The following is a 57,671-nucleotide window of genomic DNA, read 5'->3' as shown; positions in this document are numbered from 1 at the left end:
TTGCTGGTCCGCGAAAATGAAACGCTACTTCGGAATGTCCGGAAACTGTTGTTCACCCTTGTGAACGATGGAAGGGAGTGGACCGTGCCGGACGATGTTCTGTTCACACCGTTGTCGCTACTGGAAATGCCGGATACGTCGGTGATCAGTCAGCATCCACTTATCCGCCAGTACACCCAGGCAGCGGCAATTGCATGGAGCAGTAAGCGACAGGAAATAGCGAATACGTTGCCGGATTTTTCAGTGGGATACGGCAATCAGTCGCTCGTGGGCACGTATGACCGGAATGGTCTGACCCAGCAATACGGGCGCGATATGCGGTTTAGCTACCTGAACGTAGGAATTAACATCCCCTTGACCTTCGGAGCCAGTAGCGCCCGCATCCGCGGTCTTGATTATGAAGCGAAAGCTGCAAAAGCGGAAGCGAGGAACCAGGCTCAACTACTGGAGGCCCGTATCGAACAGGAATTTGCGAATTATGACCTTGCCAGAGAGCGATACCGGTATCTCCACGAAGAAGCACTTCCCAATGCGGAGAAGCTGCTTCAGGGAGGCGAATTGGGATACCGTATTGGCGAGCTTTCGTATATCGAATACCTCAATGCGTTGCAAATGGTAACCGATACCGAATTATCCCACCTGCAAGCCATTGATGCCGTAAATCAATCGGTTATTCGCATTCAATATTATCTTAATCACTCATTATAACCATGAAGACACAATTGATCCTATTTACCGGATTGCTTACATTACTAACCGCATGCGGAGGACCACGCGGTGAAAGCGAGGAACACGAACACGGGCATAGCGAGCATGAATCCGAAAATACGCAGGCTTCGGTAACAGAAGAACAATCAAAAAGCATCGGTCTTCAGCTTGGGAACATCGAGCAGAAGGCGCTGACGGCAACCTTGCGTGTGAACGGTACGGTAAATGTACCGAACGCGAATAGAGCCGTAATTACCTCGCTCTATGGAGGCGTAATCAAAAAGCTGAACGTGGACGTGGGCGATGCCGTGAAAAAAGACGAAGTGATTGCTACACTGGTACATCCCCAATTTATTCAGTTGCAGGAGGAATACCTGAATTTGGCCGATCAATTATTGTTGGCAGAACAAGAGTGGAACCGGCAGCAATTGCTGGCGGAAGGAAAGGTTGGTGCCCAAAAAGATCTGCAGCAGGCTGAGGTCGAATACAACAAATTGAAAATTCGGCAAACCTCGCTACGGGCGCAACTGCAATTGATGGGGGTGGATGTAAATTCAATCAATTCGTCGCGGTTGTGGAGTACCCTTCCCATTAAAAGTCCGGTGAACGGAGTGGTGGGTGATGTGTTTGCCAAGCAGGGAAGTTTTGTGGACGTTTCGGCGCCTTTGGCAGAAGTGATCGAAAATAGTCGATTGCATGTGGATTTGAACGTCTTTGAAAAAGATCTGCCAAATTTGAAGGTTGGGCAGCAAATTCATTTCGTGCAAACGAATAACCCCACAAAAAACTACGATGCAGAAATTTATGCCATCGGAGCAGCATTTGAGAACGATAGCAAGTCTATTCCCGTCCATTGCACGGTGAGTGGTGATAAGACGGGGTTAATTGATGGGATGAACGTTTCCGCGTTGATCAGTCTGGACAATGTGATGAGTATGGCCGTGCCCGATGAAGCGATTGTCGATGCACAGGGCAAAAGCTACATTTTTGTCGTCACGGACACATCGACGGAACAACAAGCGAGCGTCACTCACTTTGAGCGTATCGAAGTGGTCAAAGGTACGGCTGATATGGGTTATACGGCGATTACACCGGTGCGTACGCTTGATGAAGCTAATCAGATTGCCGTAAAAGGTGCGTTTTTTATCAACGCCATTCTTTCGGGTACGGCCGGACATTCGCATTAAAGCAATTTTCCATTCGGTCCTCTTACATGGAGTCCGAGTGCGTCATTGAGTTGAGCGATGAAATAAGTGGATAGGAGCGGAGACTCCACCTCAATGTTCTGATGAACAAAGAAATACAACGATTGCAGTCCCGCATCACGCCATTCTTTAATCCGGGCTACCCAATCATCCAACCGGTTTTTATCGGTTGGATGATTGGCGCCTACATACCGGATGAAGGCGGTCGGCGTGGTGAGCCGCATGTGCAGCATATCGCGCCGGCCGGCGGTGTCCACAATTACATTGGCTATGTCCTCGTTTTGAAGCAATGTCCAAAGTTTCTCCCGTATTTGCTCATCCGCAAACCAGTCGGCATTGCGTACTTCAAGTGCTAACGGTACCGACTTGGCAAATTTCTTGAGAAAGCCGGCCAGCCGGTCGAAGTCTTTGGGTTTGAAATTGTCATGAAGCTGCAGGAAACTTACACCGAGCTTTTCTTCAAATAGCGCAATGGCATCGCAAAAAGCCGTCATCTTATCATCCACATTCAATAACCTTCCATAATGGCTGATGGATTGCGGCACTTTAGGGAAAAATTTGAAGTCGGCCGGCGTCTTAGCTTTCCATGTTTCTACCTGCGCTTTATCGGGCGAATTGTAGAACGTACCGTTAAGTTCGATGCTGTTGAATTGGGTCGCATAGTAGGTGAGCTCATCTTTGGTGCCGCGCGGGTAAAAACCTTTGAGGTCCTGTTTATTCCACTTGGCACAGCCTACGTATACCGCCAGATCGCCTTTTTGTTTCCGGTGCTTATCCAGCAACGCCAGGGTATCCGGGTGGGTAGGAGGCAGGGTGAAGTCAATGGCTTCCGGGTTTTCTACGCTTCCAAATTTCATTTTTTTTCTTTTTTGCGAAACCGCCTTTTCGCGAATCTGCTTTTTTGCGAAACCGCGAATCTGCAAATTTGCGATTCAGCGAATCCGCATAATTGTTAATGCTTAAAGTGCCGTACTCCCGTAATAACCATGGCCACACCTTTTTTGTTCGCCATTTCCACAGACTCGGGATCGCGGATGGAACCGCCGGGCTGACTGATGGCTGTAATGCCAGCTTCTGCCGCTATTTCCACGCAATCCGGAAACGGGAAAAAGGCGTCCGATGCCATGACGGCTCCATGCAGGTTAAAGCCAAAGGTTTTTGCCTTTTCGATGGCCTGTTTCAGGGCATCCACCCGTGAAGTCTGGCCAACACCGCTGGCGGATAACTGGCCGTCTTTAGCCAATACAATGGCGTTGGATTTCGTATGCTTTACAATTTTATTCGCAAAAAACAAATCGTCCAATTCCCGTTCAGTGGGCTGTTTGTCGGTCACCGGGCTCATCACCTCGGGCCCCTCAATCACGGCATCTTTATCCTGCTCGATTACGCCATTCAACAATGTTTTGAACTGTTTGGTTGGCAAGCTAACGTGCTTTCGTTGAAGCAGAATGCGGTTTTTCTTGGATGTCAGCAAGCGCAATGCTTCCTCGGTATAATCCGGAGCGATAAGCACCTCAAAGAAAAGCTTGTTAATTTCAGCTGCTGTAGCGTCATCGATTTGCCCATTGCAGATGAGCACTCCGCCGAAAGCGGAAACAGGGTCGCAGGCGAGCGCGTCTATCCACGCCGTTAATAAATCGCTGCGCGTAGCAATGCCACAAGCGTTGGTATGTTTGAGGATCGCAAATGTAGGATCTTCGAACTCGTCGATCAGTGCTACTGCGGCGTCCACGTCAACGAGATTATTATAGGAAAGCTCCTTGCCATTCAGTTTGTCGAACAATGCTTCCAGATTGCCGTAAAAAACGCCGTTTTGATGTGGGTTTTCACCGTATCGCAATACCTGTGCGTGTTGCTCGCTTTGTTTGAATACCTGTAGCGGCTCTTGCCGGTTGAAGTAATTAAATATGGCTGAATCGTAATGCGAGGATACGTTGAACGCTCGTTTAGCAAAGTCGCGGCGGTGTTCCAGAAATGTATAGCCTTCGTTTTCAGTGAGCACATCAGCCAGCCGACTGTAGTCGTCTTTCGAGGCGACGATAACCACATCGTTGTAATTTTTGGCAGCTGCGCGTATCAACGATATCCCACCGATATCGATTTTTTCGATAATCTCTTGTTCCGAAGCACCGGAAGCAACTGTTTCCTCAAAAGGATAAAGGTCTACAATGACCAGGTCGATCTCCGGTATCTCATATTCTTCCAATTGCTGCCTGTCAGATTCAAGAGGCCGGCGCGATAGGATGCCACCGAACACCTTGGGATGCAGGGTTTTTACGCGGCCGCCAAGAATAGATGGATAACCGGTAAGATCTTCTACGGGAACGACATCGTGTCCCAGCTCACGGATAAACGACTCAGTACCGCCCGTGGAGTAGAAAGTAACACCCTGTTTATTTAATAAATCGATTAATGGAGCAAGGCCGTCTTTATAATAAACGGAAACCAACGCATTTTTAATTTTTACGGGATGGCTCATTCGCTATCAGCTATTTAGTTTATGAGCCGCAAACTTAGATAAAATTGCGGTACCTTCACATTTTCTTGAGCAGATTCTCAATTATTTTTGGATAGTGCAAGTGCTCCAATTGCTGCCCCTTGAATTTGATGATTTCCAGTGTGTCGTCGGGGTCGATCCTGAACCGCGCCTGATAGATGATTTCACCCTCGTCAAAGTGTTCGTTGGCAAAATGAATTGTAATGCCGGATTCTTCGTCTTTTGCGGCTAGTATCGCCCGATGCACCCGATCTCCGTACATTCCTTTGCCTCCGTAGGCAGGCAATAAGGCAGGGTGAATATTGACGATTTTGTTGGGGAATTTCTGCAACAGATTTGCAGGGACCAACCAAAGAAAACCAGCTAGCACAATTAAGTCTATTTCAAGTTTTTCCAGTAGCTTGATAATCTCATCGGTCTCGTAAAAATCATGTCGATCAAATACATGGGTGGGAACTTCAAAATTGTCAGCACGTTGTAACACGTATGCATCCGGATTATTACTTAATACAAGCGCCACTTCAATCTGATCGTGATATTTGAAGTATTCCATGATCTTTTGAGCGTTTGACCCCGAGCCAGACGCAACTATAGCGATTCGTTTCTTCACGTTCTTTTAATATGCTTGTAGATGCACTTTTTGTTGATTGCATCCAAATTTAATGAAATAGTTGAATAAACCCGTATGTGCATTTAAATTGTCGTATTATAGCACACGAAACGTGCCAATCCGTAAGTTTGCGGCGGCAAAAATAGGCTTTCCGCCAGACCGGTCCAAAAACGCCATCTCCAAAGAGATCGTCGTTGGCGGTCTGTATATTGGAATTGTGACAGTGTATTTTTGCTTTTATTGATACAATTTCTTAAAAAAAGCAATTTTATTGAAAAAATGATTGAGAATCATATATATTGTTGCGAATATCAATATTTTATTCGTTACTTTGCATTCTTATAGTTATAACGAACATTAACTGTTTAATTTATGTGTGGAATCATTGGTGCTTTTGACTTGAAAACAAAGTCGGAAGAATTGCGCCCCCAGGTGTTGAAGATGTCGAAAAAAATTCGTCATCGCGGACCGGATTGGTCGGGGATATATAGCTCGGAGAGAGCGATATTAGCGCATGAACGTTTAGCAATTGTTGATCCAAAATCTGGCCAGCAGCCGTTGTACAGCCCGAATCGAAATATCGTGCTGGCTGTAAACGGGGAGATTTATAATCACCAGCAATTGAGAAACGAATTGTCCAATTATGCGTTTTCCACACAATGCGACAGCGAAGTGATTCTGGCATTATACGAACAAAAAGGTCCAGGTTTTATTGAAGATCTGAATGGTATCTTTGCATTTGCACTGTATGACGCTGAGCGGGATGCTTACCTGATTGCCCGGGATCACATCGGGATCATTCCCTTGTATATGGGTTGGGATGATCAAGGAACGTTTTTCGTAGCTTCTGAATTGAAAGCGCTGGAAGGATATTGCAGCCGGATCGAAACCTTTCCTCCGGGACATTATCTATATAGTAAGGAAGGCTCTACGCCTCGTAAGTGGTATACAAGAGATTGGGAGCAATATGAACATGTAAAAGATAACGTCACCGATATAGCGGTCTTGCGCAAAGCATTGGAAGATGCGGTGCATCGGCAGCTCATGTCGGATGTTCCTTACGGCGTGTTGCTTTCGGGAGGATTGGACTCGTCGGTCATCGCTGCAGTCACGAAGAAATTCGCCTCTCGTCGTATCGAATCCAATGATCAGGAAAAGGCATGGTATCCGCGGTTACATTCGTTTGCCGTGGGGCTGAAAGGGTCGCCGGATCTGATCGCTGCGAAAAAGGCTGCTGATCATATCGGTACGATTCATCACGAGATTAATTTTACCATTCAAGAAGGGCTCGATGCCATCCGGGATGTTATCTATCACCTGGAGACTTATGATGTGACCACGATCCGCGCTTCTACGCCGATGTACCTTCTTGCCCGTGTCATTAAATCGATGGGCATCAAAATGGTTCTTTCCGGTGAGGGTTCCGACGAATTATTCGGCGGATATCTTTATTTCCACAAGGCACCGAACGCAAAGGAATTTCACGAGGAAACGGTGCGCAAGCTAGGCAAGTTGTATCTGTATGACTGTTTGCGCGCTAATAAATCGCTGGCTGCTTGGGGTGTAGAGGGCCGCGTTCCGTTTTTGGATAAAGAATTCATCGACGTCGCTATGCGGTTAAACCCCGAAGATAAGATGATCCGGGAAGGTCGGATGGAGAAGTGGGTAGTACGTAAAGCGTTTGAAGATTATTTGCCAGAAAGTATCGCTTGGCGCCAGAAAGAGCAGTTTTCAGACGGTGTGGGCTACAGTTGGATTGACACGTTGAAGGAGCAGGCAGCATTGCGCGTAAGCGATGCCGAACTTGCCGCCGCTGCGGAGCGTTTTCCGGTAAACCCACCTCAGAATAAAGAAGAATACTTGTATCGCTCGATATTTACGGAACATTTTCCTTCTACTACAGCCGCACTTACGGTGCCATCTGTTAAGTCGGTAGCGTGCAGCACCCCGGAAGCTTTGGCATGGGATGCTTCGTTCCAGAATGTAAACGATCCATCCGGACGTGCTGTAGCGAGTGTGCACAACGAAAGTTACGAAAAGACAATGGTCAATTTTTAATTTTTAATTGTTAATTGTCAATTATGGTAGAAAGGCCGGAAAGCTCAATGCTTTCCGGCCTTTCTACAATTAACCATTGACCATTAACCATTAATTACAAAGGTCTAATCCAGATGTTTCGGAAACTTACCGGATTTCCGTGGTCTTGCAGGGCGATGGGCCCGGGACCATGGGCTTTGTATTTCGGAATGCCGATGTACTCTGTGGGGCCATCCAATTCCACATTGTTCTGCACCAATACGCCATTGTGCAAAATAGTCACCCTGGCTTTGCTGATCAGGATGCCATCTGCATTGAAGCGCGGTGCCGTCCAGATGATATCATAGGTTTGCCACTCGCCCGGAGCTTTTGTAGCGTTTACCAAAGGAATACGTTGTTTATAAAGACTGGCTGCCTGGCCATTGGAATAGGTGCGGTTGTTGTAGCTATCCAGCACCTGTACTTCGTACAATCCCTGCATGAAAATACCGCTATTACCCCTGCCTTGTCCTTCGCCGACGATCTCCGTGGGACTTTTCCATTCTACGTGCAGTTGATAGTCCGAAAATTCCTGCTTGGTACGTATCCCTCCCTTACCTTTTACAACGGTAAAAGCACCGTCGGCCACTTCCCATTCGACAGGAGAGGAACCATCATTTTCACTTACCCATTGGTCGAGCGATGTACCATCAAACAGTACGATAGCATCGGAAGGTGCTTTATCGGGGGATGTCGTAACCATTCGTGGTTCCGGTTCCCAAACTTCTGTTTCTTCGGGTTTCATTTTGTTCTGTTGTGCCAGGGCCGGAATTGCCAACAATGTGACCACCCCAGCGGAAATAAACGATTTGATATTCATATTGATCATTTTAGTGTTAGACTTACTAATAGAGCTTTCAGCCGAATGCATTGATGCCTTTGATATCCATTCCGGTGACTAGCAAATGAATGTCGCGGGTGCCAGCGTAATATGGGTTCATGTCATCCTTTCGCCGTACAATTATAGTAAATAATTCCGGTTATTTATATGAACGGTAACTCACCAAAGCGGTTTGATCAGATCGATGGTTTTTCGGTGTGAAGGAACTGTTTTGATGACGGACGGGTAAGGTTCTCGCAGCAATTGGCACTGGTTGAAGTTACCCAGGTATTCAAAAATGTAATGCTGTTCCTTGAAGGTCCTTGCCATACCAGCGGTAAGCGTATGGTCAAGTTTGCCGTTGATTTTGATTTCAGCGGGTTCACCCGTCTTCAATTCGCACAGTTTAAAGTCGTTTCTTTTTGGCAGGCCTACCTCGAAGAGATCGTATCGGAGGTGAAGTTCGAGTACTGAGCCATATTTGATTTCAAAGATGTCGAGCCTATTCCGTCTGCCTTGGTGGAAGCAGCGGTTTGTAGCAGCAGCGCGCCCGTTGTTCTCGTCTTCTAGGATGATCAGATCACAGCTATTGAAATCGTTGTAGCCAACGATGGACTCAGGAAGGAAGAGCTGTCCGTTCCGTACGTAGCCTGTTTGTGAGGAGATTTCTTTCCATCGCAGCCTCGCTGCCCGGTCTGCATGCGATTTCTCTTCTTTTCCATATATATGAATATTGCGGAAAATCTGGATGATGTTGATCGGCTGTTTGAAACGAACGATGTTTGCTTTCATCTTCATGCGGTTAAATATACCGCTGATTTTCTGATATTCCTTAATAGTTTCCTTTCCGTTGGCTTATTTCACCGCTCTTTCCTTGAAATACGCATTATAATTGACTGCTTTTTTTCTTGAAGTATAGCATCTCCAATTAATATAACCCTCGTGCGCTTCCAGGCAGACGCATATCCAGCAGTCTTTGCCCACTTGCAAGGCGGAGGTATGCGGCGGTAAAATCAGTAAGGAACTGTCGGGATGTTTTAAGTTTATCACAAATGTAGGAAGTAAGATTTATGCAAAGAATACTCAGAAGTGAGTATTTTTTTATTATTATTGCCCATATATCTAAACAAACAAAAACCGAATGAATCACATTCTACCAGCTGATTTTGATTGTAGCGATTCGATACGCCAGGAAATCATACAGAAACTAACCGCTTTTGAAACGATTGCCGATGAATTGCCCGTGTACATCGTTCTCGATTTACGTAAAATGTCTGTTGCTTACATGTCGTTCAAAGGGCTTGAACTGCTGGGTATTACATTGGAAGAAATACGCCAACTGGGGTTAGCCTATCATACGAAATTCTTCAATGCCGATGATGTGTCGTTTTACCTGCCCAAATCTAAAGAGGCGTTGTTAGGCACGATGTCGTCTTCCCGTTGGTTTTCTTTTTTCCAGCAGGTGACCACCGGAGAAAATAAGGTGTTTGAATGGTATTTGAGTGCGTCACGGATATTTGCGTATGACGAAGCGGGCGATCCGTTGCTGTCATTGACTTTCGCGCTACCGTTGGATCCGAATCATCATCTGGCCGAAAAAGCAGAACGGCTCATGGAGGAGAATTTGATGCTTAAGGATAACTACCAACGTTTCGCTTCGCTAACCAAGCGCGAAAAGGAATTGCTACGATACATTGCCGCTGGTGAAACCGCCGGCGAGACCAGCAGCCGGACATTTATCTCCGAAAAGACCATTAATACACACCGGCGCAATATCAAACGGAAATTGGGAGCTAAAACCCAGTATGATATCATCAAATTTGCACAAGCGTTTAACATCGTTTAGTATATACCTTGGTCGTCCACTGCATTGTCTGTCGGTGCACATTGTATAATAGGGTTACTTTTGAGTATTTTTTGTATTTTTGCGATCGGACATCTACCACTAATTAATTAATGAATCACTTTATACCTGCTGATTTTGATTGTAGCGATTTGATACGTCGCAACATCACACAAAAACTAACTGCATTTGAAGCGATTGCGGATGAACTACCTGTTTTCATCGTCCATGATGTAAGGGATTTTTCGGTGGTATATTTATCGTCGAATGGACTGAAGATGTTGGGGGCTACGTTGGAAGAAGTGAGGCAATTGGGACAGGGGTATTTTACCAAGTTCTTCAATTCAAATGACGTAGCATTTTACCTTCCGAAATTTATGGAATTGCTAAAAGCGGATAAGAACACCAAATGGTTTTCTTTTTTTCAACAGGTAGCCACCGGTGAAGAACGGGGTTTTGAGTGGTACCTGAGTGCGGCAAGACCGTTTATTTATGATGAAAAAGGAAAACCGCTGCTTTCGCTCACCTTTGCGCTGCAATTGGACCCGAACCACCACCTGGCCGAGAAGGCCGAACGACTCATGGAGGAAAACTTGCTGCTTAAGGATAACTACCAGCGTTATGCATCGCTGACAACGCGCGAAAGGGAGTTGTTGCAATACATTGCCTCCGGAGAAACCGCCGTCGAAACAAGCAGTAGGGTATTTATCTCTGAAAAGACGCTGCATACACATCGGCGTAACATCAAGCGGAAATTGGGTGCCAAATCTCAGTACGACATCATTAAATTCGCACAGGCTTTCAATTTGGTTTGAATAACGCCGTCGGCTACGCAGTTGCAAAGACAGCTAATTTCCTGTAGGTTTGCCCAATGGAAACGACCCGCCAATATGTAGCACTCACCGATCTGCGATTTTATGCATTTCATGGCTATTATCCAGAAGAACAGGTGCTTGGTAACGAATTTACGGTAGCGGTCCGGACGGGATTTCTCAGACGAGAGACGGGTGGCGATGAACTCAATCGTACCGTAAATTATGAAACCTTATACAACATCGCGAAAACTGAAATGCAGGTAGCCCGGAAACTGCTGGAAACCGTCGCCGAAACGATGCTCACACGGGTACAGGAGGAATTTCCGTTTGTAGACGAAATCGAGGTGACCATCTGTAAAAACCAGCCTCCTTTTGGAGGCGATCGCGCCAAGGCCGCGGTAACCTTAAGCTGGAATCGTCATCCGAAAGAGATGTAATTGTCAATACTTCAAACAGTGTAAGACAAAAAGTCATCTAGTCAACAAGTATTCATGTCAAAAAGTCATTAAAACAAATTTTTCTCCCGTTGGTATATAATTTGAAAACCACCTATCAACGATTTAATAAAAAATTATAGGAGGATTATAAAATGACACTTGTAAAATTTTCTGGAAACAAAAACAGAGGGGTAGATAACTGGGTAAATGATTTCTTCAACCCCATTTTTAACGATTCGTTTTTGTCTGATCGCTTTATTTCCCGTGTTCCTGCAGTGAACGTTGCCGAAACGAGCGATGCGTATCACATCGAGCTCGCTGCTCCGGGATTAGAGAAAGGGGATTTCAAAATCAATGTAGACGGCGATGTATTAACCATTTCCGCAGAGAAGAAGGTTGAAAGTACGGACGAAGGTAAAAAGTATAGCAAACGGGAATACAGCTACACGTCGTTTACCCGTTCTTTTACGTTGCCAGACAGCATTGACCATGGCAAAATCGATGCGAACTATCAAGATGGTGTGTTGAAAGTAGACATCACGAAGAAGGAAGAAGCAAAGGTGGCTTCGCGGTTGATAGAAGTAAAATAACGTTCATAGGATTAGGTTGATTATCTAAAAAAGGCCCGCGGATTCTTAAATCCGCGGGCTTTGTCGTTACCATTCGGCCGGCAGCGGCGATTAGGTCGATATTTCCTGAAAATCTTCACTTTTGGGTAGATGGGAAACGATGGATTGCCACTCAGCCGGCAATACGGTTAGCTTGCGTTTCACGATGTCCATCCATGCACCATCCACCGTTACGACGGCACATTTGGTGCCGTCCGCCCGATATACTTCATGCCGAAAAGAAAAGCGTGAATTTGCGATGTTATACTGGCTCATTACAACGGTCACTTTTACCAAATCGTTGAGATGGATTTCCCGGAGGTAGACCAGTTCTTCACGGAAAAGTACCGGCCCGATATTCATTTCCGCTATTTTGTCGAGCGACAGGCCCATTTCCTTCAACATATTGCTTCTCGCCTGTGCACACAAGTCGGCATAAGCTGAATGCCGAAGATGCCGATTGGCGTCTATCTGTGCCCAAATGATCTGCCCCTCGTAAAAAACATTTTCCATGATTCAAACATAACAATAAAATACGGAAACCAAGATGAGCGTTTTTTGTTTAAGAGGGAACGATGTTGAAATTTACCGAACGCGGCGTGTACTGTCCGCAAGCCGATCTATATATCGATCCGTGGGAGCCGGTGGAGAAGGCCGTAGTGACCCACGGTCATAGCGACCATGCCCGGTGGGGGATGGGGCGGTACCTCTGCCATGTGCATACTGCTCCTATCTTGCGGTTGAGGTTAGGCGCAGCGATTGCAATCCAGGAAGTGGAATACGGGGAAGTGATTACAGTAAATGGTGTACGAATCAGTTTGCACCCTGCGGGACATATCATTGGTTCGGCCCAAGTAAGGTTGGAATATGAGGGGGAAATTTGGGCGGTTTCCGGTGACTATAAGCTCTCGTACGATGGTTTGAGTGTACCCTATGAGCCGATACGCTGTCACCATTTCGTCACTGAATCGACATTCGGTTTGCCGGTTTATCAGTTCCCGGAACCGGATCTCGTATTCCAGGATATCAACAGTTGGTGTCATCTGAATGCTGCAGAAGGGGTCAATACCGTATTACTGGCTTATGCGTTGGGCAAGTCGCAGAGCATTCTTCGACAGTTGCAGCCGGGAAGCCGTTCAGTTTTTCTGCACGGTGCGGTAGCCAACGTTAATGCTGCGCTGGGAGAGGTCGGCTATCGGTTCGTCGGCGAACGCATTACGGCCGAAACCGATCGCACTGCCCTCAAAGGTGCAATCATTGTGGCTCCTCCCTCCGCGCTTGGTTCGCCGTGGTTGAAAAAATTATCACCTTATCGGATTGCGGTATGCAGCGGTTGGATGCAGCTTCGGGGTGCTCGTAGGCGCAGAGGTGTCGACCGTGGCTTTGTATTATCCGACCATTGCGACTGGGACCAGCTGAACCGGGCGGTAGCAGCCACGGAGGCCGAAACGGTATACGTAACACATGGTTATGAAGGACCGTTTGCCCGATGGTTGCGCGAACAAAAGAAAATTCAGGCACATGAAGTGCACCTGCACGGGGGCGAAGCAACGGAGGCCGACCTATGAGAAGGTTTACCGAGTTATTCACCGCTATCGACCAAACGACAAAGACGAACGAAAAAGTAGCGGCTATCGTCCGTTACTTGTCTGAAAGCGATGATCGGAATAGCTTGTACGCCATTGCGCTGCTGATCGGTAATCGTCCGAGGCGCCCGGTGAAGACTTCGGATCTCAAGGAGTGGGCCGCCACGGCAGCCGGAATACCGGATTGGCTGTTCGAAGAGTCCTATCACATTGTGGGCGACCTGGCCGAGGCCATTGCACGGGTGCTTCCTTCGGATTCACCTTCTAGAAGCGATTACCAGTTGCCGGAAGTGATCGATGAGCTCGCTAGGCTGCCCGAACAAACGGATGAACAAAAAAAGGAAGTTATTACGGGCTATTGGCGACATCTCAACCCGGATGAACGCTTTGTATTCACGAAGCTTATTACCGGAAATTTCCGTATGGGTGTGTCCCGCCAGTTGGTTATCAAAGCACTTTCCATCCATTTGGGAATGGATGAGGCTGCGGTAGCGCACCGATTGATGGGCAAATGGATTCCGGCAGCAGAGACTATGGCGTCGTTGTTTTCTGAATCGGTGCAGAGCGACCGTGTTTTTCAACCCTATCCTTTTTACCTCGCCTACCAATTGGATGCTCCCATAGCGTCGCTTGGCGCGATCGAGGATTGGTATATCGAAAAAAAATTAGACGGCATACGTGGACAGATCATCGTACGTAGTAGCCAACTTTTCGTATGGAGTAGAGGAGAAGACCTGCTCACCGATAAATTTCCGGAATTTGGACCATTGGCAAATGCGTTGCCAGACGGTACCGTCATCGATGGGGAGATTATCCCTTGGCAAGATGGGCGTCCATTGACCTTTCAGGTGATGCAAACACGTATTGGAAGAAAGAACCTGTCGCAAAAATCGCTTCGGGAGGCGCCGTTGGTGATGGTGTGTTATGACCTGCTGGAATGGAAGGGCGAAGATATCCGGGATATGCCCATGCACTATCGGCGTAACCTGTTGGAAACGCTGTTATCCTCACCTACGCTGCCTCCTGCGTTGTTGCTTTCGGAAGTGATGCCGTTCAACCACTGGGGTGAGGTTGCGGTTTTCCGCCAGCAGGCGCGGGATTTCCATTGCGAAGGGGTAATGCTTAAGCGCAAGGACAGTGCGTATGGCAGCGGTCGCAGGCGAGGACATTGGTGGAAGTGGAAAACCGATCCGCTGACGGCCGACGGTGTATTGATCTACGCCCAGAGTGGTCATGGGCGTCGGGCAAACCTGTACACCGATTATACGTTTGCCGTGTGGGATGAAGACGGCTCGCTTGTGCCGTTTGCGAAAGCCTATTCCGGCCTTACCGATAAGGAAATTGCGGAGCTGGATACTTGGATCAAGCGGAATACCCTGGAACGCTTTGGCCCCGTGCGCAGTGTGACACCCCATCATGTTTTTGAGATTGCCTTTGAGGGCATTCAACAAAGTAGTCGGCATAAATCGGGCGTGGCACTTCGTTTTCCGCGTATTCTGCGCTGGCGACGGGACAAATCGGCCGAGGCCGCCAATACCAAAGCGGATTTGCTGCAGTTGATTGCTGCGGTAACTAAATGAAGAATTCATAAAAACCGTAACTTTGCAAAAGAGGACTCCATACCATTGAACACATTTGCCGAAGCTTGGTTTTTTAATAAGGGATGGCGGCCCCACCGTTTCCAGCAGGAAGCATGGTCGGCTATAGCCAAAGGCAGATCGGGACTGCTCAACGCGCCTACGGGATACGGAAAAACCTTTGCTATTTGGTTTGGCGTACTGCAGCGTTATTACCGCCGTCAGCGTAAGAAAAAGGGCGTACACTGTCTGTGGATTACACCGTTGCGTGCCCTCTCTGCCGAAATCCTGCAAGCCACCCGCACGGTAAGCGATGATTTGGAACTTGATTACCGCATCGGCTTACGCACCGGAGATACGAATACCGCCGAACGGCAGCGGCAACGGACTGCGGCACCCGAAGCCCTTATTACCACACCGGAAAGCGTTCATCTGCTAATGGCTTCCAAGGGCTATCACGATTATTTCAGCGGGCTGGAATTTGTAGTCATCGACGAATGGCACGAATTGATGGGTAGCAAACGGGGAGTGCTGGTGGAATTGGCGCTTAGCCGTCTCCGTACCATCTGTCCGCATCTTCAAGTGTGGGGGATTTCTGCTACGATTGGCAACCTCAAACAGGCAAAGGAAATCTTACTTGGCGGAGAAGGTAAGGGTACCCTGGTGCGTGCAGACCTGAAAAAGGATATCCACATGGAAACGTTGCTTCCTGACGTATTGGAGCGCTTTCCGTGGGCGGGTCACCTCGGCACCAGCATGATCGAAAAAGTACTGCCTATCATTGATGCCCATCAGTCGACCCTCCTGTTTACCAATACCCGCTCGCAGGCAGAGATTTGGTATCACCGGCTGCTGGATGCGGCCCCGCAGCTTGCGGGTGCACTGGCCATCCATCACGGCTCCTTGAGCGACGAATTGCGTCTGTGGGTGGAAGATGCCTTGCACCAGGGTATACTGAAAGCTGTCGTGTGCACGAGCAGCCTGGATTTGGGTGTCGACTTCCGGCCCGTAGACTGCGTGATCCAGATTGGATCGCCAAAAGGCGTGGCGCGCTTTGTGCAGCGTGCTGGAAGAAGCGGCCATCGGCCTGGCGAAACGAGTAAGATCTATTTCCTTCCCACACATTCGCTGGAGATCATGGAGGGGGCAGCCATCCGATATGCGGTACATCATCAGTTGTTGGAGCAACGGCTACCCTATGTCCGGTCGTTTGATGTACTGTTGCAATACATGGTCACGTTGGCGGTATCCGATGGCTTTCGTGCGGATGAATTGTATGCGGAGATCAAACGCACACATTGCTATGCTTCGATAAGCCGCGAAGAATTTGACGAATGTCTGCTCATGGTGACCCAAGGAGGCCGTACGCTGGATACCTACGAAGAATTTCATAAAGTGGTGGTGGTTAATGGTCTATACCAGGTTGCCAGCAAACGCGTAGCGATGCGACACCGGCTAAGCATCGGCGCCATCGTGTCGGATGCGATGATGCGCGTAAAATTCCTGAGCGGTAAATACCTGGGGACCATCGAGGAATGGTTTATCTCGCGGCTTCAACCCGGCGATACATTCTGGTTTTCGGGGCGACTGCTTGAACTTGTGCGGGTAAAGGACATTCAGGCCATTGTTCGACCGACAGCCGGCAAAAAAGGTGCTGTTCCATCGTGGATGGGAGGCAGGTTTCCCATATCCGATAATTTTGGGGCGGCGCTCCGGCATACGTTTACCGAGATTCACAGGAAAGGCCGTAACCTTCCGATGGAACTACGATTTCTGGAGCCGCTTTTTTCCGAACAGCGCCGGGTGTCGACCCTACCGGGAGAGTACGAGCTGTTGGTGGAATACATCCGCACCCGCCATGGCTATCACCTGTTTGTCTACCCGTTTGAAGGAAAGCTGGTGCATGAGGGCATGGCCGCAGTGGTGGCTTACCGGCTGAGCAGTATCCGGAAAGCTACGTTCAGTATTGCTAGTAACGAATATGGGTTCGAGCTGCTTTGTGATGATCCGCTGCCGTTGGATGAAGCGTTGCAGATGGGATTGTTCGCTACGGAAAAGCTATTCGACGACATCCGCAGCGGCATCAATATCCGGGAAATGGCGCGTCGCAAGTTCAGAGACATCGCCGGAATCGCGGGCCTGGTATTCCAAGGCTATCCGGGCAAACCGATGAAGACGAAACATTTGCAGGCCAACTCAGGCTTGTTTTTTTCGGTATTTGAAGAATATGACTCCAATAACCTGCTGCTCCGGCAGGCTTACGACGAAGTATATGATTTCCAATTGGAGGCATCGCGTATGCATAAAGCATTTGAGCGGATCAGCACACACCGCATTGTGGTACAACGGCCGGAACAGCTTACCCCATTTGCCTTTCCGGTGTTTGCTGAGTCTTTCCGCGAGCGGTACAGCAACGAAGATTGGCAGGCTCGGTTAGAGAAATTGAAAACTCAATTAGAGGCATAGCGGTATGGGAAAAGCGATTCAACTGATGGGTACACGACTCACCTTACTGCCCGAAAGAGCGCTGTTGCTTCCCGAATATAATACGCTAGTGGTGGCCGACTGGCATTTGGGAAAAGGAGCCCATTTCCGTAAAGCCGGGATCTTTATGCCGGTACTACCGGTCGACAAAGATAGGGGACGCTTGCAGTCATTATTGGACAACCATCGCGTCGAAACCGTGATTTTTCTGGGCGATCTGTTTCACAGTGATCTGAATAGCGAATGGCTGGTATTCGAGCGGTTCAGGGCAGTCAATCCTTCCATACGATTTATTCTTACGCGTGGCAACCACGATATCCTGCCAAGCGATTTATTGGAAAAGGCAACGGTTGATGTCGTACCGTCTTATTCCATTGCGCCGCATATTCATTGCACACATCATCCCGAAGGGAATGGATGTTCCGGACGGCTTAACATCGCGGGCCATGTACATCCAGGCTGTCTTATTCCCGCAAAGGGAAGACAAACGTACCGTTTGCCCTGTTTTTACTACCGGGAGCAAACGTTGTTGTTACCGGCTTTCGGTTCATTGACCGGACTACACCTTGTTCAGCCTGTACGTAATGCGCGTATTTATCCGATAGCGGGAGATAAGGTGATGGAATGGGTGTAATTTGTCAAATTTCTTTTCAGTCTCAAATTAGGAAGCCGCTGTTGTATATTCAAGACAAAACATGTAAGTTTGTCCGTATGGAGTTAAACGTTAAAATAGGGTTTAACGAGTTGTTGGCGGCAATTAAAGGGCTGCCAGATAGTCAATTGGCTATCCTGAAAAAGGAGTTGGACAAAAAAACAATAAAACCAGCGACTACCAGAAATAAGCCACTTAAAGAATTATTGCTTAAGGGACCTATCTTTGAAAAGGATCAGCTTATGGCGATAGCCGAAATCCGAAAATCCATCAATCAATGGCGAACACCCTAGTGTTATTGGATACCTCGATTCTCATTGATTATTTTCGAAAGAAAGACAAGGCCAAAACCCGATTATATGAATTGTCGGATCTGTATGACGGATTTGTCATATCCGCAATTACGGAATTTGAAATTTATTCGGGGGCTAAAAACGAACAGCTGTTGTTTTGGAAACAACTTCTAAACGAGATACCCGTGATTCCTATCGATTCAATGGTAGTAGAAACAGCTGTGAGGCTAAATAATCAATTGAAGGCGTCCAGAAAACAGATTGCAATAGCGGATCTCTTTATTGCATCTACTGCGATCTACCTCACCATACCTTGTGCATCACTTAATCATAAACATTTCGGACGATTAAACGACCTTGAATTAATTTAGTTTGTACATCTCTGTGCCTTGATGCAGCAGACTTTGTCGATATTTAAGCGGAGTGGTAGCGAATATTTCCTTGAATTGTTTGTTGAAGTTTGACATGCTTTCATAGCCGCAGTGGTAGCCAACCTGATGTACACTCAAGTCGCTTTCCTGTAATAATTTACAGGCATGGCCTAAGCGTATTTCTTTCAAGAAGTCAAAATAGGTTTTTCCGGTACTCTTTCTGAAAAAGCGGCAGAAGGCTGTTTTGCTCATATGCGCCAATTCGGCCACCGTATCCAGATCAACGGGCTTCTTGAAATTTTCCAGGGTGTATTCAAACACCTTATTGATCCGGTCTGATTGGTTTTCGATGAATGAACTCGTGAAACCGGGACTGGATATTTGTTCGAACTTATCCGACTTGGCAAGAAGATTCAACAGGCCCAGCAAATTCAAGATACGGTCAAAATCGGTTGTTTCGAATATTTGCGAAATTTTCCATACAGCAAGCTGTTCGATTTCAGGTGAAAACCGTATACCGAGTTGCGATTGTTCCAGCAGTTGCTTAATGTGCCGGCCCTCAGGGATGTTAAAAAAGTCCTTTCCCAGGAAATCTGCAGAAAAGTGGATAACATATGCTTTCGCCTGCGGGTTCTTGTTGCCGAGGTCTTCCTTCCAGCAATGGGGAAGATTGGGTCCCACCAACACCAGTTCGGTCTCGTTGAACTTTTGGATGCTATCGCCCATAAACCGCGTGCCGATGCTCCCCGTGATGAGAATAAGCTCATATTCGGGATGGTGGTGCCAGGCCGTGTCAAACTCCGGAGGGCTTTCCAGTACCGTGGAGAAAGAGAATAGCTGTGAATAGGTGATTTTTCGGTATACCGGTAACATACTAAAGGTTTTTACGCTATTCGAATATCGGTAATATTATTTGCAAATCCCACTAATGCCACCTTCGAAGGCTAACATAGTATTAAACATGGCAAACTTAGAAACGAATTGTGTATGTTTATAGACCATTATAAACCCTATTACCACCAAGAATGAAGCCTAAATAGCCAAATGTGCCAATATTAAGCAGGTTACGCCTGAAGGGAAATATAGTATCAAAAGCTGCAAACTTCGATTTTTTTTTCCGCAGCAATTCGCTCTAATATTGCACTAACCAAATTATCAGTTATTTACATATATGAATTATGAAAACGAAAAGACCTAAAACAATTAGTTCCGGTACGTGCTCAAGCGGCACATTTTGGAACACAGGTTGGTGGACCTGGATGCTCATCGTGATCCTTTGTACCGCTGCGATAGATGGGTATGGACACGTTGCCACGATTGATCGGGAAATTTCCGGTAAAGTCACGAACCAGCAGGGGGAAAGCCTGTCGGGCGTAAACGTCATGGTAAAAGGCACCACAATGGGCACATCTACAAGCAATGATGGCTCGTATAACATCGTCGTGCCGAATGATCAGGCGATATTGGTATTCTCCTACGTAGGGTATGCTACCGAGGAAGCGGAAGTCGGTAATCGGGCCGTTATCAACGTTTCGCTCAGAACAGCGACGGCGTTGGATGAAGTGGTGGTCGTGGGATACGGAAGCGAAAGTGTTAAAAAATTAGCCACGTCTGTTTCTACCGTTAAGGCGGCACAAATCAACGATCAACCCATTGCAAACATTGCAGATGCCTTCACGGGAAATGTTTCAGGTGTCCTCGTTGAACAAAGTTCTGGCCGACCCGGAGATGTTCCCGTTGTCCGGATCCGGGGGTATGGTTCCATAAATGCGGGAAGCGAACCTTTATATATCATTGATGGGATGATTGTACCCATCGAGGATTTCAGGTTTTTGAATCCGAAGTCGGTGGAGAGCATCAGTATCCTGAAGGACGCCGCCGCCGGAGCAATATACGGCTCGAGGGCCGGTAATGGCGTGATTATCGTAACCACCAAATCGGGGAAAGGCAAACCGAAGTTCTCCTATAACTCGACGGTCGGACTGAATTATGTAGAAAAGAAAATCCCGGTCTTAAGTGGCCCGGAATATATCGAGTATGCCAAAAAAGCGTATGCAGCCTCGGGTCAGGAAGCTCCCGTATTTAGTAGCAACGTAGCCAATACCAACTGGCAGGACGAGATTTTCCGGACCGGATTGTTCCAGAATCATCAGATTACGGCAAATGGCAGTTCGGAGTCGATCCGTTATAACCTTTCATTCAACTACATGGGTAACAAGGGCACCATTCTTACGCTCAACGAGGATCAGTACGCTTCAAACGGAATGTTTGATATCAAGCTGAACAACAAACTGAATGTGGGTTTGAATTACAGCGCGGCGATCGTTAAAACAAGAACCAATTCGAAGCTGGGAGGCGCGGCGCATGGAAACGGCGGTATCTTGGAAGATGCGATTGTTCAATATCCGATTATACCGGTCTACATGGAAAATGGCGATTACGGGCAGGTTAATTCCGAAAATTGGGGCACACCCGTTGTCTATGGCGGCTACGGTAACCCCGTGGCGGCCCTGCTGGAAATTGACGACCGCTACCATAAATTCTCGGGACTTGGAAAAGGCTTTATCAACTATGAACCAATCGCCGGACTCAACTTGAATGCCAGTTTCATGGGGAGGTTTACAACCAATATGCGCACGTACATGGAAAGTCCGTATTTGTCTGCCAATGGCCATAGCCGCGAAGCCAATTTTTCCAATCCCTTTTTTGAAAGCATGTCAGCAGGCCAATACAACCAGTTCACCGGTCAGTATATCATCGAAGGGTTTGCCGAATACAAGAAGGCGTTTGATCTACATAATCTGTCGGTTATCGCTGGTACGAGCATACAATATTCCGGCCAACGGGGAACCAGCGCCGATGCACGGGAAAACGATCGGGGAGCAAACGCTGAAGACCCGCTGCCCGCATTCGACAATTATTTCAGGCCCTCTATTTTCGGTGCAAACGACGTTGGCGGCGGGGGCGCGTTTTCCGAGACTACGTTTACCTCGGTTTTCGGCAGGGTGAATTATGACTACGATGACAAGTACATCTTCATGGCTTCCTTACGCAGGGATGGTTCCTCGAAATTTGCTCCGGGAAGCCGGTACGGGATTTTCCCTGCGGCCTCTGCGGCATGGCGTGTTTCCGAAGAGTCCTTTATGCAGGGGCAACGGTTTTTCGACGACCTGAAACTAAGGTTGAGCTATGGCATTTCTGGCAACGAACAGATCAGCAACTACCTCTGGCAAGGTGCAGTAAGCTATGGTGGCCAATATCTATTTGGACCGAGTGATGGGTCGAGTGGCATCACGATGACCGCATATCCTGCTTCGATTGAGAATCCGAACCTGAAATGGGAGACAAACGAACAATACAATGTAGGATTGGACTTCAGTATCCTGGATAATCGGGTTGGACTCGTGGCCGATTACTATATAAGAAACACCAGGGACATGCTCCTTTGGCGACCCTTACCGTCTGAAAATGGTATATCCGGCAGTATTATGGACAACATCGGCGATATGACGAATAAAGGAATCGAACTGGCATTGACCACTACCAATATCAGGAAGCCCAATTTTACATGGACCACCAACTGGATTTTCAACAAGGTATGGAATAAAGCTACAGCCATACATACCACAGACGGTGTGTTGCGTATGGGAAGCGGGGAGTTTGACGTGGTATGGATTCTAGAAGGCCAGGAGATGTTCCAATTGTATGGGTATAAAACACTCGGCGTATTCCAAACCGAAGAGCAATTACAACAGTATCCGCGGCCGCGCAACGCCAAAATAGGTGATCCGATCCAAGAAGACGTTGATGGTGATAACGAAATCAATTCCAATGACCTGCAGCGGCTCGGTAGTGCATTGCCCGACTTCACATTCGGTTTTAACAACACGTTTACCTATAAAAACTTCGATTTCAACGTGATTGTTGATGGGAGCCAGGGAGCAATGAAATACTTGCCTTTGCTTCGAAATCAAAGCTGGATATCGCCAACGGAAGGTAATATTTCAAAGCTGATCTATGACAAGGCCGGCACCGTGTACGGCGCGGCAAATCTCGACTACACCGGGAACCGGTTGACGCAAAATGACTACCACTTTTTTGATGCCTCGTATGTACGGATAAAAAGTGCTACCATTGGATACCGCCTGCCCGCAAATCTGCTAAGTAGATTGGCTATAAGTGACTTGAGGCTTTCGTTCAACGTCCAAAACCTCTATACCTTTACCGATTATCCATGGTATAATCCACAGGCCAATTACTTCAGCGGCAGTGCCGGATCCGCACAGTTTGGCGTAGACTTTGGCGGTGCTCCGTTGTCGCGCACCTATGCTTTTGGAATTAACCTAACCTTTTAACCATGTAAAATCATTGTTATGAAACGTTCTATTCTTCATATCATCACTTGCAGTCTCGTGCTGCTTTCATCGTGCAGCGAGGAATTTCTGGACCGAAATTATCCGGGAGACCTGGGGTACGATAAATTATATATCACCGAATCGGATTTCTGGGCAGCATTGGCCGGTTGCTATCAATCCATCACGGATATTTCTACAAACACCATCCAGATCGGCGAATTACCGAGTGACAACGCGTATGTATCCAGGTTTCAAACGTCAGGTTCGCATGTTGATCTCGATCGATTGGGCTTTACCGCACAGACGGGTATTTTCGATAGCTACTGGTCCGGCAACTTTACCACCATTCAGCGGGTTAACCTGTTGATTGATAAGTTGCAGGCTTCAAACGTTAATCAAACGGCCCAGCAGAAAATCGTCGCCGAAGCACGGTTCCTCCGTGCATATGCTTATTTCAATCTGGTACGGGTATTCGGCGGCGTACCCTTATATCCCGAATACCTCGACTTAAGTAAGATCTATGACATTCCAAGGGCGAGTGAGGAAGAGGTATTCGCACTAATCATTGCTGATTTGCAGGAAGCAGCTAATATTGATTCGTATCGCTCAACGGATGAAAATCAGAAGGCCGGCGGAAGGGCAACAACAGTTGCCGCGAAAACGCTGCTGGGAAAAGTACACCTATGGAAGCACGATTTCCCCGCGGCTGAAAATGTACTTTCCGAAGTGCTAACCAGTGGCAAAACGCTGGTTGACCTCGATGTATTGTATCATCCGGATCAGCCTTTCAACAATGAAATTATATTCAGCATAAACTATGACAGAGCCTCCGGCTTCGGAAGTCCGTTTGTGAATACCACGGTGCCTTATAATTCGCCGCAGGGTCTTGTGTACCCCAATGTTCAGGGCCAGGCAGGCAGCGGCATTTACATGATTGAGCCTTATGTCGCTGAAAAATTCGCACCAGCAGATAAACGGGGTGAATTATTGCAAGAAGTAACCTACGATATTTTGGGATCTGTTGAGAACAATATTTTCTCACTTAAATACATCGACCCGAATACAACATTTAACAGCCTATCCGGAGCCAATACCATTATTTTGCGATATGCAGATGTATTGCTGATGTATGCCGAAGCATTAAATGAAAATGGAAAAACCGAGCAGGCGTATCCCTATGTCAACCAAGTGAGACAACGAGCTAACGTAGGCGATTTGCCGGAAGGCCTTTCCAAACCGGAAATGTTTGAGGCGCTGGCAAATGAACGGCAAAAGGAGTTCCTACTGGAAGGCGATCGCTGGTTTGACCTTCGGTTCAGGGGTATCGATTACTTGAAGCGTGAAATGAATGCCTTTATGCCCCATGCACACCAGTCACAAAATCAGGAACTTCAGGTGCGAGACGCCCATATCCTGTTCCCGCTGCCGGAAGAACAACTGCTGATTAAACCGGTCTTGAAGCAAAATGCAGGTTATTAAGCCCATCGTGGTATTTTTGAATATGAAGCGGTTGTTTTCCATCGTTCTCCTTGTACTACCCGTTTTGGCGGTTGCGCAATGGACCAATAAGGTGGTCTACCTCTCTGGAACAGGCGCCGATAACCGGGTGGATTGGGAGTTTTATTGTTCCAAAGGCAGAAATAGCGGAAAATGGACGACCATCCCCGTACCCTCCTGCTGGGAACAGGAGGGATTCGGGGGATATTATTACGGTTATGGTTCGGGCGACCGGTTTTACGAAACCGGTCGTTACCGCCACACCTTTGATGTCCCTTTCGATTGGCAGGGAAAAGTCATCCATATTGTATTTGAAGGGGTGATGACCGATGCCGAAGTGAAAATCAACGGAAAACTGGCCGGCCCGGTTCATCAAGGAGCCTTTTATCAGTTCAGCTACGATATTTCATCTCTGCTGAAATATGGAACGTCTAATAAACTGGAAGTGGGGGTGAAGAAGCACTCGGACAATAAGAGCGTGAACCAAGCGGAACGACATGCAGACTATTGGGTATTCGGCGGCATTTTCCGCCCGGTGTACTTGGAGGTGAAACCGAAGACCCACATTGAGCGGGTTGCTATAGACGCTCGTGCTGATGGGACATTTAATGCCGATGTTTATATCGCAAACCCGGAACTTGTCCATCAGGTGCAGGTGAGTATCCAATCCAATAAAGGGACAGAAAATGCGGTTTTTGAAGCACGCACTGTGCAAGAGACCACACGGATAACCGGGCAGTTGCATCATCCTGAAACCTGGTCGCCCGAATTCCCTAACCTTTATCAAGCAACATTCAGCTTGCTGGATAAAAATGGGAGGCCCCTGCACGTATACACAGAACGGATTGGCTTCCGTACGGTCGAAGTCCGGGAAAGCGATGGAATTTATATCAATGGGGTTAGGGTCAAATTGAAAGGTGTGAACCGCCACACCTTTCACCCTAAATACGGAAGGACTTCGTCGAAAGCATTGAGCATTACAGCGCTAAACCTGATGAAAGACATGAACATGAATGCCGTGCGGATGTCGCACTACCCACCGGATAAGCATTTTTTGGAGGTGTGTGATTCGCTGGGCCTTTTTGTATTGGATGAACTGTCCGGATGGCAACATCCGCCTTATGATGATACGGTGGGCAAGAAACTCCTCACGGAGATGATCGCAAGAGACGTAAATCATCCCAGCATCATCCTGTGGGACAATGGCAACGAAGGAGGGTGGAACACCAGCCTAGACGACGATTTTGCGAAACTGGATATCCAGCAACGGCAGGTATTGCATCCTTGGCAGGACTTCGGTTTGTTCAATACCTACCATTACATGGGCTACAATTACCTGGCCAACGATGGATACAGCAGACGCAAACTATTTATGCCCACGGAATTTTTACACGGCCTATATGACGGTGGACATGGTGCCGGATTGGAGGATTACTGGCATCGCATGTCGAATGACCCGCTCTGTACAGGAGGCTTCCTCTGGGTGTTTGCGGATGAAGCGGTGGAACGTACGGATCGGGATAATCAATTGGATACATACGGAAATGAGGCACCCGATGGCATTGTAGGACCGTATAATGAGAAGGAGGGGAGTTTTTACACCATCAAAGACGTATGGTCGCCTATCTATTTTGAAAAGCGTTACATCACGCCGGCTTTTGACGGTAGTTTTCATGTGGAAAACAGGTTCCATTTTACCAATTTCAGTGCCTGTCGCTTTACAGCGGAATGGATTACTGTATCCGCGCCGGGTAAAAAGCTGCAGGAGCAGGTGAATGCAACCGCGGATTTATCCGTCAACGTACATCCGGGACAATCAGGACTGCTGCAATTAGATCTTCCGACAGGGTGGCAAAGCATGGATATCCTCCGTATCCATGCCGTCGACCCCCACGGACGGCTTATCAATACGTGGAGCTGGCCGTTGAAGACAGCTTCAGACAAAACGAATGAATTGATACCTGTAAAGTCGGGCAGTAGGCCTGTGGTGGCGGAAACGCAGGATACGTGGCAGGTGCAGACCGGGGCTGTCACTTTTGCTTTCAGCAAAAAAAATGGACTACTTACACAAGTAGACAAGGCGGGACAACGGATACCGCTTTCCAACGGGCCGATATGGGTCAACAACAAAAAAGAAGTTGAAGCGGTCACGCAACGCTATGACGCCAACGATCTGGTCATCGAAACGCAATTCGAAGGGGATGATGGATTCAGGTGGACAATAAACGGCGATGGACTTTTGGATTTAGTAGTGAAATATGAGCCAGCATATAGCAGTGACTTTGCGGGCATCACATTTAGCTACCCCGAACAGCAGGTTGCTGGCATGACCTGGTTGGGCAATGGTCCATACCGGGTGTATAAAAACCGGATGAAAGGTGCCCGCTTCGGTCTATGGGAAAAGGCATACAATAATACGGTGACGGGTGAATCCGGTTATGTTTATCCGGAATTCAAAGGTTACCACGCCAATACCTATTGGGCACGCATTGAAGGCAAAGGCACTCCGGATTTTACCGTATATGTACATAGCGACGACATCTTCCTGCGGATGCTGACGCCGCAGGAGCCCCAAAAGCCGGAAAACGCAAAGATGGTATATCCCGAGGGCGACCTCTCTTTTTTACATACCATCAATGGTATCGGCGATAAGTTTATGGAAGCAAAGGAACTCGGGCCGCAAGCCCATCCGGCTACATTTAAGGATTCTCGCTACGAACACCATCGGCTTTTTATCCACTTGACATTTAATTTCAATTAATAGTATGATCCTATCATTTACAGGCAAAACGGCGGTTGTAACCGGAGGAACATCCGGGATCGGAAAAGCGGCCGCTTTGCAGCTGATTGCAGCCGGAGCCAAGGTAGCCGTGCTGGGCAGGGACGGTGCAAAACTCGCCGACGAACTTGCTGAATTCTCCGATCAACTCTTCTTTTTCCACTGTGAGCTGGCCAATCACCCGTCGATCAAAAATACATTTGCCAAAATCGGAGATCAGTTTGGTACGATCGACGTGTTGGTTAACAATGCGGGTGTGCAGACCTACGGGAATGCGGTGAATACCGGAGAAGATGTATGGGATTTCACAATGGATATCAATTTGAAGGCAGTTTACCTATGCGCCAAATACGCGATCCCCTTGATGGAAAAAGCATCCCACCCTGCCATTGTCAACGTAGGCAGTGTACAAGGGTTTGTATCCCAGCGAAATGTGGCTGCCTATGCTGCAAGCAAGGAAGCCCTTCATGGATTAACACGTTCGATTGCCATCGATTTCGCTCCTAAAATCCGGTGCGTGGCCGTATGCCCGGGTGCAGTGTGGACGCCGATGCTGGAAAAGGATATCGAGAGTTTTACAGATCAAGAGGCTGTGATTGAAGAAACACGGAATATCCACTTGCTGAAGCGGATCGCAACAGCGGAGGAAGTGGCCAACTTCATTACCTTTCTGGCCAGTGATAAAGCAAGTTTCGCCACCGGACACACCTACCGGGTGGATGGCGGAATAGGGCTTAACATTGAAGGTACCTAGCATTATGAACAATCAAAAGACAACCCCATACGCCGTAAAACTGTTTGCGGATCAAAGCCTGCTTTGCGGAGAAGGTCCGGTATGGGATGCAGACAGTGGGCAACTGTATTGGACAGACTGTGGCGGCGAGGCCATTTATGGCAAAGGGAAACACGACGGAACCGCCCGTTTGGTGCTCGCCGGTCACCATGCCGCCTCGTTAGTTATGCACGAATTGGGTGGACTTGTATTTAGCGGGCGGGATGGCTTTTTCCATTGGAAAGCGGGCGCCGCTCCTCGATTGATCTGCAACCGTTGCGGAGCGACCGACGTAGTAAATATAAACGACATCACCGCAGATCCCTATGGTCGTGTTTTTGGTGGCCAGGAGGCCTTCCGTGAAGGAGAACCTTATGATACCGGATTTCTTTTCCGCATCGATACCGATGGCAGCTGCACGGTGGTCGAAGAGGGCCTGCACCTCGCTAACGGAATGGGGTTCAGCCCTGACTGTGGATCTTTCTATCTAGTAGACAGCATCCAACGGGCCGTATACGCTTATGACTATGAAGGACATACCGGATCAATAAAAAATCGGCGCATACTCATACAGCTGACGAAGAATGACGGGTTACCGGATGGGATGACCGTGGACAGTGAAGGATTTCTGTGGGTGGCACGGTGGTTTGGTGGTGGTATATCACGGTATGATCCAGATGGAAAGCTTGAACGAACTATTATTATCCCTGCTGCGCAAACCAGCTCGCTAACATTCGGCGGTCCGCATGCCCGGGATATTTTTGTGACTTCCGCTGCCCAGTATTGGGAAACACCACTTGCGCCAGCTGGCCACGATTTTTCGTCCAGCCGAGGTGGTGGTGTTTACCGCATTTCCCAGGATATCGTAGGCAAGCCCGAGTATAAAGCAAAGATTTGAAAACAGCAACTAACGAATACTTATTTTAAATGAAGATTACGAATATTGAATGCAAGGTTTTGAAGATTCCAGGTTTGAAGGAAGACGCCACATCCTCGTCGCAAGACGACTTGGTCGTCATCGTTCATACAGACGAGGGCATTTTCGGCGTAGGAGAAACCGATACCGGACCGTGGCTTGCCAAAGCGGCCATTGAAGCCCCTGGCAGTCATTCGATGGCCATGGGCATGCGCGATCTGCTGATTGGTATGGACCCCTTCGATACGGGGGCCATTTGGGATAAATTATATACCTACACATGCATGAGCGGTCGCCGCGGGGCGGTGATTTGTGCCATGGGTGCCATTGACATGGCATTGTGGGACATCAAGGGCAAAGCGCTGGGGTTGCCCGTATACAAACTACTGGGCGGTGCAAGCAAGGAAATCATCACCCCCTACGCCTCGCTGCAACCCTATGGCGATTCCGTAACGGCTTATGGCGATTCGTTGATCGCTTGGATCAAGCGGGCAAAGGACTACGGATACACGGCGGCTAAGATTGAATGTACCTTAGCCGGTCCGTATAATCATACGGGCCTGCGGGGCAGCGATGAAGACATGACAGACATCATCCGCTCCTGCCGCCGCGCCGTAGGGCCGGATATGCGGATCATGGTGGATGTGCAGTACCTGTGGTACGATGCCCGTTCGGCGTTGCGTACCATACAGAAGTGGGAGGATCTGGATATCTATTTTCTGGAAACGCCTCTGCAAATCGATAACCTGGAAGGGTATGCGTTGCTGGCAAAAGAAGCACCCATGCGGATTGCCGCTGGCGAATGGCAGAACACCCGGTTTGAATTTATTGACCTGCTTGACAGGGGGCGGGTGGATGTCGCACAGCCCGACGTGGGCAGGGTAGGTGGCCTTACCGAAGCCACGCGCGTATGCCACATGGCACAAGATCGTGGTCGCTTGATTGTGCCGCATTGTTGGAAATCGGGCATCGGCATCGCGGCCACGGCCCATCTAGCCTTTGCCACGCCGAATTGCCCCATGATTGAGTTCCTCCCGGCAGAAATGTGCGATTCGGCCCTGCGCATCGAATTGGTCGATGATCCGATCAGCATGGTAAACGGCGTGATCACATTGCCGGACAAGCCCGGCTTAGGGATTTCGCTGAATATGGATGCCGTAACCAAATATGAGGTGGATTGATGGGACGGTTGATATATGTATCTTTTTTGGCATGTGTAGCGGCCCTGGGCGGCTTTTTATTCGGCTTTGATACGGCGGTTATTTCCGGTGCGCTCAGCCCGCTCATCCGGTATTTCGACCTGGCGTCCCAACCGGCCCTCCAGGGCTGGCTGGTCAGCTCTGTGGTATTGGGCAGTGTGGTGGGGGCACTGCTATCCGGCTATTTGTCCGATCGGTTGGGCAGGAAGCCCACGTTGGTTTGGGTAGGTATCTTGTTTTTGATATCTTCCATAGGGGCCGCCGCTTCGGGTACGTTCTTCCTGTTCGTCTGCTTCCGGCTGATGGCTGGGATAGCCGTAGGTATCGCCGCGATGGTTTCTCCGCTTTACATTGCAGAGGTGGCCCCGATGGAAATCCGCGGTCGGATGGTAGCACTCAATCAGTTTGCTCTGACCATCGGAATCCTCATCGCGTACCTATCCAATCATTATATTGGCAACCTGCTTTCAAGCCAGGCAAATGCGGCGGGATCCCTATTTGCGGGTGTCGAGATATGGCGGATTATGTTAGGCACGGCAGCGGTTCCGTCGTTGCTTTTCCTGCTGCTGCTCGTTTTCGTGCCGGAAAGTCCCCGTTTCCGCATGCTGGCAGATGAAGCACGATCTGTCACTTCCTTCGCTGATTTAGTCAAAACCCCAATGCGGAGAACTACGCTGATCGTCCTTTATTTGGCGATCGTTTCGCAGTTGAGCGGCATCGATCTCGTGCTGCATTATGGGCCACTTATTTTAGAACGTGCAGGGTTTTCATTTGTGGATTCGCTGGGTGGGCAACTGGTGTTCGGGGTGGTATTGGTGCTGTTTACCCTATTGGCGATGTGGAAGGTGGATACCCTGGGCCGTAGGCCCTTGCTGTTCATCGGCAATGCCGGTATTTGTTGCACACTGTTCCTGATCGGATATTTCTTCACCGATGCAGCCTTTTCAGAAACGGGGCTGCTGATCGCGATATCCTGCTTTGTTGCCTGTTTCGCGTTTTCCATGGGACCCATCCCTTGGATCGTGATGGCCGAAATGTTTCCCACCAAAGTAAGGGGCCAAGCGATGGCATTGGCCACATTTTCGTTGTTCGGCGCCAATTGGATCATCGCCCAGTTGTTTCCCATCAGCATGGAACACCTTGGTGAATCGCTTACTTTTTGGTTGCTTGCATTGATTACGCTCCCAACGTTTTTCTTCGTCTGGAAATACCTACCGGAAACCAAAGGAAAAGCACTGGAGGAAGAACCGACCAATCATCCATAAATTTTAATAACGAACGTATGAACATTTCTGATAACCGATTTTTAGTATGTATCCTGGTGCTATTCGTGGTGTCAGCGATGCCGAATTTGCAGCGTCTTTATGCACAGTCTCATCCCTTGGAGTTGTTTGCCCTCGCCGGCGAACGGAACATCATGGCCGAGGAGAATTTTGGTATCATCAATGGAAAAATTACCACCCGGGTCCATTACCGGGATATTGGTACAGTCAGCGGGCTTTTTGCACCGCCCTTTGCCAGTTCCGATTTTCTGTTGGAAACCCGCCTATTTGGCGAGAAAGTACCGACGTCTAACTATCGTTGGTACCCATTTGAGGTACAGCGGGAAGGCGAAATCAACGGCATAGCCGTAAAAACATCCACTGTATTGGCCCATGAAAAGCGTGCTGGATTGATGATCCTGACATTTCGCAATCAAACCGGAGCGGACACCCTGGTGCCTATCCAATTCCATATCCAAGGAGGATTGAATTATGTGAATCGATGGGAGTTTATGCGGCCTAATGCCACGGATAAGACCACAACTGCCAGTAACGGAAGTCGCCTGATCAAGTCGAACCCCGAAGGAAGCATCGTCATCGGTTCTGATATACCGGGATTGGAATGGTTTGATCTGGGTTCCCGCTGGGATACAAAAGTATCGGTACCTGCTGGAAAGGAAGTGACCTATCACCTTGCTGTGGAGATGGGCGCGCCGGGTATAACGGGTCAAGCCGTTGATGCAATCTTGCAAGATCCCACGGGAGCTGTCCGGCAAGCACGGGAGGCTCATGAGCAGCAGGTGGAGGATATGCTGGATAAACTGCCCCGTTTTTCAGCCTCGGACAACCGGCTGGAAGATTATTACTACCGATCACTGGTGACGCTGATTACCAACAAATGGCAGGTTCCGGAATTTGTCCTCCAACCGTATTACGGCAGCGGGGCGGTCATTGGCGGTTGTGTGGGCAACTACCTGTGGGAGTTTGGGCTTCCCGCACAGATTTTTCCGTTGTATGATCCCAAGGCATCAGCCAGTCACATCAAGCAATTTCTGAAAGTAGACATGACCAAACACTTCCTTTTTGAACCAATGACGGGCACTGGGGGCGGCGTATGGTACCAAGTGAATCAGGACAAAATCGTGGAACTGATTTATTATTACGTATTGCATACCGGCGAGGTGGATTTCCTTAACGAAATGGTGGAAGGAAAAAGTGTCTACGATCACATGCTGCAAAACGCGCTCTTCGGTGACAACCTCAATAAGAAAGTCACCTTGGTAGACTATGGCGAAGCCGGTGAAAACCACCTGGAATTGCGCCGCGGTTATCCCTACCGGGGGGTGATGCCCGACGTAAATGCCCTGCGATACCTCACTTACATCCGCGCATATGAATTGACGAAATTGGCCGGTAAGCCGATGGATAAACTGCTGACGCGTGCGGAAACACTGAAAGATTTGTTGAAACGCGAGTTGTGGAGCGAAAAAGATCACTGGTTTTTCTTCCAAACCGACGGGAAAAAGGACATCCGATGGACGAATTTCATGTATACACTCATCGGTACAGGTGTGTTTGACGAAGAAGTGGAGCAAGGGCTGCTTTCGCATCTGAACGAGCGGGAATTTTTGGGCGACTACGGTATTCATAGCATTTCTAAGCTGGATCCGGCTTATGACCAGGTTGATATCGACCATGGCGGGGGCGGGAGCTACATGGCATTCCCACCATTGATCTGCCAACGGCTGTACAATGCTGGTTTTGCGAGGGAGGCGGATGACCTGTTGCAGCGCCACCTGTGGTGGGGTGAGCGGTTGCCATATTGGGGCGATTCCAAGGTGGCTAATTTTATGTGGTACCGGGATGACACACCGTTACAAAGCGATTTTGACTCCATTACAGGTGCGCAGACATTTATTTTCGGCTTGTTCGGCGTGAAAGTCGGATTTGATGGAAGCGTTACGGTAAACCCTACGATACCATCGTTTTCTCCCGCAATCCGGTTGGAGGGATTGAAGATACGGGGAAAAAATATTACGATAGACGCGAATACCGAAACCTATTATGTAACCGCCAATGGTGTACGTTATGACGCTACCATTGGTACACCGATTATCCTTAGATAGAAAGAGACATCCGAATGACCGCAAAAAAACTAGTTATCTGCCTTATTGCACTTTTTCAAGTTGTATTACCGCTGTTTGCCAACGTTGCCGTTGGTCCGCTGTTATCCGGTGAACCCATCAGGGGATGGACCCTGTTATCCGATAACCTGGCGCAGGGTAAATCCACCGTTGACCGCGCCAAAGATTACCACATCAACCACCTGCAATTGTCGCACGACATCATCCATGACCTCCGGCATGTGCGCGATGGGCGCCGACGGGAATTGGCACAAAAACTAACGGATTATGCTCATAAAAAGGGAATTCAGGAGGTCGTGCTTTGGGATCGCGCATTATACGACTTAAATTATTATCCGGTTGCCTTTCGCACAGCCCGGGATGGAAAGATCGATCTGGACAACCCGGCCTTCTGGGAATGGTTGAAAAACGATTACCGGGAGATGCTGGATCTCGTACCGGATATACAAGGACTGGTGCTCACGTTCATCGAAACCGGTGCAAGGGTGGAAGACCAGTATTCCACGAAGCTAACCACCAGTCAGCAAAAATTGGCCGCAGTGGTAAATGCCATCGCTTCCGTGGTCATCGACGAGCGAAAACTCAACCTCTATGCACGCACCTTCTCGTATTCCGATGCCGAATACGATCAGATCATTGGTGCCATTGACCTGTTTGACAACCCCAACATCCGGTTGATGATGAAAGAAGTACCTCATGATTTTCTATTGACGCATCCGGACGACTACTATGCGGGCACCCTGGCGCGACCTACCATCATCGAATTTGATGCAACCGGCGAATTCAACGGGCAGGGGGTCATCGCCAACACATGGCCCCAATTGGTGATGCGCAGGTGGGGAAATTTCAGCAAACGGCCGCATGTCATAGGATATACAGCCCGTACAGATCGGTATGGCGATACGGGCATCATTGGTCAGCCGGGCGAAATAAACCTCTATGCCCTGAAACGCATGGGTGAGCAACCGGATATCTCTGTCGACGAAGTTTATCGGGAATTCATTACCGATCGCTACGGTGCACGTGCTGTTCCTTATTTGGAGAAGGCGTTTGCGAATGCTTTTGATATTGTGACTTCCACGCTATACACCTTGGGTATCAATACGGCCAGCCATTCTTCACTGGTGTACCACGATTACGTATCCAGTTACATCCGCCATGTTTCGGGCAAATGGCTTGATCCTCCGATAGCTTCCGTAAGGCATAACGTAAACAAGGAGTACCATTACTGGAAAGACGTGGTAAACCACTTGGCACCGGTGTGGGTAAAAGCCGGAGACGAACAGTTTGAGGAAATCCCCAAGGTGCTGGCGGCGGGATGGCTGCATCCCCGGGAATGCATGAATGAGCGATACTTGAAAGATATCCTTACCGAAAAGGACTATGGCGTTGCTTTGGCTAGTGAATCGCTGGAGCAGGTCCGGATGGCCAGGGCAAGCCTGAAAGCTAAAGATTATCAAGAACTGTATGCCTATTTCGAACGGACCTGGCTAACGGCTTCGCTGCACCGAGCGGTATCGGGCCTGTATTTCGCCCACCGGATTTATGCAAGGGGAGCAGCCTTCCGTACTCCATTTGTAATGGAGACACTGAACAAGGGCTTAGTGGAAACCGAAAAGTACAGCCAGTTGATCAGCGCTTACGAAGGTAATGTGCCCAGGGGCGAATGGAACTGGCGGGCCGACGCGGATAAGGCCATGGCGTATCATGCCAAGATCAAGGCCGCTCTTAACCCGCCCCAGAAAAGCCCCTTGGAAACGTTCGCGCTTGACGGATCGCGGAACATCATGAAGGAGCAAAACTTCGGCATCATTAACGGGCATGCCACCTGCCGGGTCAATTACCAGGATGTGGGAACCATCAGCAGTTTCTTTGCGCCCCCTTATGCAAGCTCCGATTTTCTGATGGAATTGCGGCTCTTCGGCGAAAAAGTCCGTACCCGTGATTATAAGTGGTATCCTTTTGAAGTCCAACGGACCGGTGAAATCAATGGCCTCGCAGTGTCTAGCGTTACCACCTTGCCGGCGGGCAAAAAGGCTGGGTTGATGGTAATCCACCTGAAAAACCAGACCAACGATTCGCTGGTCGTACCGGTGCAATTGCATCTCCAAGGCGGGTTCAACTACGTGAAACGGTGGGATTTCCAGCGACCGGATGCCCGCGATAAAACCAGTAATCACGCAGAAAATGGGGTGATGGTGAGGGAAAATAAGGATGGACGCCTGATTATCGCTACTGACTTTCCCCATATCGAATGGTTTGAATTGGGATCACGCTGGGATACCCGCATTAGGCTGGCACCGGGCGAAGCACGGGAATACCACATCGGTTTGGAATTGGGTGGCACAGCGTTATCGCAGGATACTGTCCGGTCGTTACTAACCAACGCTGACAATGAAGTAGCTGCCGCGCGGCAGCACCATATCGAAGAGGTCAATCAGTTGCTGGACCGCTTGCCCCGGTTCCATGCCAGCGACAAACGGCTGGAAGATTATTACTACCGCTCGTTGGTGACCTTACTGACCAATAAGTGGGAGGTGCCCGAGTTCGCCTTGCAGCCTTATTACGGGAGCGGTGCGGTGATCGGCGGAAGCGTGACCCTGCACCTTTGGGAATTTGGCCTGCCCGCGCAGATTTTCCCGCTATACGACGCCAATATCGCAAGGGCGCACATTAAGCAATTCCTCAAGGTAGACATCACCAAGCGCTCCCGTTTCGAACCCATGACCGGAGAGGGAGCCGGTTCGTGGTATCAGGTAAATCAGGATAAGATTATCGAGCTGATTTATTATTACGTGGTCCATACGGGCGACGTGGACTTTCTAAATGAGGTCGTCGATGGACTATCGGTATACGACCACGTCATGAAGAATGCACTTTTCGGAGACGACCTGAAAAAAGATGTCGTATTGGTAGACTATGGCGATGAAGGGGAGAACCACCTCGAACTACAGCGGGGTTATCCGTATCGGGGTGTGATGCCCGATGTGAATGCCCTGCGGTACCTCAGCTACATGCGGGCCTACGAACTGACCGAGCTGGCAGGCAAACCGATAGCGGCATTGCCTGAACGTGCCGAAGCATTGAAAACATTGTTGAAAAAGGAATTATGGAGTGCGCGGGATAAATGGTTTTATTTTGAAAATAACGGTAAACGGGGTATCCGGTACACGAATTTTATGTATACCCTGATCGGCACCGGTATATTCGACGAAGAGGTCGAACAGGGGTTGCTTTCACACCTGAATGAGCAGGAGTTTCTGGGCGACTATGGCATTCACAGCATTTCCAAGCTGGATCCGGCCTACGATCAAAACGACATCGATCACGGTGGGGGTGGAAGCTATGTAGCCTTTCCCCCGTTGATCTGCCAACGGTTTTACAATGCGGGATTCCATTCGGAAGCTGATGACCTGCTAGAGCGGCACCTGTGGTGGGGCGAACGGCTGCCTTACTGGGGAGACTCGAAGGTAGCCAACTACTTAGGCTACCGTGAAGATACCCCGTTGCAGAGTGACTTTGATGCGTGCACGGCTGCACAAACCGTTATTTTCGGATTGTTCGGCGTGAAGGTGGAATTGGATGGCCGCATTACGGTCAATCCGACGATCCCTTCTTTTTCACCGGAGATCCGGTTGGAGGGATTGAAGATTCGCGGCAGAGAACTGACCATCGAGGCGAATGCCGAAGAATATATTGTCACTGTTGACGGGAAAGCCGTTACGATGAAATTGGGAACACTTGTTACATTTTGAGCAGCTTTCTCAAAACAATTTTCGCCGTTCTCCTGTAAACTAGAGAAAGTAGTTAAAAAGGAGGATTAATTATGGCAGATGAATTAAGAGATCGGAAAGTAGCGATTTTGACAGCAGATGGATTTGAGGAAGTTGAATTAACAAGCCCGCGGGACGCCATTCAGATGGCTGGCGGAATCACACATATTGTATCACCCAAGTCGGACGTCGTACGGGCGAAGAAAGGAAATGATTGGAGCCTTGATTTTGATGTGGATGTCCCGCTGGATCGTGCAAATCCCGATGATTACAATGCCCTGCTATTACCGGGCGGAGTTTTCAATCCCGATAAACTCCGTGTGAATGAACAAGCGTTAGACTTCGTACGGGCTTTCTTCGAAGCGGGAAAACCCGTAGCCGCGATATGCCACGGCCCACAGGTGCTCATCAATGCCGAAGTGGTGGAGGGCCGGAAGATGACGTCGGTAAAAAATATCAGCAAAGACCTGATCAATGCGGGTGCGCTGTGGGAGGATAGTGCGGTGGTTGTTGACCAGGGGTTGGTAACCAGTCGCACGCCCGACGACCTTCCCGATTTCAATGAAAAGGTTATCGAAGAGTTTGCAGAAGGGGAACACGCCGGGCAGCATGCATAGCGAAAATGTTTCACGGCGGTAAACAGTAAAAGAATGGAAGGCGATCTACCGGCCTTCCTTTACCGCCATTTTCAAGGTAAATGCTTTTTCACTGGCCGTAATGAAAAGTAGATTACGGTCAGTACCACCAAAGCAGACATTTGCGGTCCAGTTTGCCGGGATATCGATATGCTCGATTTTTTGGCCGGCGGGATTATATACATCTATGCCCTTGCCGGTGAGGTAGATGTTGCCCTTGTCATCGATGGTCATCCCGTCGGATCCCTGGGAAGCAAACAGCTGTTTATCAGCTAACGTGCCATCGGCTTGGATCGTATAGCGATAGATTTTACGATCGCCAATATCTGCGACATAAAGAAGTTTGCCATCTGGTGTACCAATGATCCCGTTTGGTTGCTTGAATTGGCTATCTAAACGGGTCACCTGCCCATCGCGGTATACATACAGCGCTCGGTCTTGCATATCCGGAGACGTGCGTTCCCAATAATCCCGTTGATAGTAAGGATCCGTAAAATAGATCGCCCCTGATGACGGGGATACCCACACGTCATTGGGTCCATTGAAGAGCGAATCTTTATAATTGACCGCCAATTTTTGAACTTGTTTGTCCATGTCGATGCGCCACAACTCATATTGCTCATCCGCGCAGGCGATTAGGTAACCTTCCTGATCGAAATACAAACCGTTGGCTCGGCCGGCCGGCTCCATAAAGATGGACAGCTTGCCGTTCGTGTCGTATTTCCATATCCGGTTATTGGGCTGGTCGGTAAAGAACACGTTTCCCGCCGCATCCGCAGCAGGCCCCTCTGTAAAACTGAATTGGTCTGACACGAGTTGCAACTGGGCACCGGGTGCGACAATTTGGGCGGTGCATGCCAGGCTGATAGAGATAGATAATAATGTAGAAAGATATATTTTGCTGTTCATATTAAAGTGATCATCAAGTTGAAAAATTATATCAAACCATCTTTTTAAAGCCGTTTGTGGGATAAACAGTTTAGGCATTGCCATGTAAACAAAGTTAAAAGTTATTTTGAAATAACCCAACTTAAACAAAAGTTGATGGAAAGGAAGCAAATATTTATATTTGCGTATGGCGACTTTGAAAATCCCTGATTCATTGAATGAACAACAACTGATGATGTTACGGTTGCTTAAAGACCCGCTTCCAGATTCGGAATTCCAGAAAATCCGTCGGTATGTGGTTCGATTATTGGCAAATCAACTCGATGAAGTGATGGGGGAGTGGGAAAAGGAAAATAACATCACCGAAGAAGATTATATCAAATTAAGTCATGATCATTTCCGTTCGCGACGTAATTAAACTCAGTGGTCGTAGTTTTAGACTCCAACGTCCGTTTATCGGCTATTGGCCCCAATAGCCCCTTGCGATATATTTGGAATTCATTTCTTGATGGTGCTTTCAAGATTGCCGTCAATCAGGATATCTTAACCGAATACGAAGAAATCCTTCAAGAACACGCTCCGAGGGCTACAAAAATAGTGATGGATATTTTCGAAGAAAGTATCGATGTATTGTACCAACGTGTATCTTATAACTGGGATGCAATAAAGAAGGACCGTGACGACAATAAATTTTTCGACGTTGCCGTGGCCTCCTCTGCAGACTACTTGGTGACAAATGATAAACATTTCAATGTGGCAAAAAACTGGCATTTCCCAAAATAATTATTGTCACAGCCGAGGAATTTATCGAAGTCTTAACTGGTTAAGACGTCATTCCATAATCTTAAAATCCGTGCGACGGTTGAGTTGCCTGCCTTCATCCGTTTCATTGGTCGCAACGGGCTGAGATTGGCCGTATCCTTTGTAGGTTAGGCGGGATGCTATAACGCCGGCATGAAGCAGGTAATCGTGCACGGCTTTGGCCCGGTTTTCCGATAGCGTTTGATTATGGGCTTCGCTACCTGTATTATCGGTATGCCCGCCGATTTCCACCCGTACCGTTTTATTCAGGTTTAGGAATTCTACGAGATTATCGAGGTCAATCTTGGATTTCGGAAGCAATTCGTAGCGATCGATGTCGAAGAAAACGTTGTTGAGCGTACCGGTGCTGCCCACTTTGATGCGGGATAACGCAATACGGACTTCATAAGCATCGTTGATTTTGGCGCTATCGTCAAGCGGATAATTTTCTGAGAAAAACAGGTACCCGGGCTGTTTAATGTGCAGCGCATACGTTTTGCCAAAGGGTAGGGGAGCCAGGAAGGTGCCATCTTCGTAATCGGCCTGTTCGTTATACAGTACCTGATTCGCCACGATGTCGGTGACGATTACGTTGGCCTGAACCGGCGACTCAGTTTCTGCATCCACGATGGTTCCCTTCAGGTACGCCACTGGGTGGGGACGCACGGCCTGCGGCAGATCAAACCAATAAATATCCAGTCCACCGACCGCATCGTCCCTGCGTGTCGAAAAGAAAGCCTGTTTACCGTTCATGCTCACCGTGAGGGCACTCTGCTCGTGGTGGTCGTTGATGGGGTACCCGAGGTTGGTCGGCTCCTGCCACTTACCGGCACTATCCAGCTGGCTTCGGAAAATGTCTTTCTCCCCGAATCCGGGCCATCCATCTGATGCAAAGTACAGGGTGCGGTTGTCCGCATGGATATAGGGTGAACTCTCGTCGTAGCTTGTATTGACCGCGGGGCCAAGGTTTACCGGCGCTCCCCATTGGCCATCCCCTTGAAGCTGTGATTTCCAAATGTCGTAGCCACCCTGTCCGCCGCGCCGGTTGCTCACGAAATAGAGCGTGCGTCCATCTGCTGCCAGTGCGGGTTGCGCTTCCCAGCCGCCGCTGTTGACGGGAGCTCCAATATTATAAGGAGCGCCCCAAAAACCACCCTCCCGGCGGGATACGTAGATATCACAACTCCCCAATCCATCCGGGCGGTTACAGCCCGTAAAAAACAGGTATTTTCCATCGGGAGAAATACAGTGGGCACCCTCGTTATACAGTTCAGAATTGATATCTCCCTGTAAAAGTGACGCCGTCAGCCATTCTCCGCTGCTATCCTGCGTGCTTTCGTAGAAATTCTCTTGGTTGTTTTCCTTGCGGGTGAAAATAATGTTTCGGTAATCCGCTGTAAGTCGGGGAAAATATTCGTCGTATTGGCTGTTGATAGCCGGTCCGGGATTACGCGGATGGAAGGTCTGGGGGCGCTTGAGTGCCGCGAGGCTAAATTCGCAATCGGCGATGTATTTCGAAGTAAGCCGCTTACCCGCTGCATCCAGTCCGGGTGTGGCCAGGTACCGTCGCAATGGGGGCAAGGCTTCCTGATACCGGCCTGTATGCAGAAGGCTTTCTCCCAAGCCAAACCAGGTGAGCGCTGTCAATGCCGGATCCAGCTGAACCACACGGCCATATTGCAATGTCGCTTTTTCATAGTTTTGCTGCCTGCGGTAAATGTCACCCAGTTGTTGGTAAGCCGCTGCAAATCCGGTATCCAAGGCAACCGCAGATTCCAGCGAAGCAATGGCCAGATCGTATTGATGGTTTCTCAATTGGTTCCCAGCCTTTTCAAAAGCTGCTTGTGCCCGCCTGTTGTCCGACCGCATCTGGCCATATCCCGAAAAGCAAAACAATACGTTGTACAGCAATAAAAGATATAAAGATCTTTGCATGGTATGCGATCAATTCCCTTTAAACTCCGTGAGCAATTGTTTCGTCTCCGCACTGAGTGCCAACCGACCGCTGATAGCCGCTTGTTCGTAAAGCAGTTGCTCCCAATGCGCGGTACCTTGCCACAGGGTCTGTTTGAGTGCTACAAGTGCTTCCAGGTTTTTGGTAAGCAACGGTTCACAAAATTGCTGGATGGCGCGATCCATTTCGGGAATCGTTGGTTGTATGGAATGGATAAGGCCTACTTGCAGCGCCCATTGTGGGTCGAAAAAGCGCGTAGGGTTCAATGAAAGCTGGGTAAATGCCGATATACCAATTTTTCGCTCCAAAGCCGGAGCAATGACAAACGGACCGATGTTAAGACTGACTTCGCTGAGTTTAACGGCAGCCTGTTTCGTAGCGAAGCAGTAGTCACATGCTGCCATTAACCCCACACCGCCGCCTACGGCCTTTCCCTGTGTCCGTCCAATGACAAGTTTCGGCGAGATACGGATCGCGTTGATAACATCGGCAAATCCCGAAAAAAAAGCAGTTCCCGCTCCTTCGTCGGTTATGGCGAGTAATTCATCAAAACTAGCACCCGCGCAAAATGTGCGGTCACCACTGCTTTGCAGCAGGATAAGACGTGTATTACGATGCTTGCCTGCAGCGTGAATTTGTTTGCTCAGTTCGTTGAGCAAGCCCGACGGCAGCGAATTATGAGCCGGATGCCCAAAAGTGATTACTGCCAGGCCATTGTCGTTGATTTCCGCTTTTACGAATCCTTGATCCATCGTCAAACATACGTATTCCCGAATTTCTCCTTTACATCGGCAACAATCTGTTTCACTCCCTGCTCCTGGTCTTTTGGACAAATCATGAGGGTATCATCCGACTGAACAACAATGAAGTTGTGCAGTCCCTTGACAATCACTAATTTATTCTTCGGTGCATGGATCATGCAATTGGATGAATCGTATACGATAACATGTTCCGACGAAGCAGATACATTGCCCAGGTAATCCTTTTCGGCTAATTCGTAAACGGAAGACCACGTACCGAGGTCCGACCAGCTAAAATCGGTAGGCAGCACATAAACGTTGTCGGCCTTTTCCATGATGGCGAAGTCAATGGAGATGTTCACACAGCGAACAAAAGCTCCGGAAATGAATTTCGCCTCGCGGTGGGAATTGTATATCTCGGTTCCTTCTTTAAACACCTCATTCATTTCGGTCTGATATTTATCGAATGCCTGGATAATCGATTTGGCAGACCAAATAAATATGCCGGCATTCCATAGAAAATCGCCGCTTTGGAGAAATGTTTTAGCAAGCTCGAGGTTGGGCTTTTCAGTAAATGTCTTTACTTTTTTTAACCCCGGCACGGTTGCGCTTTTGCCGTATTGGATGTAACCGTAGCCCGTGTCGGGCCGGGAAGGCTTGATACCCAACGTGATCAGCCAGTCATTTTTTTCTGCGCACTTAAGCCCCTTGACTACATCTTCTGCAAACACATCGGTTTCCAGAATCAGGTGATCTGCCGGGGCGATGACCATGGTTGCTTCGGGGTTCAGTTGTTGGATCTTATGGCTGGCATAAGCAATGCAAGGCGCTGTATTGCGCATGATAGGCTCCAATATTAACTGGTGCTCGGTTAATTCTGGCAACTGCTCCCGTACCAAGCTGGCATAGGATTCATTGGTAGCCACGAAAATGTTTTCCTTTGGTACAATTTTCCGGAAACGATCATAAGTTGCCTGGATAAGTGTTTTTCCGGTACCCATCATGTCGATAAACTGTTTAGGCAGCTTGGTGCGGCTCACGGGCCAAAACCGGCTTCCGATTCCACCGGCCATAATTACGGCATAGTAATTCTTCATGTATGTTTCTTTTTTCGGCTATCAGCTATCGGCTTTTGGCTGTCTGCCATGTGTATCTGCTTATGGGTTTTAAATTTTTTTCGTTAGTTCCTGTAGGCAAACTTAACTAAAATTGCGTTAATCTGCGATAATCGTTCAATCTGTATCATCAGTGTTCTGTCAAATAATCCCTTCTTTTAACAAGTCATGCAAATGTATTATCCCATCGTATGATTGATTATGTAGCACCAAAAGTTGCGTAATGTTATGTTTCCGCATCATGTCAAAGGCCTGTACAGCCAGTTCATTCCGGTCGATTGTTTTGGGCGTACGACCCATGATATCTTTGGCGGTGAGCTGCCCAATCTGTGTATGGTTTTCCAGCATACGTCGGATGTCTCCGTCGGTGATAATGCCAGCAAGTTGCGTGCCATCCACTACGGCAACGGCACCCAATCGGTGTTTGGTAATGGATACAATGACCTCCTGTACCGGAGCTTCCGGTTGTACGGACGGTTTACTGTTTTGTGCGGCAAGGTCGGAAACTTTCAGATACAGACGTTTGCCTAAAGCGCCACCTGGATGATAGCGCGCAAAATCACGGTCGCTGAATTGTCGGCACTCCAACAAGCAGATGGCAAGGGCATCGCCCATGGCCAGTTGAGCCGTTGTGCTGGTGGTAGGAGCGAGATTATGCGGGCAGGCTTCTTTTTCCACCGTCGTATCCAGGATGTAGTCGGCGTGGTCGGCTAAATAAGATTGCGTATTTCCCACCAATGCCACCAGCCGGCTGGATGTTTGCCGCAGTAGCGGTACCAATACCTTTATTTCGGGGGTATTGCCGCTTTTGGAAACTGCAATCACCAGATCATCCTGCTGGATGATGCCAAGATCGCCATGTATGGCATCGGCGGCGTGCATAAAAATGGCGGGTGTACCTGTGGAATTCAGCGTGGCCACAATCTTTTGGGCGATGATTGCGCTTTTGCCAACTCCTGTTACGATAACCCTTCCCCGAAGGGTTAGGATATCGTGTACCACAGCAATGAAATCACTATCAATCCGTTTGATCAAATTGTTTAAAGCGTCCGACTCCTGCTTCAATACATTTGTTGCGATATTTTTGATTTCGGAATTGCTTTTCACAAATATATTTTTTAATTTTAGATACTGATATGCGCAAAAATATGTTATTTTGGGCATTCTTTGGTACGAGTCTATCTAAATTTTGCGAAAGGCGCAATGGAAATAGAGAAAAGATTATTTGATAATTTACAGGAATTTTTTGGGTTTGACACTTTCAAGGGTGATCAAGAAGCGATCATCACTAATATTCTGCAAAAGAAGGATACGTTTGTCATTATGCCTACCGGTGGAGGGAAGTCTATTTGCTACCAGCTGCCTGCATTGATGAGTGAAGGTACGGCGATTGTCATTTCGCCGCTTATTGCATTGATGAAAAATCAGGTCGACCAACTCCGTTCGTTTGGCGGTGACGATAGCATCGCCCACTTTTTAAACTCTTCATTAAACAAAAGCGATATTACCCGTGTCAGGCAAGATGTAATGTCGGGAAAGACAAAATTGCTCTATGTGGCGCCCGAGTCGCTCGCCAAGACAGAAAACGTGGAATTTTTGAAGCTGATTACGGTGTCTTTTGTGGCCGTTGATGAAGCCCATTGTATTTCTGAATGGGGACATGACTTCCGGCCGGAATACCGCAAGATCCGATCTGTCATCAATTCCATCGGCAGCAATATACCGGTGATTGCCCTTACTGCTACTGCTACACCTAAAGTACAATCAGACATTCGCAAAAACCTGCAGATGAATGATGCAACGCTGTTTAAATCTTCTTTCAACCGCCCCAATCTTTACTATGAGGTGCGGCCGAAGCGGAACGTTGTAAAGGAAATTGTGCGGTTCATCAAAAACAATGCGGGGAAATCAGGGATTATTTACTGCCTGAGCCGTAAGAAGGTAGAAGAAATTGCGGAAGTACTCAATATTAACGGCATCAAGGCTAAACCATACCATGCGGGGCTGGATGCCAAGACCAGGGCCGAGACGCAGGACAAGTTCCTGATGGAGGATGTGGAAGTGATTGTCGCAACAATTGCCTTCGGTATGGGAATTGATAAACCCGACGTGCGTTACGTCATCCACCACGATATTCCCAAAAGTATGGAGGGGTATTACCAGGAAACTGGTCGCGCAGGCCGCGATGGAGGCGAAGGGTATTGCTTGGCGTTCTATTCGGAAAAAGATATCGAGAAGCTGACGAAGTTCATGAAAGACAAGCCGGTTTCCGAACGTGAGATCGGCACCCAGATTCTCAAGGAGGTGATCGATTATTCGGAGTCTTCCGTTTGCAGGCGTAAGCAGATCCTTCATTATTTCGGGGAAAATTTCGACGAGACGGGCTGCAATAGCATGTGCGACAATTGCAGCAGCCAGCAGACCCACTTTGATGCAGAAGATTCGCTGCTGAATGTGCTGAAATTTATTAAGGAGCAGGGTGAGAAGTTCGATGATCACCACATCATCAATGTGTTTATCGGTCAAAACAACCAGCCTATATCGTCTTATAAGCACGATACCCATCCGATGTTTGGCAGTGGCAAGGAACACGGGGTCCTCTATTGGAAGTCTTTGATTCGGCAGGCCGTGCTGAACAATTTTCTGGCAAAGGATATTGACCAATATGGATTGCTGATGCTGACAGAATCCGGCAGGCGGTATATTGAAAATCCATATGGTATCCGGTTTATCCTGAACAAGCCGATGGAAGCCGCTACCGAAGATGGCGGCGATGAGCCTGTGCAGCAGGGAGGAGGGGCCGTAGATACCCAGTTGCTGAAGATGCTGAAAGACCTGCGTAAGAAGATCGCGAAACAAAAGGGGTTACCGCCTTTCGTCGTATTTCAGGATCCTTCGCTGGACGAAATGTGTACGCATTATCCGGTGACCATCGACGAGTTGAAGCAGATACACGGAGTGGGTGCAGGTAAGGCATTGAAGTTCGGTAGTCAGTTTGTCGAACTTATTAAGCGATACGTAGAAGAAAATGAGATTGACCGGCCGCAGGACCTGATCATCAAAGGCACGGCCAACAAATCGGCGTTGAAAGTGTCCATCATCCAGAATATCGACCGCAAGATAGGCTTGGAAGACATTGCTCACTCGAAGGGTATCACCTACGAAGACCTGTTGAAAGAAGTTGAATCCATTGTTAATTCGGGAACGAAGCTTAACTTGGGGTATTTTGTGGACGAAATCATCGACGAAGACCGTCAAGACGAAGTATTTGATTATTTCCGTGCTGCTGAGATCGACTCCATAGATCAAGCACTCCGCGATCTGGGAACGGATGACTACACATATGAAGAGATCCAACTGATGCGTATCAAATTTATGTCTGAATTAGGGAATTGATTTATGCAACAAATCGTACCTGGCATCAAGCATGCGGATTCCGCAAATTTTTTCTTGATGGCTGGCCCTTGTGCCATTGAAGGGGAAGACATAGCAATGCGGATTGCCGAGCGTATTGTCTCCATTACCGACCGACTGGACATACCTTACATCTATAAGGGGTCTTACCGTAAAGCCAACCGATCGCGTGCAGACTCGTTTACGGGCATCGGCGACGAAAAGGCCTTGAAAATTTTGCAGAAGGTAGGCCGTACGTTCGGCGTACCTACCGTTACGGATATACACGAAAGCCACGAGGCGGCTATGGCTGCCGAATACGTGGATGTACTCCAAATACCGGCTTTTTTGTGTCGGCAAACGGAATTGCTTTTAGCTGCGGCAAAGACCGGTAAAGCGGTCAATATAAAAAAAGGCCAATTTCTGTCAGCAAGTGCGATGCGTTTTGCCGTTGATAAAGTAAAAGATAGCGGTAATGAACGCGTGTTGCTAACCGATCGGGGAAATACGTTCGGTTATCAGGATCTGATCGTTGATTTCAGAGGCATACCGGAAATGCGAGCGTTTGGGGTGCCGGTGATTATGGATTGCACGCACTCTTTACAACAGCCTAATCAGCCTTCGGGAGTGACCGGAGGGAAGCCAGCACTCATTGAAACCATCGCCAAAGCAGCAATAGCCGTTGGGGCGGACGGCTTGTTTATTGAGACACATCCTGATCCGGCCAATGCCAAGTCTGACGGAGCTAATATGCTGCATTTAGACCTGCTGGAAGAATTGTTGGTCAAATTGGTACGGCTTCGCGCCGCCTTGTAGGCGACTATACAATTTGATAATCAATCAGCTTTTCCAATGCAGCGATTGTTTTTTGTTGCGCCGCAATTACGTGGTTCAAGGATTCAATGGTACGCTCATAACTGAATTGTACGGATGGCAGCTTTGGAAGGATTGTCTGTTGGTCCCCCTGCGTGTCTTCCTGTTTGTCCGCCAGCATCTCGCCCCTGCCCGTCAGCACCCAATTGGCGTTGAGATCGGGATATATCTTTAGTATATTTTCTAACTTATCGAGGCCAATGGTTCGATTTCTTTTTAGCTGGCCGCTGAAAGAGCCATTTGAAAAACCGACAGACTTCTCGAATGCACTTATTTTAATCTCTTTGTGGTCAAGATAACACTTAATTCGTTTTAGTGGATTTGACATTTGTATTAATTATGAAAAATTTCCCATAAGATTGAATATCTAGAATATATTCTATAAATTAGCAACCTTATTCTTCACTACTGACAATTTTTACTTATGAAAAAACAAATTATAACTTATGAAAAATTTATATACCTATAACCATAAATAGTGCCAAAAATAGATATATAATTCGTCTAACCCTGGAAAATTAAATCTGAAGACAATTGATAGGAGACAAGTTAATCATCGGAAGGAAGCTTTAATTGATGCAAATTGCTGATCACTATTAACCTATTTGCCTTTCAACTTTAAATCTTGGTTTTCAATTTAACAATCACTAGGTAATATAGAAGCAGACAAGGCTAACGCAGCTTGTTGCTCATAATTATTTTGTTCAGTTTGTTCATTTTACTCACGTGTTTAAATTTCGGTATAAAAAAGCGTTTTCAAGATTGGCAAAACTGGTGTTGTCTCCAATAACGAATACGGGTGCTCAGTGGTGGTTTTTAGGGGTTTTCGCGTCCGTTGGATTTACGATTTTTGGCCACAACGTCCAAGCGCAGGGAGCATTTAACTATCGTTCGCCGCTCTTCCGGGAGCACCGCGGTATGATGCCTTCGCCCACTTTCCTGACGACGGGGTCGCCGACCCAAATCGGCGGAAGCCGGTGGGTAGACCCGATGGTGACAATCAAAACCAATGTAACCGAGCTGGCTACTACTACGTTAAATGTAGGTGTCGAGTTTTTTTCGGAAGGCCGGTACAGCGTCAGTCTTCCGGTCAGCTACAATCCTTGGACATTTAACGACAACAAAAAAATCAAGCACTTAGCTTTTCAGCCTGAATTCCGCATTTGGTTTGGCGAAACCTTCCGTGGCTCGTTTATCAATGTACAATCGTTTATTGGCCTTCAACTACACTACCTATATTATAATGCGGGAGGCATTAATATCCCGTTCGGTATGTTCCCTGATCTTAAGAATACCCGCTATCAAGGTCAAGGTGCCGGCGGAGGGGTTACCTATGCCAATCAGTTTGGGCTAGGGGGTAGGTGGCGTGGCGAAATCGGTACCACGCTTGTTTTTTCGTACTTATGGTATGACAGCTACGAATGTAGGACCTGTGGCGCCTTTAAAGGGTCGGGTACAAGACGGTATCTCGGGCCGGGCAAGTCATCTTTATCTATTGTTTACCTAACTGCAATTTATGCACTTTACTAATCTATGTATATTTATTATTCACTAAATCAAACAATCAAATTTTAAACATTAATCTTTTTGCTTATGAAAATTAGACAATTTATTGCCTTAGCGCTAATCGGATCGGCGCTGGTGGCTTGTAACAAGCCGGATGGAGGGGAAGACCCTGACGTGGCAGGGCCGGAAGGGAAAATGGCTGAATTAAAAATTTCATTCACATTGCCAGATATCATTCAAACGTATGCTGGTGAAACAGACCCAAACGCAACTGCAGCGGAAGTTGCTGTCGATCGAATCGATGTGTTCGTTTATGATGACGGAGATGGTTTTGGTTTGACACATGCATCTTTTGGTGTAGGTGCAGGTGCCAGTAACTTTAGTTCTTTGGGGCCTGGAACTCCCAATGCCTATCAATCAAATTCAACAATAGACGTTAGAACGGGGCGGAAGCAAATCTATGTTGGTATCAACTTGCCTACAGCAATTGCTGATAGACTTAAAGAAGGACACTATGTAAATGAGGTATTTTCTAGTGATGAATTTGTAAATGCTCTTAACGGCAATGTCGCGTTTTTCAATAGTGATATTGATGATGACGGCACAGGCGAAAGCAAGCACATTTATACCATCACTGAAGCAGGACCTAATACGATAAGCATTGATGTGGAGCGTCTTGTAGCGAAAATTATTGTAAGGCAACAAGCGGGCCTCCTTTCCACACCGGTATCAGGTGGAAACATTACAAGCCTCGACTTTTCAATAGGTCAAAGGAATAGTGTAGCACATATTTTGCCGTTGATTCACGATGCAGGCGATGCCCCCGCTGATCCAAACTATAGTAACGGTAGTGCCGTTGGAGCATTCGCGTTGCAGACAGTCGCAAGTATATTAGCGAATCCAACATTTCGCTCGGATCCTGGCGACCCCCTAACTTCTATCTATACCTATCAGCCAGTCAATACTACCGCCGTGACGGTTAACGCTGCAAATAAAGTTTATGCTCCCGAGAACACGGTGGAACCTAATGCACAGTATAGGGACGCGACCTATGTAAGCGTAAGGGCAAAGTTTGAACCAATTGAATGGGATAATGACATTGTTGCTGATCCGCCAGCAGCGAATGGAACGTTCTATGCGGTATTTACCGGCAACAATGATGAAGATGGTATCGGTCAACGCTATTTTACTACACAAGCGGCTGCAGATGCGTTTCTTATTGATCCCGATAATGCCAACATTGTTGGAAACCAAGTGCATACCTATGATCAAGGTTATTGTTATTATCGAATTTATCTCAATCCAAACGACAATTACCATATTCTTAGGAATACAATTTATGATGCAACAATAACAACCATTAACGTAATAGGTACTGAAAATCCCGATGATTTGCCAGGATCGGAATTTACTCCGACTTACCCGGGAGGAAACGTGCCCGTAGTTAATCCCGCTGTACAAGAGAATGATGACATCGTGTCTGTTGTAAGATCACCTCTAACTACTACGGTAAATATGGTTGTTTGGACAACAGATGACGACACGGAATTTGAATTGTATTAATTGTCGGTAGAATTCTTTTAGCTTTTTCAACAGGCTACCAAGAAAGATTTGGTAGCCTGCTGAAATGAAACATCTAAGCGATACCTAGTTATATGAAGGTTGTCCCTAAGTTTAGGTCATACAGGTTTGCGTTTTTTTTAATGTTGGTTTTTACAGGGTGCATTAAAGAAGATTTGGAAATATGTCTGCCGCAAACAGTACGAATCGCTTTTACTTTTATCCGTTCAGCAGATTGTACCGAAGAGTCTATTTCTTCGCAAGAAGTCAATAGGTTGACAATCTTTGTTTTTGACGAAAATGGACTATTTGTACAAAGTATTGATACAATATCTATAGGAAATAATTACCAAATGGAGTTATCGCTAATCCCAGCACATTATCAATTTGTAGCAATTGCAGGTTATACTGATGATCAACTGCAAGGGAAACCTTTGATACCCGGTGTAACGCATTTGGCAGATGCATCAATAGCGACATATATAGAAGAACAAAATGGTTCGCTGTTATCCGCCGAATATATTTTGCATAAAGGCAGCGATACACTTACCGTAACGCCAGAAACACCTGGACAGGAGCTTACCATTACCATGATTCAACACACGAAGGTATTGAACGTTTCTGTGGACGGTTTAGACGGAAGCGAGTTATACCAAGTAGCCTTGGCAGGTAACGCTGGATATTATACATTTAATGATCAACAATTTTTTTTAACAGGAAACCCGTTAATTTACGTGCCACTGGAAGAAAACGAAGATAAATTTTTGTTTGGAAGATCGCTGGTTAACTGGCCGTTAAAACAAGATGGCTCTTTTACTAGATTACAGGTTATTAATCCCGAGACAGGTTATAAGCTGGTGGATGAAAACCTCTACGAATTGCTTAACCGCGTGCCCGGATTAAATTTAGAATGCGCCAATAGTTTTGATATCGGATTTCTTTACACTGTTGACCTGAAAATCAGGATATATATCAATGAATGGTTGGTAACCGAGAATGACTACGAATTACAGTAACTTCTACCACGATGAAATGTAATAGCAAGTACGTTAACCTAAAACCATTTTTGGTGTGTATGCTAGCGATGTTCATTTGCTTTGGCTCCTGCCAAAAATCGGATGATGAAGATATTGTTCCTAAGAAGGAAGAAGTGTCTGTAACCCTTTCGTTGAAATTACCCACGCTTCCAAGTGGGCTAAAAACGTATACTATTAATGAAGTAGATGAGAATTTGATAGAGGAAGTGGACGTATTAGTATTTAAAAAAGATATAGATGGTAAAGAACGATTTAGTTATCGTGCCACAGGTATTGTAGTTCCTTTACCACCGCCTAACAATGACAAAGCAGAGTTGACAGCAAGCTTACGCCGAGATGAAGACACAGGCAATGAATATAGGCTCGTTATCCTGGTTAATGCACGTCAGCAATTGGATACTTATGGTATTAATCTAGGAGAAACTAAAGAAAGCCTGCAGAAGCATCTAATCTATGAGCATTCCGATAAATGGCAGGCCAAAATAGAAGGAGGACCTTTTACTCCACTGCCCATGTGGGGTGAGACAGATCTTATTTCAGGCATGAATGTTCCAATGATCCACACGGAAGAAATCGATTTATTGCGTAGTATTGTACGTGTAGATGTAGTAGCCGATCAATTGATCGGAATTTTTACGCTTACAGAGGTACATGTTTATAATAGTAAAAGCAGTGGACTGATTATGCCAGACAAGAATAAGTTTGAAAATAATGAGCCGAGTCTGCCTGTAAGTTTAGGTCTACCTAATAACAGTACGCTCAAATATGAAGTAAGCGGGAATAAATTAGAAAGAGAAATTTATCTTTTTGAAGCAACTGCAGGAACCGCAAATCCAGATCCTACAGCCACAGCATTAGTAATAGGGGGCTATTATAATGCAGATGTATCTACGCCATGTTTCTATCGTATAGATTTTAAGGATGCGGCTAATAATTTAATACCTTTACTTCGCAACCATCATTATGTTATAAATATTACGGGCGCAGATAATTCAGGATCACCAGAGGACCATGAAGATGATGCATTTGAACAGCCATCATTACCGAATTTGTTTTTATACTGGGGAGGGAGTGGGACACGACCAAACTATTTTTTTGAACGCCGCTTAATCAAACCCCCATCCCAAAGGCGAACAGAAATCGTCTCTACTGGTGGCAGAGGAATAAATTACACTATTACCGCGATTGATGAAACTCATTAGATAGCTAATCATGTTCAATCTTCTCCCAAATAGAACTACGGCGGCATTAAAACTTACTTTGATGATTTGGTCGTTGCTTTCCGTATTGGCTTGCAGCAAAGAAAATCCCATCAAACCCGAACCTGCCCCACCAAACCGCACCATCGTATACTATTTGGGAGCCGATAACAGCCTATACTCAGAATCTGACGACAAAATCGAAGCCTTACGCGTCGGTTTTCCCGGTGGCGACGATCACCTCGTGATCTACAAGGATACCCGCAATGAATCGCCAGAGTTGCTGGAGATCTATACCGACGAAAACGGAGAAAATCAGATCCGTACCACCAAAACCTATTCCGAGCAAAATAGCGCAACCGGCGAAACGTTCCAGCAGGTATTGGGCGACGTGCAAAGCTTATTTCCTGCAGATTCCTACGGACTGATCCTATTTTCCCATGCTTCAGGCTGGCTGCCGAGAGGTGCCCTTCTTCGGCCCGAATCGACTGTCCGGCAAATGGGAATCACTCCCATTCGAACCTATACCATCGCTATGGATGGTTCAGACGAACTAAGCCTTAGCGAGTTTGCTGCCGTAATTCCCGACCATTTTTTTGATTTTATCGCCTTTGAAGCCTGCTTCATGGCCGGCATTGAGGTGCTCTATGAACTCAAAGATAAAACCGATTACATCCTCTCATCCTCCGCGGAAATCGTGTCACCCGGCTTCCTGCCGGTCTACTCGGAGGCACTATCGCTGCTATATCAGCCACAACCCGACCTCGCTGGATTTGCTAAGGCTTATTTTGACTTTTGGAATGCACAGTCCGGAGACTATCGCTCGGCCACCGTTACCGTGGTCAGCACATCAGGCCTCTCCCTGCTGGCAAACTGGGCTAATCAATACGCAACCGAGCATGTACCAGAGGATAACCTGCCCGAAATTCAGCACTTCGATCGATACCGAAACCATCGCTTGTTTTTTGATTTTTCCGATTATTACGGCCGGAAAACGAACGATGAGGGAAGAGCGAAATTGAAAGAATTGCTTAATACGATCGTAGTCTATAAGGCCGCGACGCCTTTTTTCATCCCCGGCCAGCTGGGTTTTCAGATTAGCAACCACAGCGGCATCACCACCTATATTCTGCAGGAACGGTTCCCTAAGCTCAACGAGCGATACAACGAACTTACCTGGTGTAAACAAACACGTCATAACCCATGAAAATGATAATAAAATTGAAACATCAAGCACTAAAAAGAACAACAGATCATGTTTTCAGATACGATCACCCGATATGTCGCTGCCATATCACATACCAGAAAGGGACTTAGGGTATTAATTATTGACGACTTTGTAATTGAGCAGCTTGCCTTTCTTGAAATCGTACGGCATTACCTCCCTGAATCAACCGCCAACGCTCTGGACCAACACGAATTGGAAGAAGAACTGAACCAAGATCAACACACTTACGACCTCATAATACTGGAAGAGCGCCTACTGCTAAATGAGGCTGATAAGTTGTACGTCAAACAACTTCGTAGAAAACATGAGGAGGCAAAAATTGCGCTGTTTATCGACCGGGAAAATTCACATCAGCTGCAAACCATGTCGCAGCTTTCGGATATTGACATCCTTTTCACAAAGTGCACTACCGTAGAGGCCATTGCCGAAAAACTTTGCCTGACTTTTCAGGAATCACAATAAACTATTTCTTATTCTTGCTGAGTTCAATACGGACTTTCTCAACAAAATCGATGTAAAACTTGAATCAGGCTTCTGACTTCTTCAACTGATAAACCCCTTCACATACTGACGGGTAAGCTCCTCTTTGGGATGGAGCAACACTTCATCCGTAGGACCGAACTCGACAATTTCGCCCATGTACACAAAAACGATGTAATCCGAAATACGGCGTGCTTGCCGGAGAATGTGAGTAACCAGTACAATGGTGTACTGCGCTTTTAGTCGAACAAATAAATCTTCAATGGTGTGCGTCGATACTGGATCCAGTGCCGATGTTGACTCGTCGCCGAGGATAATTTCAGGCTTCACCGCCAATCCGCGGGCCAGGCATAACCGCTGTTGCTGTCCAATGGAAAGCCTGTTCGCCGGACCATGCAAGCGGTCTTTCACTTCATCCCACAAACCGGTGTCCTTCAATTGTTTTTCGACGATTGAATCCAGCGTGCTTTTATCCCGTGTGCCGTGTATTCTCGGACCATAAGCTACGTTGTCATAAATTGACATGGGAAGGGGATAGGGACGCTGCGATAGCAATCCCATCTTCTTGCGGATATGGGTCACCTCGGCCTCGGGCGCATAGATATCTTCATCGTCTACCAACACACTGCCTGATACCGTTACATTGGCCGTATCATCCAGCAGTCGGTTGAATGTTTTCAGTAGCGTAGTTTTGCCGCATCCCGAAGGGCCGATGATGGAGGTCACGCTCTTGTCCGGAATACTGATGTTGATATTCTTCAGGATATGGTGTCCGTCAATATGCACATTCAGGTCCTTGACACGGATAAGTGGATGCTGCGTCATGCTTATAGTTTGTGTTTATGTTTAGTTGCCAGAATATGGGATACGATAACAATCACCAGGATGATCAGGGTGAGTATAAGCGCCGATGCATATGCACGTCCCTGTACTTCGGGTATCGGGCTGCTCAGTTGGAAAAAGATCGCTAAGGGTAATGTGGCTGCTGGCTCATCGATGTATATCGGAATGTTGTCACTGAAACCGGCTGTAAACAGCACGGCCGCGACATCACCAATCCCCCGGCCAAACGATAATAAAACGGCAGTATAAATACCCGGCTTAATCTGTCGTAGGATTACCCGCGCCGTTTCCCACCGCGTGGCACCCAGCGATAAAGCTGCATGTTTTAACTCCCTGGGTACCGTAGCAATCACCTCGTCAAGCGTGCGAACCAAAATTGGAATAATGAGCAACGTGACGGCGATGACACCACCTAACAGGGATGCTCGAACGCCCAGCCAGATCATGATGCTGAATGCAAAGGCACCGTATACGATGGAAGGGATGCCAAAGAGTACGTCGTAAGCCAGTTTGGCCGATTTACTCAATAGGCTTCCACCTTTCAGGTAAATATTGAGGTAAATAGAAATAGGGATGCTAATGAGTAATCCCAATACCGTAGCACCCCCAGCTACATACAAAGATCCGATGATCGCATTAAGTACCCCGCCTTCTTTGCCGATGTAAAAACCTCCCTGCGGAGCCTTGGATACCATGTCCCAGGTAAGATATGGAACACCCTTGACCACAATGGTACCTACAATCAAAAATAAACTGGACCCCACAATTAGGCACGCCATTACCATCAGTATCTTAAAAATCGTTTCTTCGGCTTTTCTTCTTTTGATACCCATTACGAGCTGTATTTGTGTTCGATGCGATTGAGAATGATACGTGAAATCAGGTTAAAAAGGAAAATGATGACAAACAGTAATAGGGCGGCAAACATCAGCGCGGAGTCATACAAGGGTATGGACATCATCTCTCCGAAATTATTGGCAATCAGCGCGGGCAGCGGATAGCCCCCGTCGAATACCGACGTGGGTGCCACCGGTACGTTCCCGCACACCATCAAAACGGCAATGGTTTCACCAAAGGCTCTGGAAACAGCCAGCACCATGGCCGCCACAATGCCGGGACGGGCACGCTTTACGACGACTTTTTTGATGGTCTCCCACTTGGTGGCTCCCAAAGAAAGTGAAGCATCTTTCAACTCCTTCGGAATGGTGCTCAGTACTTCGGAAACAATGCTCACCAGGATGGGAAATATCATGACCGCCAACACGACGCCCCCCGTAAGTACTGTATAGCCGCTGGAATACTCCATAAACTGCGGTGCAATGTATTCACGTACAATAGGTACCACAAAGAAAATTCCCCATACACCGTATATCACAGGGGGAATGCCGGCAAGAATATTCATTAAAGGCAACATGACCTTCCGGATGCCCGGCTTGGCATATTCAGTTAGGTAGATGGCTGTCAGAAGACATAGGGGCAACGCAACCACGATGGCAATCAGTGTAACCGATAGCGTGCCCATAATAAATGGATAAAATCCAAACTGGTTTTTGGAGGGCGCCCAATTGCTCCCACGGAATAGAGAAAGCAAGGTGTGCTCTTCGAATAACGGTGCCGCCCGAAGGTATAGACCGATGCCAATAAGAAAAACAAACGACACCGATGAGATCGAGAGGATCAACATCACATTGGCTATCAGCTTGTCTTTTACTATCCTAAAATTCAACTTAGTTCAGTTTTGTACGTTCTTCCAATAGTTGTTCTTCATTCAGGGGAATATAGCCGTTTTCCAATAACAGAGATTGGGATTCGTGGGTAAGTACGAATTTAATAAACTCAATAAGGACTGTATCTTTCGGCTTGCCCTTTACCAGAAAGGACAGGTTGCGCGAAGGGGGAGAGGGGTACTTCCCCGTTGCTACCGCATTTGTCAGGCTGTCAAGGTTATCGTAGAAATTCTCATCGGGCGCGAGTGTGCCGTCACCATTCAGGTCGATGGGCACCACACGGATCCCCGGGAACTGCTTACCGGTTTTAATATTGTATACATAGTTGATGTTGTTGAATCCGATGGCATGCGGATTTTTCTGAATGGCTTCGGCCATGCCGGGATCGCCGAAAATCCCGATACCTTTGAGGT

At 47.7% G+C, this 57,671-nt stretch carries 50 protein-coding genes (2 of these 50 cut by a window edge); 33 read left to right on the top strand and 17 right to left on the bottom strand.

All coding sequences use genetic code 11. From position 1 onward, the window contains the following. A protein-coding gene (locus tag BMZ56_RS09555; RefSeq protein WP_090626367.1) for a CusA/CzcA family heavy metal efflux RND transporter crosses the window boundary here: on the top strand, positions 1 to 708 show its end. The gene continues 3,675 nt to the left of window position 1, outside the view; the window shows 708 of its 4,383 coding nt (coding positions 3,676-4,383); its start codon lies beyond the left edge, outside the window; it ends in the stop codon at positions 706 to 708. Positions 709 to 710: 2 nt separating this feature from the next. Further along, positions 711 to 1,895 carry an efflux RND transporter periplasmic adaptor subunit gene (locus BMZ56_RS09550; protein ID WP_090626366.1) on the top strand — a complete coding sequence of 395 codons (1,185 nt, stop codon included), beginning with the start codon at positions 711 to 713 and terminating at the stop codon, positions 1,893 to 1,895. On the opposite strand, the gene BMZ56_RS09545 is transcribed toward BMZ56_RS09550, so the two are convergent. From BMZ56_RS09545 to purN, 3 genes are all read right to left on the bottom strand, one after another. Then, entirely contained in the window at positions 1,892 to 2,770 is an 879-nt protein-coding gene (locus tag BMZ56_RS09545) for a DUF72 domain-containing protein (RefSeq protein ID WP_090626639.1), read from the bottom strand. The genes BMZ56_RS09550 and BMZ56_RS09545 overlap by 4 nt on opposite strands. A 95-nt stretch (positions 2,771 to 2,865) precedes the next feature. Further along, on the bottom strand, positions 2,866 to 4,392 hold the full coding sequence (gene purH, locus BMZ56_RS09540) for a bifunctional phosphoribosylaminoimidazolecarboxamide formyltransferase/IMP cyclohydrolase (RefSeq protein ID WP_090626365.1): 1,527 nt from the start codon (positions 4,390 to 4,392) through the stop codon (positions 2,866 to 2,868). Between the two features lie 55 nt (positions 4,393 to 4,447). Further along, positions 4,448 to 5,020 (bottom strand): phosphoribosylglycinamide formyltransferase, encoded by a 573-nt coding sequence (gene purN, locus BMZ56_RS09535; protein ID WP_090626364.1) that lies wholly within the window; start codon positions 5,018 to 5,020, stop codon positions 4,448 to 4,450. 372 nt (positions 5,021 to 5,392) lie between these two features. Between purN and asnB the strand changes: the two genes are divergently transcribed. Further along, entirely contained in the window at positions 5,393 to 7,078 is a 1,686-nt protein-coding gene (asnB, locus tag BMZ56_RS09525) for an asparagine synthase B (RefSeq protein ID WP_090626362.1), read from the top strand. 94 nt (positions 7,079 to 7,172) lie between these two features. Here asnB and BMZ56_RS09520 read toward each other — a convergent pair whose 3' ends face one another. Both BMZ56_RS09520 and BMZ56_RS09515 read right to left on the bottom strand, forming a co-directional pair. Continuing rightward, the gene (locus BMZ56_RS09520; RefSeq protein ID WP_090626638.1) at positions 7,173 to 7,916 is read right to left on the bottom strand and encodes a 3-keto-disaccharide hydrolase; all 744 of its coding nucleotides are present in this window, start codon (positions 7,914 to 7,916) and stop codon (positions 7,173 to 7,175) included. Between the two features lie 180 nt (positions 7,917 to 8,096). Beyond that, on the bottom strand, positions 8,097 to 8,708 hold the full coding sequence (locus tag BMZ56_RS09515) for a hypothetical protein (RefSeq protein ID WP_143072894.1): 612 nt from the start codon (positions 8,706 to 8,708) through the stop codon (positions 8,097 to 8,099). Between the two features lie 349 nt (positions 8,709 to 9,057). Between BMZ56_RS09515 and BMZ56_RS09510 the strand changes: the two genes are divergently transcribed. The 4 genes from BMZ56_RS09510 (at position 9,058) to BMZ56_RS09495 (ending at position 11,601) form a co-directional block, all read left to right on the top strand. Continuing rightward, entirely contained in the window at positions 9,058 to 9,762 is a 705-nt protein-coding gene (locus BMZ56_RS09510) for a helix-turn-helix transcriptional regulator (RefSeq protein ID WP_090626360.1), read from the top strand. Positions 9,763 to 9,872: 110 nt separating this feature from the next. Continuing rightward, the gene (locus BMZ56_RS09505) at positions 9,873 to 10,574 is read left to right on the top strand and encodes a helix-turn-helix domain-containing protein (protein ID WP_090626359.1); all 702 of its coding nucleotides are present in this window, start codon (positions 9,873 to 9,875) and stop codon (positions 10,572 to 10,574) included. A 56-nt stretch (positions 10,575 to 10,630) separates the two neighbouring features. After that, the gene (gene folB / locus BMZ56_RS09500) at positions 10,631 to 11,011 is read left to right on the top strand and encodes a dihydroneopterin aldolase (RefSeq protein ID WP_090626358.1); all 381 of its coding nucleotides are present in this window, start codon (positions 10,631 to 10,633) and stop codon (positions 11,009 to 11,011) included. 152 nt (positions 11,012 to 11,163) lie between these two features. Beyond that, positions 11,164 to 11,601, top strand: coding sequence for an Hsp20/alpha crystallin family protein (locus tag BMZ56_RS09495; RefSeq protein WP_090626357.1), 438 nt, complete (start codon positions 11,164 to 11,166; stop codon positions 11,599 to 11,601). A 90-nt stretch (positions 11,602 to 11,691) separates the two neighbouring features. Here BMZ56_RS09495 and BMZ56_RS09490 read toward each other — a convergent pair whose 3' ends face one another. Next, a complete protein-coding gene (locus BMZ56_RS09490; protein ID WP_218146530.1) occupies positions 11,692 to 12,132 on the bottom strand; it encodes an acyl-CoA thioesterase in 441 nt (146 codons plus the stop codon). Positions 12,133 to 12,194: 62 nt separating this feature from the next. On the opposite strand from BMZ56_RS09490, the gene BMZ56_RS09485 reads away from it, so the two are divergent. The 6 genes from BMZ56_RS09485 to BMZ56_RS09460 all read left to right on the top strand — a co-directional run bounded on the left by BMZ56_RS09485 (position 12,195) and on the right by BMZ56_RS09460 (position 18,582). After that, positions 12,195 to 13,187 (top strand): ligase-associated DNA damage response exonuclease, encoded by a 993-nt coding sequence (locus tag BMZ56_RS09485; protein ID WP_090626356.1) that lies wholly within the window; start codon positions 12,195 to 12,197, stop codon positions 13,185 to 13,187. Next, on the top strand, positions 13,184 to 14,785 hold the full coding sequence (locus tag BMZ56_RS09480; RefSeq protein WP_090626355.1) for an ATP-dependent DNA ligase: 1,602 nt from the start codon (positions 13,184 to 13,186) through the stop codon (positions 14,783 to 14,785). Before BMZ56_RS09485 ends, BMZ56_RS09480 begins: the two co-directional genes overlap by 4 nt. Positions 14,786 to 14,830: 45 nt before the next feature. Then, on the top strand, positions 14,831 to 17,248 hold the full coding sequence (locus BMZ56_RS09475; protein ID WP_090626354.1) for a ligase-associated DNA damage response DEXH box helicase: 2,418 nt from the start codon (positions 14,831 to 14,833) through the stop codon (positions 17,246 to 17,248). A gap of 4 nt (positions 17,249 to 17,252) precedes the next feature. Beyond that, positions 17,253 to 17,900 (top strand): ligase-associated DNA damage response endonuclease PdeM, encoded by a 648-nt coding sequence (pdeM, locus tag BMZ56_RS09470; RefSeq protein WP_090626353.1) that lies wholly within the window; start codon positions 17,253 to 17,255, stop codon positions 17,898 to 17,900. Positions 17,901 to 17,977: 77 nt separating this feature from the next. Further along, complete coding sequence (locus tag BMZ56_RS09465) at positions 17,978 to 18,211, top strand: hypothetical protein (RefSeq protein WP_143072893.1); 234 nt, start codon at positions 17,978 to 17,980, stop codon at positions 18,209 to 18,211. After that, on the top strand, positions 18,196 to 18,582 hold the full coding sequence (locus BMZ56_RS09460; protein ID WP_090626351.1) for a PIN domain-containing protein: 387 nt from the start codon (positions 18,196 to 18,198) through the stop codon (positions 18,580 to 18,582). Before BMZ56_RS09465 ends, BMZ56_RS09460 begins: the two co-directional genes overlap by 16 nt. Here BMZ56_RS09460 and BMZ56_RS09455 read toward each other — a convergent pair. Beyond that, complete coding sequence (locus BMZ56_RS09455) at positions 18,574 to 19,455, bottom strand: AraC family transcriptional regulator (RefSeq protein ID WP_090626350.1); 882 nt, start codon at positions 19,453 to 19,455, stop codon at positions 18,574 to 18,576. The genes BMZ56_RS09460 and BMZ56_RS09455 overlap by 9 nt on opposite strands. A 305-nt stretch (positions 19,456 to 19,760) precedes the next feature. Between BMZ56_RS09455 and BMZ56_RS09450 the strand changes: the two genes are divergently transcribed. The 10 genes from BMZ56_RS09450 (at position 19,761) to BMZ56_RS09405 (ending at position 37,896) form a co-directional block, all read left to right on the top strand. Then, entirely contained in the window at positions 19,761 to 22,937 is a 3,177-nt protein-coding gene (locus tag BMZ56_RS09450; protein ID WP_090626349.1) for a SusC/RagA family TonB-linked outer membrane protein, read from the top strand. An 18-nt stretch (positions 22,938 to 22,955) separates the two neighbouring features. Then, positions 22,956 to 24,416, top strand: coding sequence for a RagB/SusD family nutrient uptake outer membrane protein (locus BMZ56_RS09445; RefSeq protein ID WP_090626348.1), 1,461 nt, complete (start codon positions 22,956 to 22,958; stop codon positions 24,414 to 24,416). Then, positions 24,403 to 27,195 carry a glycoside hydrolase family 2 TIM barrel-domain containing protein gene (locus BMZ56_RS09440; RefSeq protein WP_218146529.1) on the top strand — a complete coding sequence of 931 codons (2,793 nt, stop codon included), beginning with the start codon at positions 24,403 to 24,405 and terminating at the stop codon, positions 27,193 to 27,195. Before BMZ56_RS09445 ends, BMZ56_RS09440 begins: the two co-directional genes overlap by 14 nt. 4 nt (positions 27,196 to 27,199) lie before the next feature. Beyond that, positions 27,200 to 27,967 carry an SDR family NAD(P)-dependent oxidoreductase gene (locus tag BMZ56_RS09435; protein WP_090626347.1) on the top strand — a complete coding sequence of 256 codons (768 nt, stop codon included), beginning with the start codon at positions 27,200 to 27,202 and terminating at the stop codon, positions 27,965 to 27,967. 4 nt (positions 27,968 to 27,971) lie between these two features. Further along, a complete protein-coding gene (locus tag BMZ56_RS09430; RefSeq protein WP_090626346.1) occupies positions 27,972 to 28,883 on the top strand; it encodes an SMP-30/gluconolactonase/LRE family protein in 912 nt (303 codons plus the stop codon). Positions 28,884 to 28,912: 29 nt separating this feature from the next. Next, a complete protein-coding gene (locus BMZ56_RS09425) occupies positions 28,913 to 30,082 on the top strand; it encodes a mandelate racemase/muconate lactonizing enzyme family protein (protein ID WP_090626345.1) in 1,170 nt (389 codons plus the stop codon). Next, positions 30,082 to 31,365, top strand: a complete 1,284-nt coding sequence (locus BMZ56_RS09420; protein WP_090626344.1) for an MFS transporter — start codon at positions 30,082 to 30,084, stop codon at positions 31,363 to 31,365. Before BMZ56_RS09425 ends, BMZ56_RS09420 begins: the two co-directional genes overlap by 1 nt. A gap of 17 nt (positions 31,366 to 31,382) precedes the next feature. Then, positions 31,383 to 33,488 (top strand): glucosidase family protein, encoded by a 2,106-nt coding sequence (locus BMZ56_RS09415; RefSeq protein ID WP_090626343.1) that lies wholly within the window; start codon positions 31,383 to 31,385, stop codon positions 33,486 to 33,488. 14 nt (positions 33,489 to 33,502) lie between these two features. Beyond that, positions 33,503 to 37,261 (top strand): glucosidase family protein, encoded by a 3,759-nt coding sequence (locus tag BMZ56_RS09410; RefSeq protein WP_090626342.1) that lies wholly within the window; start codon positions 33,503 to 33,505, stop codon positions 37,259 to 37,261. A gap of 71 nt (positions 37,262 to 37,332) precedes the next feature. Continuing rightward, positions 37,333 to 37,896: a type 1 glutamine amidotransferase domain-containing protein gene (locus BMZ56_RS09405; protein ID WP_090626341.1), complete on the top strand. Its 564-nt coding sequence runs from the start codon at positions 37,333 to 37,335 to the stop codon at positions 37,894 to 37,896. A gap of 45 nt (positions 37,897 to 37,941) precedes the next feature. Here BMZ56_RS09405 and BMZ56_RS09400 read toward each other — a convergent pair whose 3' ends face one another. After that, positions 37,942 to 38,823: an SMP-30/gluconolactonase/LRE family protein gene (locus tag BMZ56_RS09400; protein ID WP_090626635.1), complete on the bottom strand. Its 882-nt coding sequence runs from the start codon at positions 38,821 to 38,823 to the stop codon at positions 37,942 to 37,944. Positions 38,824 to 38,989: 166 nt separating this feature from the next. Between BMZ56_RS09400 and BMZ56_RS09395 the strand changes: the two genes are divergently transcribed. Continuing rightward, positions 38,990 to 39,220, top strand: a complete 231-nt coding sequence (locus BMZ56_RS09395; protein ID WP_090626340.1) for a DUF8507 family protein — start codon at positions 38,990 to 38,992, stop codon at positions 39,218 to 39,220. 5 nt (positions 39,221 to 39,225) lie between these two features. Then, on the top strand, positions 39,226 to 39,585 hold the full coding sequence (locus BMZ56_RS09390; RefSeq protein WP_090626339.1) for a putative toxin-antitoxin system toxin component, PIN family: 360 nt from the start codon (positions 39,226 to 39,228) through the stop codon (positions 39,583 to 39,585). 48 nt (positions 39,586 to 39,633) lie between these two features. Here BMZ56_RS09390 and BMZ56_RS09385 read toward each other — a convergent pair whose 3' ends face one another. The 4 genes from BMZ56_RS09385 to BMZ56_RS09370 all read right to left on the bottom strand — a co-directional run bounded on the left by BMZ56_RS09385 (position 39,634) and on the right by BMZ56_RS09370 (position 44,519). Then, positions 39,634 to 41,538: an OmpA family protein gene (locus BMZ56_RS09385; protein ID WP_090626338.1), complete on the bottom strand. Its 1,905-nt coding sequence runs from the start codon at positions 41,536 to 41,538 to the stop codon at positions 39,634 to 39,636. A 9-nt stretch (positions 41,539 to 41,547) separates the two neighbouring features. Next, positions 41,548 to 42,309 (bottom strand): enoyl-CoA hydratase/isomerase family protein, encoded by a 762-nt coding sequence (locus tag BMZ56_RS09380; RefSeq protein WP_090626337.1) that lies wholly within the window; start codon positions 42,307 to 42,309, stop codon positions 41,548 to 41,550. Positions 42,310 to 42,311: 2 nt separating this feature from the next. Continuing rightward, on the bottom strand, positions 42,312 to 43,394 hold the full coding sequence (locus BMZ56_RS09375) for a mannose-1-phosphate guanylyltransferase (protein ID WP_090626336.1): 1,083 nt from the start codon (positions 43,392 to 43,394) through the stop codon (positions 42,312 to 42,314). 159 nt (positions 43,395 to 43,553) lie between these two features. Further along, positions 43,554 to 44,519: a KpsF/GutQ family sugar-phosphate isomerase gene (locus BMZ56_RS09370; RefSeq protein ID WP_090626634.1), complete on the bottom strand. Its 966-nt coding sequence runs from the start codon at positions 44,517 to 44,519 to the stop codon at positions 43,554 to 43,556. A gap of 96 nt (positions 44,520 to 44,615) precedes the next feature. Here BMZ56_RS09370 and recQ point away from each other — a divergent pair, with 96 nt between their 5' ends. Both recQ and kdsA read left to right on the top strand, forming a co-directional pair. Beyond that, positions 44,616 to 46,808 carry a DNA helicase RecQ gene (gene recQ / locus BMZ56_RS09365; protein ID WP_090626335.1) on the top strand — a complete coding sequence of 731 codons (2,193 nt, stop codon included), beginning with the start codon at positions 44,616 to 44,618 and terminating at the stop codon, positions 46,806 to 46,808. A gap of 3 nt (positions 46,809 to 46,811) precedes the next feature. Continuing rightward, the gene (gene kdsA, locus BMZ56_RS09360; RefSeq protein WP_090626334.1) at positions 46,812 to 47,621 is read left to right on the top strand and encodes a 3-deoxy-8-phosphooctulonate synthase; all 810 of its coding nucleotides are present in this window, start codon (positions 46,812 to 46,814) and stop codon (positions 47,619 to 47,621) included. Between the two features lie 4 nt (positions 47,622 to 47,625). Here the strand turns inward: kdsA and BMZ56_RS09355 are convergent, their stop codons facing one another. Continuing rightward, entirely contained in the window at positions 47,626 to 48,006 is a 381-nt protein-coding gene (locus BMZ56_RS09355) for a hypothetical protein (protein ID WP_090626333.1), read from the bottom strand. A 434-nt stretch (positions 48,007 to 48,440) separates the two neighbouring features. Between BMZ56_RS09355 and BMZ56_RS09350 the strand changes: the two genes are divergently transcribed. The 6 genes from BMZ56_RS09350 (at position 48,441) to BMZ56_RS09325 (ending at position 54,670) form a co-directional block, all read left to right on the top strand. Then, a complete protein-coding gene (locus BMZ56_RS09350; RefSeq protein WP_143072892.1) occupies positions 48,441 to 49,208 on the top strand; it encodes a DUF3575 domain-containing protein in 768 nt (255 codons plus the stop codon). 63 nt (positions 49,209 to 49,271) lie between these two features. After that, positions 49,272 to 50,747, top strand: a complete 1,476-nt coding sequence (locus tag BMZ56_RS09345; protein ID WP_090626331.1) for an Mfa1 family fimbria major subunit — start codon at positions 49,272 to 49,274, stop codon at positions 50,745 to 50,747. A 92-nt stretch (positions 50,748 to 50,839) separates the two neighbouring features. Further along, on the top strand, positions 50,840 to 51,760 hold the full coding sequence (locus BMZ56_RS09340; RefSeq protein ID WP_090626330.1) for a FimB/Mfa2 family fimbrial subunit: 921 nt from the start codon (positions 50,840 to 50,842) through the stop codon (positions 51,758 to 51,760). A 59-nt stretch (positions 51,761 to 51,819) separates the two neighbouring features. Next, on the top strand, positions 51,820 to 52,983 hold the full coding sequence (locus BMZ56_RS09335) for a hypothetical protein (RefSeq protein WP_090626329.1): 1,164 nt from the start codon (positions 51,820 to 51,822) through the stop codon (positions 52,981 to 52,983). Positions 52,984 to 53,044: 61 nt separating this feature from the next. Beyond that, on the top strand, positions 53,045 to 54,187 hold the full coding sequence (locus BMZ56_RS09330) for a clostripain-related cysteine peptidase (protein WP_090626328.1): 1,143 nt from the start codon (positions 53,045 to 53,047) through the stop codon (positions 54,185 to 54,187). A 48-nt stretch (positions 54,188 to 54,235) separates the two neighbouring features. Continuing rightward, complete coding sequence (locus BMZ56_RS09325) at positions 54,236 to 54,670, top strand: hypothetical protein (protein WP_090626327.1); 435 nt, start codon at positions 54,236 to 54,238, stop codon at positions 54,668 to 54,670. Between the two features lie 81 nt (positions 54,671 to 54,751). Here the strand turns inward: BMZ56_RS09325 and BMZ56_RS09320 are convergent, their stop codons facing one another. The 4 genes in view from BMZ56_RS09320 to BMZ56_RS09305 are tightly spaced (at most 2 nt apart) and all read right to left on the bottom strand, a layout consistent with a single transcriptional unit that may run on beyond the window. Continuing rightward, on the bottom strand, positions 54,752 to 55,513 hold the full coding sequence (locus BMZ56_RS09320; protein ID WP_090626326.1) for a phosphate ABC transporter ATP-binding protein: 762 nt from the start codon (positions 55,511 to 55,513) through the stop codon (positions 54,752 to 54,754). 2 nt (positions 55,514 to 55,515) lie between these two features. Next, positions 55,516 to 56,364 carry a PstA family ABC transporter permease gene (locus BMZ56_RS09315; RefSeq protein WP_090626325.1) on the bottom strand — a complete coding sequence of 283 codons (849 nt, stop codon included), beginning with the start codon at positions 56,362 to 56,364 and terminating at the stop codon, positions 55,516 to 55,518. After that, positions 56,364 to 57,257, bottom strand: coding sequence for a phosphate ABC transporter permease subunit PstC (gene pstC / locus BMZ56_RS09310; protein WP_090626324.1), 894 nt, complete (start codon positions 57,255 to 57,257; stop codon positions 56,364 to 56,366). Before pstC ends, BMZ56_RS09315 begins: the two co-directional genes overlap by 1 nt. Position 57,258: 1 nt before the next feature. Then, positions 57,259 to 57,671, bottom strand: partial view of a PstS family phosphate ABC transporter substrate-binding protein gene (locus tag BMZ56_RS09305; RefSeq protein WP_090626323.1) — the 3' end only. The gene runs 577 nt beyond the window's last position; 413 of the gene's 990 nt are visible here — the last part of the coding sequence; its start codon lies off the right edge, out of view; its stop codon occupies positions 57,259 to 57,261.

The sequence above is a fragment of the Parapedobacter indicus genome, assembly GCF_900113765.1.
Classification (GTDB): Bacteria; Bacteroidota; Bacteroidia; order Sphingobacteriales; family Sphingobacteriaceae; genus Parapedobacter; species Parapedobacter indicus.
The sequence above is the reverse complement of the archived record's forward strand: the minus strand, read 5'-3'. Positions and strand labels throughout refer to the sequence as shown.

Bases quoted from the DNA above. Each gene is read 5' to 3' on its own strand.
- BMZ56_RS09550 (WP_090626366.1), top strand. From the start codon at position 711: ATGAAGACACAATTGATCCTATTTACCGGATTGCTTACATTACTAACC.
- BMZ56_RS09545 (WP_090626639.1), bottom strand. From the start codon at position 2,770: ATGAAATTTGGAAGCGTAGAAAACCCGGAAGCCATTGACTTCACCCTG.
- purH (WP_090626365.1), bottom strand. From the start codon at position 4,392: ATGAGCCATCCCGTAAAAATTAAAAATGCGTTGGTTTCCGTTTATTAT.
- asnB (WP_090626362.1), top strand. From the start codon at position 5,393: ATGTGTGGAATCATTGGTGCTTTTGACTTGAAAACAAAGTCGGAAGAA.
- BMZ56_RS09520 (WP_090626638.1), bottom strand. From the start codon at position 7,916: ATGAATATCAAATCGTTTATTTCCGCTGGGGTGGTCACATTGTTGGCA.
- BMZ56_RS09515 (WP_143072894.1), bottom strand. From the start codon at position 8,708: ATGAAAGCAAACATCGTTCGTTTCAAACAGCCGATCAACATCATCCAG.
- BMZ56_RS09510 (WP_090626360.1), top strand. From the start codon at position 9,058: ATGAATCACATTCTACCAGCTGATTTTGATTGTAGCGATTCGATACGC.
- BMZ56_RS09505 (WP_090626359.1), top strand. From the start codon at position 9,873: ATGAATCACTTTATACCTGCTGATTTTGATTGTAGCGATTTGATACGT.
- folB (WP_090626358.1), top strand. From the start codon at position 10,631: ATGGAAACGACCCGCCAATATGTAGCACTCACCGATCTGCGATTTTAT.
- BMZ56_RS09495 (WP_090626357.1), top strand. From the start codon at position 11,164: ATGACACTTGTAAAATTTTCTGGAAACAAAAACAGAGGGGTAGATAAC.
- BMZ56_RS09490 (WP_218146530.1), bottom strand. From the start codon at position 12,132: ATGGAAAATGTTTTTTACGAGGGGCAGATCATTTGGGCACAGATAGAC.
- BMZ56_RS09485 (WP_090626356.1), top strand. From the start codon at position 12,195: ATGTTGAAATTTACCGAACGCGGCGTGTACTGTCCGCAAGCCGATCTA.
- BMZ56_RS09480 (WP_090626355.1), top strand. From the start codon at position 13,184: ATGAGAAGGTTTACCGAGTTATTCACCGCTATCGACCAAACGACAAAG.
- pdeM (WP_090626353.1), top strand. From the start codon at position 17,253: ATGGGAAAAGCGATTCAACTGATGGGTACACGACTCACCTTACTGCCC.
- BMZ56_RS09465 (WP_143072893.1), top strand. From the start codon at position 17,978: ATGGAGTTAAACGTTAAAATAGGGTTTAACGAGTTGTTGGCGGCAATT.
- BMZ56_RS09460 (WP_090626351.1), top strand. From the start codon at position 18,196: ATGGCGAACACCCTAGTGTTATTGGATACCTCGATTCTCATTGATTAT.
- BMZ56_RS09455 (WP_090626350.1), bottom strand. From the start codon at position 19,455: ATGTTACCGGTATACCGAAAAATCACCTATTCACAGCTATTCTCTTTC.
- BMZ56_RS09450 (WP_090626349.1), top strand. From the start codon at position 19,761: ATGAAAACGAAAAGACCTAAAACAATTAGTTCCGGTACGTGCTCAAGC.
- BMZ56_RS09445 (WP_090626348.1), top strand. From the start codon at position 22,956: ATGAAACGTTCTATTCTTCATATCATCACTTGCAGTCTCGTGCTGCTT.
- BMZ56_RS09440 (WP_218146529.1), top strand. From the start codon at position 24,403: ATGCAGGTTATTAAGCCCATCGTGGTATTTTTGAATATGAAGCGGTTG.
- BMZ56_RS09435 (WP_090626347.1), top strand. From the start codon at position 27,200: ATGATCCTATCATTTACAGGCAAAACGGCGGTTGTAACCGGAGGAACA.
- BMZ56_RS09430 (WP_090626346.1), top strand. From the start codon at position 27,972: ATGAACAATCAAAAGACAACCCCATACGCCGTAAAACTGTTTGCGGAT.
- BMZ56_RS09425 (WP_090626345.1), top strand. From the start codon at position 28,913: ATGAAGATTACGAATATTGAATGCAAGGTTTTGAAGATTCCAGGTTTG.
- BMZ56_RS09420 (WP_090626344.1), top strand. From the start codon at position 30,082: ATGGGACGGTTGATATATGTATCTTTTTTGGCATGTGTAGCGGCCCTG.
- BMZ56_RS09415 (WP_090626343.1), top strand. From the start codon at position 31,383: ATGAACATTTCTGATAACCGATTTTTAGTATGTATCCTGGTGCTATTC.
- BMZ56_RS09410 (WP_090626342.1), top strand. From the start codon at position 33,503: ATGACCGCAAAAAAACTAGTTATCTGCCTTATTGCACTTTTTCAAGTT.
- BMZ56_RS09405 (WP_090626341.1), top strand. From the start codon at position 37,333: ATGGCAGATGAATTAAGAGATCGGAAAGTAGCGATTTTGACAGCAGAT.
- BMZ56_RS09400 (WP_090626635.1), bottom strand. From the start codon at position 38,823: ATGAACAGCAAAATATATCTTTCTACATTATTATCTATCTCTATCAGC.
- BMZ56_RS09395 (WP_090626340.1), top strand. From the start codon at position 38,990: ATGGCGACTTTGAAAATCCCTGATTCATTGAATGAACAACAACTGATG.
- BMZ56_RS09385 (WP_090626338.1), bottom strand. From the start codon at position 41,538: ATGCAAAGATCTTTATATCTTTTATTGCTGTACAACGTATTGTTTTGC.
- BMZ56_RS09380 (WP_090626337.1), bottom strand. From the start codon at position 42,309: ATGGATCAAGGATTCGTAAAAGCGGAAATCAACGACAATGGCCTGGCA.
- BMZ56_RS09375 (WP_090626336.1), bottom strand. From the start codon at position 43,394: ATGAAGAATTACTATGCCGTAATTATGGCCGGTGGAATCGGAAGCCGG.
- recQ (WP_090626335.1), top strand. From the start codon at position 44,616: ATGGAAATAGAGAAAAGATTATTTGATAATTTACAGGAATTTTTTGGG.
- kdsA (WP_090626334.1), top strand. From the start codon at position 46,812: ATGCAACAAATCGTACCTGGCATCAAGCATGCGGATTCCGCAAATTTT.
- BMZ56_RS09355 (WP_090626333.1), bottom strand. From the start codon at position 48,006: ATGTCAAATCCACTAAAACGAATTAAGTGTTATCTTGACCACAAAGAG.
- BMZ56_RS09345 (WP_090626331.1), top strand. From the start codon at position 49,272: ATGAAAATTAGACAATTTATTGCCTTAGCGCTAATCGGATCGGCGCTG.
- BMZ56_RS09340 (WP_090626330.1), top strand. From the start codon at position 50,840: ATGAAGGTTGTCCCTAAGTTTAGGTCATACAGGTTTGCGTTTTTTTTA.
- BMZ56_RS09335 (WP_090626329.1), top strand. From the start codon at position 51,820: ATGCTAGCGATGTTCATTTGCTTTGGCTCCTGCCAAAAATCGGATGAT.
- BMZ56_RS09330 (WP_090626328.1), top strand. From the start codon at position 53,045: ATGATTTGGTCGTTGCTTTCCGTATTGGCTTGCAGCAAAGAAAATCCC.
- BMZ56_RS09325 (WP_090626327.1), top strand. From the start codon at position 54,236: ATGTTTTCAGATACGATCACCCGATATGTCGCTGCCATATCACATACC.
- BMZ56_RS09320 (WP_090626326.1), bottom strand. From the start codon at position 55,513: ATGACGCAGCATCCACTTATCCGTGTCAAGGACCTGAATGTGCATATT.
- BMZ56_RS09315 (WP_090626325.1), bottom strand. From the start codon at position 56,364: ATGGGTATCAAAAGAAGAAAAGCCGAAGAAACGATTTTTAAGATACTG.